The sequence below is a fragment of the Streptomyces sp. NPDC001781 genome (assembly GCF_053596035.1).
In genome coordinates this window covers 1-52,049 of record NZ_JBSFFI010000038.1, presented here as the reverse complement: position 1 = coordinate 52,049, position 52,049 = coordinate 1, and the positions used below count along the sequence as shown (strand labels likewise).

Annotated in this window: 42 protein-coding genes; 26 read left to right on the top strand and 16 right to left on the bottom strand. The window is 71.1% G+C overall.

The features are described from left to right. Positions 1 to 224 precede the first annotated feature (224 nt). The 4 genes from ispG (at position 225) to ACWCV3_RS26300 (ending at position 4,934) form a co-directional block, all read left to right on the top strand. Positions 225 to 1,382, top strand: a complete 1,158-nt coding sequence (gene ispG, locus ACWCV3_RS26315; RefSeq protein ID WP_451228960.1) for a flavodoxin-dependent (E)-4-hydroxy-3-methylbut-2-enyl-diphosphate synthase — start codon at positions 225 to 227, stop codon at positions 1,380 to 1,382. Positions 1,383 to 1,577: 195 nt separating this feature from the next. Beyond that, positions 1,578 to 2,426 (top strand): GNAT family N-acetyltransferase, encoded by an 849-nt coding sequence (locus ACWCV3_RS26310; protein ID WP_451228957.1) that lies wholly within the window; start codon positions 1,578 to 1,580, stop codon positions 2,424 to 2,426. Between the two features lie 34 nt (positions 2,427 to 2,460). Continuing rightward, complete coding sequence (locus ACWCV3_RS26305) at positions 2,461 to 2,991, top strand: GNAT family N-acetyltransferase (protein ID WP_451228954.1); 531 nt, start codon at positions 2,461 to 2,463, stop codon at positions 2,989 to 2,991. A gap of 239 nt (positions 2,992 to 3,230) precedes the next feature. Further along, on the top strand, positions 3,231 to 4,934 hold the full coding sequence (locus tag ACWCV3_RS26300) for a proline--tRNA ligase (protein ID WP_451228951.1): 1,704 nt from the start codon (positions 3,231 to 3,233) through the stop codon (positions 4,932 to 4,934). A 55-nt stretch (positions 4,935 to 4,989) separates the two neighbouring features. Here ACWCV3_RS26300 and ACWCV3_RS26295 read toward each other — a convergent pair whose 3' ends face one another. The 3 genes from ACWCV3_RS26295 to ACWCV3_RS26285 all read right to left on the bottom strand — a co-directional run bounded on the left by ACWCV3_RS26295 (position 4,990) and on the right by ACWCV3_RS26285 (position 7,016). Then, positions 4,990 to 5,907, bottom strand: a complete 918-nt coding sequence (locus ACWCV3_RS26295) for an aminoglycoside phosphotransferase family protein (RefSeq protein WP_451228948.1) — start codon at positions 5,905 to 5,907, stop codon at positions 4,990 to 4,992. Between the two features lie 87 nt (positions 5,908 to 5,994). After that, positions 5,995 to 6,504, bottom strand: coding sequence for a ferritin-like domain-containing protein (locus tag ACWCV3_RS26290; RefSeq protein WP_451228946.1), 510 nt, complete (start codon positions 6,502 to 6,504; stop codon positions 5,995 to 5,997). Next, a complete protein-coding gene (locus ACWCV3_RS26285; protein WP_451228943.1) occupies positions 6,501 to 7,016 on the bottom strand; it encodes a hypothetical protein in 516 nt (171 codons plus the stop codon). The genes ACWCV3_RS26290 and ACWCV3_RS26285 overlap by 4 nt, the downstream gene beginning before the upstream one ends. A 289-nt stretch (positions 7,017 to 7,305) precedes the next feature. On the opposite strand from ACWCV3_RS26285, the gene rimP reads away from it, so the two are divergent. The 9 genes from rimP to ACWCV3_RS26240 all read left to right on the top strand — a co-directional run bounded on the left by rimP (position 7,306) and on the right by ACWCV3_RS26240 (position 19,107). After that, on the top strand, positions 7,306 to 7,815 hold the full coding sequence (rimP, locus tag ACWCV3_RS26280; RefSeq protein ID WP_451228940.1) for a ribosome maturation factor RimP: 510 nt from the start codon (positions 7,306 to 7,308) through the stop codon (positions 7,813 to 7,815). A gap of 2 nt (positions 7,816 to 7,817) precedes the next feature. Further along, positions 7,818 to 8,804, top strand: a complete 987-nt coding sequence (nusA, locus tag ACWCV3_RS26275) for a transcription termination factor NusA (protein ID WP_451228937.1) — start codon at positions 7,818 to 7,820, stop codon at positions 8,802 to 8,804. A 156-nt stretch (positions 8,805 to 8,960) separates the two neighbouring features. Further along, the gene (locus tag ACWCV3_RS26270) at positions 8,961 to 9,257 is read left to right on the top strand and encodes a YlxR family protein (RefSeq protein ID WP_451228934.1); all 297 of its coding nucleotides are present in this window, start codon (positions 8,961 to 8,963) and stop codon (positions 9,255 to 9,257) included. A gap of 145 nt (positions 9,258 to 9,402) precedes the next feature. Then, a complete protein-coding gene (infB, locus tag ACWCV3_RS26265; protein WP_451228931.1) occupies positions 9,403 to 12,486 on the top strand; it encodes a translation initiation factor IF-2 in 3,084 nt (1,027 codons plus the stop codon). Positions 12,487 to 12,702: 216 nt separating this feature from the next. Further along, entirely contained in the window at positions 12,703 to 12,996 is a 294-nt protein-coding gene (locus tag ACWCV3_RS26260) for a DUF503 domain-containing protein (protein WP_030817206.1), read from the top strand. Positions 12,997 to 13,038: 42 nt separating this feature from the next. Then, the gene (rbfA, locus tag ACWCV3_RS26255; RefSeq protein WP_451228926.1) at positions 13,039 to 13,491 is read left to right on the top strand and encodes a 30S ribosome-binding factor RbfA; all 453 of its coding nucleotides are present in this window, start codon (positions 13,039 to 13,041) and stop codon (positions 13,489 to 13,491) included. Beyond that, positions 13,488 to 14,393, top strand: coding sequence for a tRNA pseudouridine(55) synthase TruB (truB, locus tag ACWCV3_RS26250; protein WP_451228923.1), 906 nt, complete (start codon positions 13,488 to 13,490; stop codon positions 14,391 to 14,393). Before rbfA ends, truB begins: the two co-directional genes overlap by 4 nt. 264 nt (positions 14,394 to 14,657) lie before the next feature. Continuing rightward, positions 14,658 to 18,035: a trypsin-like peptidase domain-containing protein gene (locus tag ACWCV3_RS26245; protein ID WP_451228920.1), complete on the top strand. Its 3,378-nt coding sequence runs from the start codon at positions 14,658 to 14,660 to the stop codon at positions 18,033 to 18,035. A 124-nt stretch (positions 18,036 to 18,159) separates the two neighbouring features. Beyond that, positions 18,160 to 19,107, top strand: a complete 948-nt coding sequence (locus ACWCV3_RS26240) for a bifunctional riboflavin kinase/FAD synthetase (RefSeq protein WP_451228917.1) — start codon at positions 18,160 to 18,162, stop codon at positions 19,105 to 19,107. Positions 19,108 to 19,170: 63 nt separating this feature from the next. Here ACWCV3_RS26240 and ACWCV3_RS26235 read toward each other — a convergent pair whose 3' ends face one another. The 3 genes from ACWCV3_RS26235 to eccE form a co-directional block, all read right to left on the bottom strand. Then, a complete protein-coding gene (locus tag ACWCV3_RS26235; RefSeq protein WP_451228965.1) occupies positions 19,171 to 21,873 on the bottom strand; it encodes an SCO5717 family growth-regulating ATPase in 2,703 nt (900 codons plus the stop codon). Between the two features lie 238 nt (positions 21,874 to 22,111). Beyond that, positions 22,112 to 22,888, bottom strand: coding sequence for a hypothetical protein (locus ACWCV3_RS26230; protein ID WP_451228914.1), 777 nt, complete (start codon positions 22,886 to 22,888; stop codon positions 22,112 to 22,114). Continuing rightward, the gene (gene eccE / locus ACWCV3_RS26225) at positions 22,885 to 24,219 is read right to left on the bottom strand and encodes a type VII secretion protein EccE (RefSeq protein ID WP_451228911.1); all 1,335 of its coding nucleotides are present in this window, start codon (positions 24,217 to 24,219) and stop codon (positions 22,885 to 22,887) included. Before eccE ends, ACWCV3_RS26230 begins: the two co-directional genes overlap by 4 nt. A gap of 185 nt (positions 24,220 to 24,404) precedes the next feature. Between eccE and eccB the strand changes: the two genes are divergently transcribed. Both eccB and mycP (ACWCV3_RS26215) read left to right on the top strand, forming a co-directional pair. After that, positions 24,405 to 25,922, top strand: coding sequence for a type VII secretion protein EccB (gene eccB, locus ACWCV3_RS26220; RefSeq protein WP_451228908.1), 1,518 nt, complete (start codon positions 24,405 to 24,407; stop codon positions 25,920 to 25,922). A 29-nt stretch (positions 25,923 to 25,951) separates the two neighbouring features. Beyond that, the gene (gene mycP / locus ACWCV3_RS26215) at positions 25,952 to 27,178 is read left to right on the top strand and encodes a type VII secretion-associated serine protease mycosin (RefSeq protein ID WP_451228905.1); all 1,227 of its coding nucleotides are present in this window, start codon (positions 25,952 to 25,954) and stop codon (positions 27,176 to 27,178) included. A gap of 150 nt (positions 27,179 to 27,328) precedes the next feature. On the opposite strand, the gene ACWCV3_RS26210 is transcribed toward mycP (ACWCV3_RS26215), so the two are convergent. Further along, positions 27,329 to 27,658 carry a DUF397 domain-containing protein gene (locus tag ACWCV3_RS26210; protein WP_451228902.1) on the bottom strand — a complete coding sequence of 110 codons (330 nt, stop codon included), beginning with the start codon at positions 27,656 to 27,658 and terminating at the stop codon, positions 27,329 to 27,331. A gap of 285 nt (positions 27,659 to 27,943) precedes the next feature. Here ACWCV3_RS26210 and ACWCV3_RS26205 point away from each other — a divergent pair, with 285 nt between their 5' ends. Beyond that, positions 27,944 to 28,282, top strand: coding sequence for a WXG100 family type VII secretion target (locus ACWCV3_RS26205; protein ID WP_164187685.1), 339 nt, complete (start codon positions 27,944 to 27,946; stop codon positions 28,280 to 28,282). A 34-nt stretch (positions 28,283 to 28,316) separates the two neighbouring features. Next, positions 28,317 to 28,628, top strand: coding sequence for a WXG100 family type VII secretion target (locus tag ACWCV3_RS26200; RefSeq protein WP_451228899.1), 312 nt, complete (start codon positions 28,317 to 28,319; stop codon positions 28,626 to 28,628). A gap of 76 nt (positions 28,629 to 28,704) precedes the next feature. On the opposite strand, the gene ACWCV3_RS26195 is transcribed toward ACWCV3_RS26200, so the two are convergent. The 7 genes from ACWCV3_RS26195 to eccCa all read right to left on the bottom strand — a co-directional run bounded on the left by ACWCV3_RS26195 (position 28,705) and on the right by eccCa (position 39,586). Then, positions 28,705 to 29,355: a hypothetical protein gene (locus tag ACWCV3_RS26195; RefSeq protein WP_451228896.1), complete on the bottom strand. Its 651-nt coding sequence runs from the start codon at positions 29,353 to 29,355 to the stop codon at positions 28,705 to 28,707. Beyond that, positions 29,355 to 31,658, bottom strand: coding sequence for a hypothetical protein (locus ACWCV3_RS26190; RefSeq protein WP_451228893.1), 2,304 nt, complete (start codon positions 31,656 to 31,658; stop codon positions 29,355 to 29,357). The genes ACWCV3_RS26195 and ACWCV3_RS26190 overlap by 1 nt, the downstream gene beginning before the upstream one ends. A 12-nt stretch (positions 31,659 to 31,670) precedes the next feature. Beyond that, positions 31,671 to 32,099 (bottom strand): hypothetical protein, encoded by a 429-nt coding sequence (locus ACWCV3_RS26185; RefSeq protein WP_451228890.1) that lies wholly within the window; start codon positions 32,097 to 32,099, stop codon positions 31,671 to 31,673. A 39-nt stretch (positions 32,100 to 32,138) separates the two neighbouring features. Beyond that, the gene (mycP, locus tag ACWCV3_RS26180; RefSeq protein ID WP_451228887.1) at positions 32,139 to 33,455 is read right to left on the bottom strand and encodes a type VII secretion-associated serine protease mycosin; all 1,317 of its coding nucleotides are present in this window, start codon (positions 33,453 to 33,455) and stop codon (positions 32,139 to 32,141) included. A 30-nt stretch (positions 33,456 to 33,485) separates the two neighbouring features. Continuing rightward, entirely contained in the window at positions 33,486 to 35,045 is a 1,560-nt protein-coding gene (locus ACWCV3_RS26175; protein ID WP_451228884.1) for a WXG100 family type VII secretion target, read from the bottom strand. After that, complete coding sequence (locus ACWCV3_RS26170; RefSeq protein ID WP_451228881.1) at positions 35,039 to 35,536, bottom strand: hypothetical protein; 498 nt, start codon at positions 35,534 to 35,536, stop codon at positions 35,039 to 35,041. The genes ACWCV3_RS26175 and ACWCV3_RS26170 overlap by 7 nt, the downstream gene beginning before the upstream one ends. Before the next feature lie 87 nt (positions 35,537 to 35,623). Further along, positions 35,624 to 39,586: a type VII secretion protein EccCa gene (gene eccCa, locus ACWCV3_RS26165; RefSeq protein WP_451228878.1), complete on the bottom strand. Its 3,963-nt coding sequence runs from the start codon at positions 39,584 to 39,586 to the stop codon at positions 35,624 to 35,626. Between the two features lie 162 nt (positions 39,587 to 39,748). Between eccCa and eccD the strand changes: the two genes are divergently transcribed. The 6 genes from eccD (at position 39,749) to ACWCV3_RS26135 (ending at position 46,884) form a co-directional block, all read left to right on the top strand. Then, a complete protein-coding gene (eccD, locus tag ACWCV3_RS26160) occupies positions 39,749 to 41,218 on the top strand; it encodes a type VII secretion integral membrane protein EccD (RefSeq protein WP_451228875.1) in 1,470 nt (489 codons plus the stop codon). Between the two features lie 205 nt (positions 41,219 to 41,423). Further along, positions 41,424 to 41,711 (top strand): 30S ribosomal protein S15, encoded by a 288-nt coding sequence (rpsO, locus tag ACWCV3_RS26155; protein WP_030816847.1) that lies wholly within the window; start codon positions 41,424 to 41,426, stop codon positions 41,709 to 41,711. Between the two features lie 321 nt (positions 41,712 to 42,032). Further along, entirely contained in the window at positions 42,033 to 44,252 is a 2,220-nt protein-coding gene (locus ACWCV3_RS26150) for a polyribonucleotide nucleotidyltransferase (protein WP_451228872.1), read from the top strand. Further along, entirely contained in the window at positions 44,249 to 45,628 is a 1,380-nt protein-coding gene (locus tag ACWCV3_RS26145) for a M16 family metallopeptidase (RefSeq protein WP_451228869.1), read from the top strand. The genes ACWCV3_RS26150 and ACWCV3_RS26145 overlap by 4 nt, the downstream gene beginning before the upstream one ends. A 37-nt stretch (positions 45,629 to 45,665) precedes the next feature. Next, positions 45,666 to 46,418: a 4-hydroxy-tetrahydrodipicolinate reductase gene (gene dapB / locus ACWCV3_RS26140; RefSeq protein ID WP_451228866.1), complete on the top strand. Its 753-nt coding sequence runs from the start codon at positions 45,666 to 45,668 to the stop codon at positions 46,416 to 46,418. Positions 46,419 to 46,431: 13 nt separating this feature from the next. After that, positions 46,432 to 46,884, top strand: coding sequence for a hypothetical protein (locus tag ACWCV3_RS26135; protein ID WP_451228863.1), 453 nt, complete (start codon positions 46,432 to 46,434; stop codon positions 46,882 to 46,884). Between the two features lie 4 nt (positions 46,885 to 46,888). On the opposite strand, the gene ACWCV3_RS26130 is transcribed toward ACWCV3_RS26135, so the two are convergent. Further along, positions 46,889 to 47,443, bottom strand: coding sequence for a hypothetical protein (locus tag ACWCV3_RS26130; protein WP_451228860.1), 555 nt, complete (start codon positions 47,441 to 47,443; stop codon positions 46,889 to 46,891). A 91-nt stretch (positions 47,444 to 47,534) separates the two neighbouring features. Then, on the bottom strand, positions 47,535 to 47,771 hold the full coding sequence (locus ACWCV3_RS26125; RefSeq protein ID WP_451228857.1) for a hypothetical protein: 237 nt from the start codon (positions 47,769 to 47,771) through the stop codon (positions 47,535 to 47,537). 139 nt (positions 47,772 to 47,910) lie between these two features. Between ACWCV3_RS26125 and thyX the strand changes: the two genes are divergently transcribed. The 3 genes from thyX (at position 47,911) to ACWCV3_RS26110 (ending at position 51,648) form a co-directional block, all read left to right on the top strand. Further along, complete coding sequence (gene thyX, locus ACWCV3_RS26120) at positions 47,911 to 48,678, top strand: FAD-dependent thymidylate synthase (RefSeq protein ID WP_451228962.1); 768 nt, start codon at positions 47,911 to 47,913, stop codon at positions 48,676 to 48,678. A 228-nt stretch (positions 48,679 to 48,906) separates the two neighbouring features. Next, a complete protein-coding gene (dapA, locus tag ACWCV3_RS26115; RefSeq protein ID WP_361665298.1) occupies positions 48,907 to 49,806 on the top strand; it encodes a 4-hydroxy-tetrahydrodipicolinate synthase in 900 nt (299 codons plus the stop codon). A gap of 156 nt (positions 49,807 to 49,962) precedes the next feature. Further along, complete coding sequence (locus ACWCV3_RS26110; RefSeq protein WP_451228854.1) at positions 49,963 to 51,648, top strand: ribonuclease J; 1,686 nt, start codon at positions 49,963 to 49,965, stop codon at positions 51,646 to 51,648. Positions 51,649 to 52,049 lie beyond the last annotated feature (401 nt).

Genomic DNA, 52,049 nt, shown 5'->3' with positions numbered 1-52,049 from the left:
CCGAGCAGCGCGGCGGCCGGGTCTCGCCCCCCCCCCGCCGCCTACCCCCTCGCCGCACCGGCCGCGCCGGGCGCCGCGCCCGCCGCGCGCCCCCCCCCCCGCCCATCGGGTGGGTTTGCCGGGTGGGATGTGCTGGCGGACACCGCCGTGTCGTAATCTCAAAGCCTGGGTGCCCGCGGTTCACGGGACCGGATCTTGATCCACGACTTGGGGTTGCACAGCAGATGACTGCGATTTCTCTCGGCATGCCGTCCGTACCGACCAGGATCGCCGAGCGGCGCAAGAGCCGCCAGATCCAGGTCGGCTCCGTCGCGGTCGGCGGAGACGCCCCCGTGTCGGTGCAGTCGATGACGACGACCCGTACCTCGGACGTCGGGTCGACGTTGCAGCAGATCGCGGAGCTGACGGCGTCGGGCTGTCAGATCGTGCGGGTGGCGTGTCCGACGCAGGACGACGCGGACGCGTTGGCGACGATCGCGCGGAAGTCGCAGATCCCGGTGATCGCGGACATTCACTTCCAGCCGAAGTACGTGTTCGCGGCGATCGAGGCGGGCTGTGCGGCGGTGCGGGTGAATCCCGGGAACATCAAGCAGTTCGACGACAAGGTCCGTGAGATCGCGAAGGCGGCCAAGGACCACGGCACCCCGATCCGGATCGGCGTCAACGCCGGCTCGCTGGACCGCCGGCTGCTGCAGAAGTACGGCAAGGCGACTCCGGAGGCGCTGGTGGAGTCGGCGCTGTGGGAGGCGTCGCTGTTCGAGGAGCACGACTTCCGCGACATCAAGATCTCGGTGAAGCACAACGACCCGGTCGTGATGATCGAGGCGTACCGTCAGCTGGCCGCGAGTTGCGACTACCCGCTTCACCTGGGTGTGACGGAGGCGGGTCCGGCGTTCCAGGGCACGATCAAGTCGGCGGTGGCGTTCGGTGCCCTGCTCTCCGAGGGTATCGGTGACACCATCCGCGTCTCCCTGTCGGCGCCGCCGGTGGAGGAGGTCAAGGTCGGCAACCAGATCCTGGAGTCGCTGAACCTCAAGCAGCGGGGTCTGGAGATCGTCTCGTGTCCGTCCTGCGGCCGCGCGCAGGTCGACGTCTACAAGCTGGCCGAGGAGGTCACCGCCGGTCTGACCGGTATGGAGGTCCCCCTCCGTGTCGCCGTCATGGGCTGCGTCGTCAACGGGCCCGGCGAGGCCCGTGAGGCGGACCTCGGTGTGGCCTCCGGCAACGGCAAGGGCCAGATCTTCGTCAAGGGCGAGGTCATCAAGACCGTTCCGGAGTCGAAGATCGTGGAGACCCTCATCGAGGAAGCCATGAAGCTCGCCGAGCAGATGGAGGCCGACGGCATCGCCTCGGGCGAGCCGACGGTGGCGGTAGCGGGCTGAGAAGTCCTGTGCCCTGGAGGGGGAACCGGGCCGCGGGCCCCCTCCCCCTCCAGGGGCACGGGGAACTGCGCGACCAGCCCTAACGACCCCGCGCCCGCCGACGAACGCACCGCACCCGAACTGGAGGCGCACCCCCGAAGCAGCGCGGCTATAGTGCGGGGACCACAGCAGAACCCCCAGGGTGAGGCCCCGCACGTGTTGACCCAGACCACCTCACGGGTGCTCGAACCGAGCGACCTCGACGCAGCGCTCGCGGTCCTCGACCGCGAGCCCGTCGCCAACGCCTTCGTGACCGCCCGTGTCCAGGTGGCCGGCCTCGACCCCTGGCGCCTCGGCGGCGAGATGTGGGGCTGGTACGAGGACGGCATGCTCACCTCCCTCTGCTACGCGGGCGCCAACCTCGTCCCGGTCTGCGCCACGCCCCGTGCCGTCCGCGCCTTCGCCGACCGCGCCCGCCGGGCCGGCCGCCGCTGCTCCTCCGTCGTCGGCCCCGCCGGACCCACCGCCGAGCTGTGGCGGCTGCTGGAACCGCACTGGGGCCCCGCCCGCGAGGTCCGCACCCGCCAGCCCCTCATGGTCACCGACCACATGCCCGAGGACATCCAGCCCGACCCCTACGTCCGGCGCGTCCGCAAGGACGAGATGGACATGATCATGCCTGCCTGCGTGGCCATGTTCACCGAGGAGGTCGGCGTCTCCCCGACGGCCGGCGACGGCGGACTGCTCTACCAGGCCCGTGTCGCCGAACTCGTCGGCTCCGGCCGCTCCTTCGCCCGCCTCGACGGCGACGGCAACGTGGTCTTCAAGGCCGAGATCGGTGCCGCCACCGCCCACGCGTGCCAGATCCAGGGCGTCTGGGTCGCCCCCGATTACCGCGGCAAGGGCCTCGCCGCCCCCGGCATGGCCGCGGTACTGCGCTACGCGCTCTCCGACATCGCACCGATCGCCAGCCTCTACGTCAACGACTTCAACACCGCCGCCCGCGCCACCTACCGCAGGGTCGGGTTCGAGGAGGTCGGCGAGTTCATGAGTGTTCTCTTCTGACGGGCACACCGGGCCACCCCTGTACGCTCCCCGCATGGACCTCGTGATCGGCACCCTGGACCTCGCAGCCCACGTCGACGAGGCCCTCGCCGTGCAGGCCCTCGCCTTCGGCCTCGGCCCCGACGAGGTCGCCGTACGCCGCCAGATCGTCCAGCGCCACATGCGCACGCCCGGCGCCCGCGCGCTCGGCGCCACCAGCAGGGGCGCGCTGATCGGCTTCGTGTACGGCATGCCCAACTCCCGCGCCCACTGGTGGTCCACCGTCGTGGAGCCCTACCTGCGTGCCGAGGGCAACGACGGCTGGCTGGACGACTCCTTCGTCATCACCGAGCTGCACGTCCATCCCGGCCACCAGAACCGGGGTGTCGGCCGCAGCCTGATCACCCGCATCACCGACAGCGCCGCCGAACCCCGCTCCATCCTCTCGGCCATCGACACCGACAGCCCCGCCCGCGGCCTCTACCACGCCCTCGGCTACACCGACCTCGCCCGCCAGGTCCACTTCCCGAGCGCCCCCAAGCCGTACGCGGTGATGGGCGCCCCCTTGCCGCTGCGCCGCCGTTAACCGATTTCCACCCGCGCCCGAGCCCCGGCTAACCTCCTAAGGGCTGTCCCGTAATCCCCGGCGGGCGCGAGACGACAGCCACGGTGCCTCGCCGCGTTGTCGGATCGCCCACGTACGCCCAGTACGAGGGCGACCCTCCGCCTTGCGATGCACCGCATCCGCCGCCGCGCGCTCATCCACCGGGGATTACGGGACAGCGCTTAGCCATCACCTACATTTCCGGCAGGAGTACGAGAAACATGGCGAACGTACCGGTCCAGCGCATGTCCAAGTTGTTGGCGAAGACGCTGCGCGACGACCCGGCGGACGCCGAGGTCCTCAGCCACAAGCTTCTCGTCCGCGCCGGTTACGTCCGCCGCACCGCCGCCGGTGTCTGGTCCTGGCTGCCGCTGGGTGCCAAGGTCCTCGCCAACGTCGAGCGGATCGTGCGCGAGGAGATGGACGCCATCGGCGCCCAGGAGGTCGTCCTCCCCGTCCTGCTGCCGCGCGAGCCCTACCAGGCCACCGGCCGCTGGGACGAGTACGGCGCCGAGCTGTTCCGCCTCCAGGACCGCAAGGGCGGCGACTACCTCCTCGGCCCCACCCACGAGGAGATCTTCACCCTGCTGGTGAAGGACCAGGCGTCCTCCTACAAGGACCTGCCGGTGATCCTGTACCAGATCCAGTCCAAGTTCCGGGACGAGGCCCGTCCCCGCGCGGGCATCCTGCGCGGCCGCGAGTTCCTCATGAAGGACTCGTACTCCTTCGACACCGAGGACGAGGGCCTGGCCTCCTCCTACGCCCTGCACCGCGCCGCCTACCAGCGGATCTACGAGCGCCTCGGCCTCGACTACCGCATCTGCGCGGCCACCGCCGGCGCCATGGGCGGCTCCCGGTCCGAGGAGTTCCTCGCCCCCGCCGAGGCCGGCGAGGACACCTTCGCCGACTGCCCCAGCTGCGACTTCGCCGCCAACACCGAGGCCGTGTACTACGACCTGGCCGCCGTCGACGGCTCGGCCGTGCCCGCGCTGCAGGAGATCCCCACCCCGGACACCCCGACCATCGAGACCCTCGCCGCCTCCCTCGGCGTCCCGGCCTCCGCGACCCTGAAGAACCTGCTGGTCAAGGTGGACGGCGAGATCGTCGCCGTGGGCGTGCCCGGTGACCGCGAGGTCGACATGGACAAGGTCGAGGCGCACTTCGCCCCGGCCGCCGTCGAACTGGTCACCGCGGAGGACTTCGTCGGCCGCCCCGACCTGGTGCGCGGCTACGTCGGACCGCAGGGCCTGGGCGAGAAGGTGAAGTACATCGCCGATCCGCGCGTGGCTCCCGGCACCGACTGGATCACCGGTGCCAACAAGGAGCACACGCACGCCAGGAACGTCGTCGCCGGCCGTGACTTCGAGGTCGACGAGTACGTGGACGTCGTCGTGATCCAGCAGGGCGACCCCTGCCCCAAGTGCGGCGCCGGGCTGAAGCTGGACCGGGCCATCGAGATCGGGCACATCTTCCAGCTCGGCCGCAAGTACGCCGACGCCCTCAAGCTCGACGTGCTCGGCCAGAACGGCAAGCCCGTCCGCGTCACCATGGGCTCCTACGGCATCGGTGTCTCCCGCGCCGTCGCCGCCCTCGCCGAGCAGACCGCCGACGAGCACGGCCTGTGCTGGCCCAAGGAGGTCGCCCCGGCCGACGTGCACGTGGTCGCCGCGGGCAAGGCGCTCCAGACCGAGCTGGCCCTCGACGTCGCCGAGAAGCTGTCCGCCGCGGGCGTCCGCGTCCTGGTCGACGACCGGGCCGGGGTCTCGCCGGGCGTGAAGTTCACCGACGCCGAGCTGATCGGCGTACCCCAGATCCTGGTCGCAGGGCGGCGCTCCGCCGACGGTGTGCTGGAGCTGAAGGACCGCAGGACCGGTGAGCGCGAGGAGCTGACGGTCGAGGAGGCCATCGCCCGCCTCACCGCCTGAGCGGATGCGTGAGAAGGCCCGGCCGCACCGCGCGGCCGGGCCTTCTCACGTCCGGCTACAGCCAGGTGGCGAACTCCAGCAGCAGATCGGCGTCCTGCTCCCGGCCCACCCGGCGGGCCCGCACCCCGGACTCCACGGCCCGGAACAGCGTCCAGCCGCGCAGCCGCTCCCGGTCCACCTCCAGCGACTCCGCGAGCCGCTTGATCCGGCGCCGGGTCACCGCCGCGCCGGACGGCACCGCGATCAGGTCCTCCACCCGGTCCCGCACCAGCCGCGCCAGATCGAAGGCGGACTCGCCGACCACCGGGTCCGGGCCGACCGCCAGCCATGGCAGCCGCTCCCCGCCGAGCACCTTGCTCTGCCGGAACGTGCCGTGCAGCAGCCGGTGGTCCGGCGCCCCGGCCAGCAGTTCCTCGCGCACCGCCAGCGCCGCGTCCACCAGGGGCACCGAGTCGGGGTCCCGCAGGGCGCTCGCAGCCATCGCCTCGGCCTGCCGCCCCGTGCGCTCGGCCACCGTCTCGAAGCGGTGCGCGCCGTCCCCGGCCGGCGGGTCCACCCACAGGCGGCGCAGCGTCCCGGCCGCCTCCAGCAGCGCCTTGGCCTCCGGCAGCGAGCGCACCGACACGTCCGGGTGCAGCCGCTCCAGCAGCAGCGCACCCTCCGCCACGTCATCGGGCCCGCCGTCCAGGAGCTGTACGGCTCCCAGGCCGCCCCAGTGCTCCAGCGCGGCCCGCTCGCTCTCCGGCCGGGCCCGCGCGGGCGCGAGCTTCAGCACGGCGGGGCTGCCGTCCGCGCGCCGCACCAGCAGCACCAGGCTGCTCCGGCCGCCCGGCACCTGAACCCGGTCCACGGTCAACCCGCGCCCGGCGACGGCCCGTTCGGCCGTCTCGGGCAGTCCCGCCAGCCAGTCGTCACCGGGCGGCGCGGTCTCCCGGCTCGCCCGGACCAGTCGCCGGGGCGGTTCCAAAGCCATGCGCGAGTCGTTCCCCTTCTGCTGCGTCCGCCTGCTGTGCCTTACAACCGAAGGCCCAGGGAAGGCTACGCCTTCCAGGTACCCGGTTCAGGCCGTCGGAGACGCGGAAGGTCGGGTGTCCGTCGCGCCGGCGCGGCCCGTCGTGTCGTCGGTGCGTTCCGCGAGGCCGGGGAAGGCGAGTGCGTGGCCGGACCAGCGGACCGCGCGCACCGTCGACTCGCGCAGGGACACGGCGGCGCTGGTGCGGCGGGAGCCGCTGGTGGCGCGGACCAGGTCGGCGTAGACCCCGGCGAGACGTTCCTCCAGCTCCGCCGCGAGGCGCAGCGCGGCGGCGGAGTCAGCCACCGTGAAGGGCAGCGCGTAGGCGGGGCTCGCCGCCACCGGCTCGCCACCCAGGTCGCGGACCGAGCGGGCCAGGATGTCGCGGGCCGCGCGGTGGGCGTCGTACGCGGAGCGGGCCTCACCCCGCCGGGGCGTGCCGATCCGGCCGCCGACGACACCGTAGCCGTACACGGCCGCGTGCTCCGCCGTCAACGCGGCCTGGAGGGCGGTCAGTTCGGCCTGCTTCGCCTTGTCCGTCCTGCTGCTGTCGCTCACTTCGCCGCCTCCGTCAGCAGATAGGCGTGCGCGGAACCGGCCGCCGACACCGATGCCATCAGCCGGGCCAGCTCGCCCGGCACCTCCAGCAGCGCCGCCGCGCGACGATCCGCCACGGTCCGTTCGGCGGACGCCAGCGAGACCAGCGCCTCGCCGGCGTCGGCGGACGCGGTGGGCGCCGGCGAGGAGGACTTCGGCGCCTCGGCGCCCGTCTCCCTGTCGTCGGGCGTGCCGCCGAAGGCGTCCCGGTGCGCGGCCACCGCGGCCCGCAGCGGGGACAGCCGGTCGGCGAGCGCCGGATGCGCGTCGAGCACCGCGTCGTAGCGGGCCAGCAGATCGGCGCTGTCCCGCGCCGCGCGGGCGCGGGCGCGAGTGGCCGCCGAGGCCGCGCGCTCGGCGGGGCTCGACCCGGCCGAGCACCCCGTCAGCAGAGCGGTGGCACCGGCGAGGGAGGCGAGCAGGGTTCTTCTTCGCGGCCCCGAACGGGCGCGCGGCGGTGGGGAGTACGGCACGGCAGACGTCCTCGGGGAACTCGTACGGGGAGAGGCGGGACAGACTCGGGGAAGGGCACCGCGGAGCGGGGCCCTTCTCGAACAGGCCGCCCGCCCGTGATCACCGTACCCGCGCCCCGTCCCCGCACCACTCACCGGCACCGTCCCTCACCCCCGACCACCCACCGGACGGACGCGCGGGGGGTGCGTGCACACCGAGGGTGGACGGCAACACCCATCGCGACCGGATACCCTTTGACCAGACACGCGACCATCCCACAACAGCACACGCGGCCGAGGAGTCACCCGGATGAGCACCACCCAGAGCGAGAGGCTGCGAGAGCTGCTCGAACCGCTCGTCACCTCCCAGGGGCTGGATCTCGAGGAGATCGCCGTCGACTCCGTCGGACGCAAGCGTGTGCTGCGCGTGGTCGTCGACTCCGACACCGGAGCGGACCTGGACCGGATCGCCGATGTGAGCCGCGCGCTCTCGGCGAAGCTCGACGAGACCGACGCGATGGGCGACCAGGCGTACGACCTGGAGGTCGGCACCCCGGGCGCCGAGCGCCTCCTGACCGAACCCCGCCACTACCGGCGCGCCGTGGACCGGCTGGTCAGGTTCCAGCTCGCCGACGGCGGCGAAGTGGTCGCGCGCATCCTGGGCACGGACGACGAGGGCGTGGACCTCGAGGTCCCCGGTGTGAAGGGCCGCAAGGCCACCGACCGCCGGCTCGCCTTCCCGGAGATCGCCAAGGCGCGGGTGCAGGTCGAGTTCAACCGCAAGGACAAGAAGGACATGAAGGAAGAGGAGGAGGCGTAGCCGTGGACATCGACATGAGCGCCCTGCGGGGTTTGGTCAGGGAGAAGGAGATCTCCTTCGACCTGCTGGTCGAGGCGATCGAGTCGGCCCTCCTCATCGCGTACCACCGCACCGAGGGCAGCCGGCGTCACGCGCGCGTGGAGCTGAACCGCCAGAGCGGTCACGTGACCGTGTGGGCGAAGGAGGATCCGGAGGACGTCGAGGAGGGCCAGGAGCGCCGCGAGTTCGACGACACCCCCTCCGGGTTCGGCCGGATCGCCGCCACCACCGCCAAGCAGGTCATCCTGCAGCGGCTGCGCGACGCGGAGGACGACGCCACGCTCGGCGAGTACGCCGGCCGGGAGGGCGACATCGTCACCGGCGTGGTCCAGCAGGGCCGCGACCCGAAGAACGTGCTGGTGGACATCGGCAAGCTGGAGGCCATCCTGCCGGTGCAGGAGCAGGTCCCCGGCGAGACGTACCAGCACGGCATGCGGCTGCGGTCCTACGTGGTCCGCGTCGCCAAGGGCGTGCGCGGCCCGTCGGTCACCCTCTCGCGCACCCACCCCAACCTGGTGAAGAAGCTGTTCTCCCTGGAGGTGCCGGAGATCGCGGACGGTTCGGTGGAGATCGCCGCCATCGCCCGCGAGGCCGGCCACCGCACCAAGATCGCCGTACGGTCCACCCGTTCGGGCCTGAACGCCAAGGGCGCCTGCATCGGCCCGATGGGCGGCCGGGTGCGCAACGTGATGGGCGAGCTGAACGGCGAGAAGATCGACATCGTCGACTGGTCGGACGACCCGGCCGAGATGGTGGCGAACGCCCTGTCACCCGCTCGGGTGAGCAAGGTCGAGGTCGTGGACCTCGCCGCCCGTTCCGCGCGGGTCACCGTGCCGGACTACCAGCTCTCGCTGGCCATCGGCAAGGAGGGCCAGAACGCCAGGCTCGCCGCCCGGCTCACCGGCTGGCGCATCGACATCCGGCCGGACACCGAGCAGGTCACCAACTAGTTCCGGTCGTCCGCCCACCCGATCCGGTCCGGGGCCTGCCTTGATCACCGCAAAGATCAGGACAGATCCCGGCCGGATCGTGACCGTTCACCGCACTGCAACTGTTCGATCTCTGCCCCAAAGGGGTGAGGTCGGTACGGGGAGGTAGACTTAACCGTGTCTGGCCGGACGCACATCCGAGCATGCCCTGAACGCACCTGTGTGGGGTGCCGGAAGCGGGCGGCCAAGAACGATCTACTGCGGATCGTGATGATCGAGGACGCCTGCGTCCCCGATCCTCGCGGTACGCTGCCCGGCCGGGGTGCTTACGTACACCCGGCACCGGTCTGTCTGGACCAGGCGGTTCGCCGCCGGGCGTTCACGCGGGCACTGCGCGCCCCGCGAGCGCTCGACACAAACGCGTTGCGCCGATACGTCGAGCAGACGACAGTTGCCGAGCAGGCAACACCGTAAGAAGTGCCGCCCGGAACACCGCGGCGGCCTGGTACCTCGCGAGTCGAAAGCAGGTCGAGATTGCGATGAGCACTCGATGAGTACGCGATGAGTACGCCCATGAACTAGCGACGGTCCGGCATCACCCGGACCTCAAAGGAGCGAAGTGGCTAAGGTCCGGGTATACGAACTCGCCAAGGAGTTCGGTGTCGAGAGCAAGGTCGTCATGGCCAAGCTCCAGGAACTCGGTGAATTCGTCCGTTCGGCGTCTTCGACGATCGAAGCGCCTGTCGTACGCAAGCTGACCGACGCCTTCCAGGGCGGTGGCAACGGCAAGTCCGCCGGTAAGCCCGCCCCGCGCAAGGCGACCCCCAAGCCCGGCGCGCCCTCCCCGGCGCAGTCGGCCCGTCCGGCTGCCCCGAAGCCGGGCGCCCCCAAGCCCGCCGCGCAGCAGCCCGCTGCCCCGGCGGCTCCCTCGGCTCCCGCGCCGGCCGCTCCCGGCCCGCGTCCGGTGCCGGGTCCCAAGCCCGCGCCGCGCCCGGCCCCGGCCGCCCCGGAGTTCACCGCTCCGCCGGCCGCCCAGGCTCCGCAGGCCCCCGCCGCGCAGGGTCCCGCCACGCAGGCCCCGCGTCCCGGCGGCGCCCGTCCCGGTGCCCCCAAGCCCGGTGGCGCCCGTCCGGCCGCTCCCGGTCAGGGCGGTCAGGGCCAGGGTCAGTCGGGCCGTCCCGGCCAGGGCGCCCCGCGCCCCGGTGGCCAGGGCCAGCGTCCCGGCGGCGCCCGTCCGGCGGGTCCCCGTCCGGGCAACAACCCCTTCACCTCCGGTGGCTCCACCGGCATGGCGCGCCCGCAGGCGCCCCGTCCGCAGGGCGGTCCCCGTCCCGCCGGCGGTCCCGGTGCCCCCGGCGCCGGTCCCCGTCCGCAGGGTCCGGGCGCTCAGGGCGGCGGTCCGCGTCCGCAGGCTCCGGGCCGTCCCGGCCCCTCGCCCGCCGGCATGCCCCGTCCGCAGGGCGGCCCGCGTCCCGGCCCGGCCGGTCCGCGTCCGAACCCCGGCATGATGCCGCAGCGTCCCGCCGCGGGCCCGCGTCCCGGCGGCGGTGGCCCCGGTGGCCGCGGTCCCGGTGCCGGCGGTCGTCCCGGTGGCGGCGGCGGCCGTCCGGGTGGCGGCGGCTTCGCCGGCCGTCCGGGTGGCGGTGGCGGCGGCTTCGCCGGCCGTCCCGGTGGTCCCGGTGGCGGTGGCGGCGGCTTCGCCGGCCGTCCCGGCGGTGGCGGCGGTGGCCGTCCCGGCTTCGGCGGTCGTCCCGGTGGTCCGGGTGGCCGTGGTGGCACGCAGGGCGCCTTCGGCCGTCCCGGCGGTCCCGCGCGTCGCGGTCGCAAGTCGAAGCGTCAGAGGCGCCAGGAGTACGAGGCCATGCAGGCCCCGTCGGTCGGCGGCGTGATGCTGCCTCGCGGCAACGGACAGACCGTCCGCCTGTCGCGCGGTGCGTCCCTCACCGACTTCGCGGAGAAGATCAACGCCAACCCGGCGTCGCTCGTCGCCGTGATGATGAACCTCGGCGAGATGGTCACTGCCACGCAGTCCGTCTCCGACGAGACGCTCCAGCTCCTCGCCGGCGAGATGAACTACATCATCGAGATCGTCAGCCCGGAGGAGGAGGACCGCGAGCTGCTCGAGTCCTTCGACATCGAGTTCGGCGAGGACGAGGGCGGCGAGGAATACCTCATGCCGCGTCCGCCGGTCGTGACCGTCATGGGTCACGTCGACCACGGTAAGACCCGACTGCTGGACACCATCCGCAAGACGAACGTCGTCGCGGGCGAGGCCGGCGGTATCACGCAGCACATCGGTGCGTACCAGGTCACGACCGAGGTCAACGACGAAGAGCGCAAGATCACCTTCATCGACACCCCGGGTCACGAGGCGTTCACCGCCATGCGTGCCCGTGGTGCGAAGTCGACCGACATCGCCATCCTGGTGGTCGCGGCCAACGACGGTGTCATGCCGCAGACGGTCGAGGCGCTGAACCACGCCAAGGCGGCCGACGTGCCGATCGTGGTCGCGGTCAACAAGATCGACGTCGAGGGTGCGGACCCGACCAAGGTGCGCGGTCAGCTCACCGAGTACGGTCTGGTGGCCGAGGAGTACGGCGGCGACACCATGTTCGTCGACATCTCCGCCAAGCAGGGCCTCAACATCGAGAGCCTGCTGGAGGCCGTGGTCCTGACCGCGGACGCCTCGCTCGACCTGCGCGCCAACCCGGAGCAGGACGCGCAGGGCATCGCGATCGAGTCCCACCTCGACCGCGGCCGCGGTGCCGTCGCGACCGTCCTGGTCCAGCGAGGCACCCTGCGGGTCGGCGACACCATGGTGGTCGGCGACGCGTACGGCCGTGTCCGCGCGATGCTCGACGACAAGGGCGAGAACGTGGAGGAGGCGGGTCCCTCGACCCCGGTCCTCGTACTCGGTCTCACCAACGTCCCGGGCGCCGGCGACAACTTCCTGGTCGTCGACGAGGACCGTACGGCCCGTCAGATCGCGGAGAAGCGGGCGGCGCGCGAGCGCAACGCCAACTTCGCCCGGCGCGGGGTCCGGTTCTCCCTGGAGAACCTGGACGAGGCCCTCAAGGCCGGTCTGGTGCAGGAACTCAACCTCATCATCAAGGGCGACGCGTCCGGTTCGGTGGAGGCTCTCGAGTCCTCGCTGCTCCAGCTCGACGTCGGCGAAGAGGTCGACATCCGCATCCTGCACCGCGGTGTGGGTGCGGTCACCGAGTCCGACATCAACCTGGCGACCGGCTCCGACGCCATCGTCATCGGCTTCAACGTCCGCGCCGCGGGCCGCGCGGCGCAGATGGCGGAGCGCGAGGGTGTCGACGTCCGGTACTACTCGGTGATCTACCAGGCCATCGAGGAGATCGAGGCGGCCCTCAAGGGCATGCTCAAGCCGGAGTACGAGGAGGTCGAGCTCGGCACGGCGGAGATCCGCGAGGTCTTCAAGTCGTCCAAGCTGGGCAACATCGCCGGTGTCCTGGTCCGGTCGGGCGAGGTCAAGCGCAACACCAAGGCGCGCCTCCTCCGCGACGGCAAGGTCATCGCGGAGAACCTCAACATCTCCGGTCTGCGTCGCTTCAAGGACGACGTCACCGAGATCCGCGAAGGCTTCGAGGGTGGTATCAACCTCGGAAACTTCAACGACATCAAGGTCGACGACGTCATCGCGACGTACGAGATGCGCGAGAAGCCGCGAGCGTAACGCTGCGCTGTGCGTCGGCCGGCGGGACTTCGGTTCTGTCGGCCGACGCGCCGTCCTGGGGGCTCCGCCCCCGGATCCCCGGTGGCTACAGGCCGGGAATCCGGGGGCGGAGCCCCCAGGCAGCACGGCGCCGGGAAAACCTTGTCGAGCCACCGGCGGACAAGCGGTACGGTGCTTAGACCACCGATCCCGGACCGGCGGGTCAACCGGTTTCACATGTATGTGGGGACTCTGTCCTTCGACCTCCTCCTCGGCGACGTCCACTCGCTGAAGGAGAAGCGCTCCGTCGTCCGTCCGATCGTCGCCGAACTCCAGCGGAAGTACTCCGTGAGCGCGGCCGAGGTGGACCACATGGACCTGCACCGGCGAGCGCTCATCGGCCTCGCCACGGTGTCCGGCGACGCGGCGCACCTCACCGACGTACTGGACCAGTGCGAACGGCTGGTCGCCGCCCGCCCGGAAGTGGAGCTGCTGTCCGTGCGACGGCGCTTCCACGGCGACGACGACTGACCGAAGAAACACCAAGCAGAAGAAAGAACGGGAGACGGACCAGTGGCCGACAACGCTCGGGCGAAAAGGCTGGCGGACCTCATCCGGGAGGTGGTGGCCCAGAAGCTGCAGCGTGGGATCAAGGACCCCCGGCTCGGCTCGCACGTCACCATCACGGACACGCGCGTCACAGGTGACCTGCGGGAGGCGACCGTCTTCTACACGGTCTACGGCGACGACGAGGAGCGGCAGGCAGCCGCCGCGGGACTGGAGAGCGCCAAGGGCATCCTGCGCTCCGAGGTCGGCCGCGCGGCCGGTGTGAAGTTCACGCCCACGCTGACCTTCGTCGCGGACGCCCTGCCGGACACGGCCCGCAACATCGAGGACCTCCTCGACCGGGCCCGGCAGTCCGACGCCAAGGTGCGCGAGGCGTCCGCGGGCGCCCCGTACGCCGGTGGCGCGGACCCGTACCGCAAGCCGGAGTCCGACGACGAGACGGACGACAGCACCGAATGACAGCCAAGCCCACTCCGCCCGACGGCCTTGTCATCGTGGACAAGCCGTCGGGCTTCACCTCGCACGACGTGGTCGCCAAGATGCGCGGGATCGCCCGGACCCGCCGCGTCGGCCACGCCGGCACCCTCGACCCCATGGCCACCGGTGTCCTCGTCCTCGGTCTGGAGCGCGCCACCAAGCTCCTCGGGCACCTCGCCCTGACCGAGAAGGAGTACCTGGGCACCGTCCGGCTCGGCCAGAACACCCTCACCGACGACGCCGAGGGGGAGATCTCCTCCTCCACCGACGCCTCCAAGGTGACCCGCGAGGCGATCGACGCCGGGATCGCCAAGCTCAGCGGCGACATCATGCAGGTGCCGTCCAAGGTGAGCGCCATCAAGATCGACGGCGTGCGCTCCTACAAGCGGGCCCGTGAGGGCGAGGACTTCGAGATCCCGGCCCGCCCGGTCACCGTCTCCTCCTTCACGGTGTACGACGTCCGGGACGCGGTCGCCGAGGACGGCACCCCCGTGCTCGACCTGGTCGTCTCCGTGGTGTGCTCCTCCGGCACCTACATCCGCGCCCTCGCCCGCGACCTGGGCGCCGACCTGGGCGTCGGCGGCCACCTCACGGCGCTGCGCCGGACGCGGGTCGGCCCGTACAAGCTGGACTCCGCGCGGACCCTGGACCAGCTCCAGGAGAAGCTGACCGTGATGCCGGTCGCCGAGGCCGCCTCCGCCGCGTTCCCGCGCTGGGACGTGGACGCCAAGCGCGGCAGGCTGCTGCTGAACGGCGTCCGGCTGGAGATGCCCGAGGAGTACGCCGGCGCCGGTCCGATCGCGGTGTTCGATCCCGAGGGCCGTTTCCTCGCGCTGGTCGAGGAACAGAAGGGCAAGGCCAAGAGCCTCGCCGTCTTCGGCTGAGCGGGTCCTCCCCGGAGAGCCACGGGTGTGCCCGTGGAGCGGCGGTCACGGGGTACGTGCCACATCCGCCGCTCCACGGTCCCCCCTCGGTTCCCCCACCCCTGACCTCTATCCACTCCGCACCGCCGATTCACCCGTCCGGCCGGGCGCTCGGAGTGAACCGGGGGAGCGGAGGGGGCGCTTTCTCCCAGCGACCTGTTCCGGTGATCATCGCGCGCCTACCGTCGAGGCGAGATGCTGGTGCACGGCTGGGGAGGCAGGACCATGGCGGGAGAGGAGCCGCGGACGGGGAGCGGCGATGTGGACGACTGCGCGGACGCCCTGGTGCAGATCCGCGACCTCTCCGGGCGCCCACGCGGCATCGGTTTCCTCGCCGATCACCACGGCACCCTGCTCACCAGCCACGAGGCCGTCGAGGGTCTGGACCGGCTCGTCCTGCGCGCGGCCGACGACCGCACGCGCGTGGTCGACGCCGAGGCCGTCGTACCCCTGCCGCGCCACGGGCTGGCGCTCGTCCGTACCGAGAACCTGGGCGTGGCCCCGCTGCCGCTGACCGTGCGCGACCGGATCGAGGCGGGCACCTATGTACGGCTCGCCGCGGGCGGCTGGCGCGAGGCGCGGGTCCTCACGGCCGCGCCCGCCGCCTACCCGGCCGGCGGCCGGGGCCAGGTGCTGGGCGACGCGCTGGAACTCGCGCTCGGCACCGCCGCCCGTGACGCGCTCCGGCCGGGCGGGGGCACGACCGGCGGCCCCGTGCTCGACGCCCGTACCGGCGCGGTCCTCGGTGTCCTCGGCGCCTGCCTGCACTCGGCGGACCGCGACTCCGGCTTCGCCGCCCCCGTACGCCCCGCCGGGGAGGCGGACCCCGCGCTCACCGCGCTGCTCGCCCGCAACGCGACCACCGTCCCGGCCTACGGAACCGACCTCAACCTCGCCGGGATCCTCCAGCTCTGCGCCGCCTCCGTCAGCCAGGACGGCCCGCCCGGCACCCTCACGGGTCTGGCCGGGATCGTCGAACGCGCCTCGGTGGCGCGGGAGTCGGCCGATTTCCTGGCGGGCCCGCACGCCGTGCTCGCACTCACCGGCGATCCAGGCAGCGGCCGGACGACCGAGCTGGCGGCGCTCGCCGCCCGGCGCCGACAGGGCGACACCCCGGCACCCACGCTGTGGCTGCGCGGGGCCGACCTGCGGGACACGGACGATTCGGTGGCCGACGCCGTCCTCAGAGCGCTGGAGCGGGCCGCGCCGGTCGCCGCCGCCTCGGGACCCGCCCGGCCCGCCGACCTCGGTGCCCTCGACCCCGAAGCGCTCGCCCGACTCGCCGCCGATGCGGGCCGCCCGCTGCTGCTCTGCCTCGACGCCCCCGAGGAGATGCCGCCCGCCCTGCTGCCCGAGTGGGCCAGGGTGACCGCCGCGTGGCTGCGCGCCACCGGGGCCCGGCTGGTGCTGGCCTGCGGGGAGGAGTTCTGGGAGAGCGCCGCCGAGGACTTCCCCGCGCGCCTGCGCCTTGCCGGGCTGACCCGCCAGGAGGCCCGGACCGCCCGCTCCCGGTACGCCGTCCCCGACGGCGCCCTCACCGACGCCGACGCCCGGCATCCGCTCGCCCTGCGCCTGCTGTCCGGGCTCCCGGTCGACACGCCCCCACGCCCGGTGGACCGGTACGAGGTCTTCGCAGCCCACCTCGACCTGGTGTGCCTGCGCATCGCCGAGCGGATCGCCGCCGCCGACGGGCTCGGCGACACCGCCGTACGGCGTCTCGCCACCCGGGTCGCCGGGCAGGTGCACGAGGCCGCCCGGTGCGCGCTCGGGCACGGGCGGGGCCTGCTGGACCGGGAGACCTTCGCGGCCGTCTTCCCGCCCGGACGCGCCCCGGCCCGGCTCGGCGGGGGCACGGGGTGGGCGTCGGCCGTGCTGGAGGAGGGGCTGCTGGTCCGTTCCGGGGGCGGATACCGGTTCGCGCACGAGGAGTTCGCGGACTGGGTGCAGGGCACGCATCTCGACCTGGACGAAGCGCTGCACGTCCTGGTCCACCGACCGCGAGCGGAGCGGCCGGCCGGGGTCATGCCGGTGCCGCACCACCGGATCGGGCCCGTCGTCCAGGCCCTGCTGCTCCTCGGCCGCCGCTGCGGACCCCGCCGGCTCGCCTTCCGGCTGCGGGAACTGGCCGACGCCCTCGATCTGGACCCCGAGTCCTGGTGGGCCGCCCGGCTGCTCTCCCGGACCCTGCTGTGCACCCCGGACGCGCTGCCCTACCGGGAGGAGCTGCGCTTCCTGGCCGACCGGATCGTGGCCTGGCGGCGCGCGGGGCTGGCGGTGCCCGAGGAGTTCGGGCCCGCCTTCTGGACCGCGCTCGCGCTGCCCGACGCCGAGCGGTTCGCCCTGCTGAGGCTGCTGGTGCCGGCCGACCCGCCGGTGGCCGAGGGGGCGGGGGAGCGCTGCCTGGACGCGGCGGCCCGGCTGCTCGCCGCCGACCCGGCCGGCGGGCAGCCGCACCTCACCCGCTGGTTCGAGGACGAGCGTCCGCTGCCCGCCACCCCGCACGCCACCGTGGCCACCGCCGCCCAGGCCCTCCTGCACACCCACCGACACGGCGCGCTCGACCACCTCACCGAGGCCCTGATCGACAGCGGCCACCGCAGAGCCGTCGAACTCCTCGCGGTCCTCGCCGAGGACGAACCCTCCGCCGCCTGCCGCGCCGTCGACCGCTGGGCCCGCGACGAGGACCCCGGCCGCCGGGCCACGGCCCTGGTCCTGGCCCGCCGCACGGCACCCCACACCGGCACAGCCGCCGACCACACCCTGCTGCGCCGCGCCGCCCACGCCCTCCTGGCCCGGCCCGCCGACCGCGCCCTGCACGGGGGCGCGCTCGCGCTGCTGACCGTCGACCCGGTGAGCCGCGACCAGCACCTCCCCAGGGCGCTGCGCCACTTCACGGCGGGCGACCGCGGTCTGCCGCCCACCGCGCTCCTCCCGGCCCTGGCCACCCACCCCGACACCGTGCTCGACGCCTTCCGCGTGCGGCTGCGCGGCGGTCCCGACCCCGCCGTCAGCCTGCGCGCGCTCGCCACCGTCACCGATCCCGCGCTCGCCCGGCGTATCGCCGCTGTCGTCCGGGAGACGGTCGCTCCCCGCGCGGAGGCCGCCGCGTGTGTCGCCGAGTACGTCGACCGGCGCCTCGGCCACGGCCCCACCGCCCGCACCGAGCTGCTGCCGCTGCTCACCGGGCTGCTCGGCACGGGCTTCGAGGCGGCCCGCGCCGCCCTGGCCGCCGCCCTCGTCACCCCCGGCAGCCCGGCCACCACCCCGCTGCGCCGGGAACTCCTGGGCCTGCTGCTCGCCCACGAACGGGACCCGGAGGTACTGGTCGCGGTGCTGCGCGCGGCCGCCGCCCTGGTGGACGGTGACAGCGCGGGCCCCATCGTGGAGGAGACCCGGGGGCTGATCCACCGCACCGCCGGGCTCCTTCGCCGTACCCCCGGCGACGGCGACCACCGGCTGACCGGACTGGTCCGCGAGCTGCCCGGCTTCGGCGCCCGGCTCGCCAGTTGGCTGACGGAGGCGCCGGAGGAGTGGGCCGCCGTGGTCGGCCCCGGTGCGCGGCGCGCGATCGAGGAGCGTGCCGGGACACCCGTACCGGCGTGAGCAGGGGTTTTCGGCGTGCGCCCGGTCACAGGGGGCGTACCGATGCGGAGCCGGGTGACCCGGCATGGCACTCTTGGACCTGCACAAGAGTCAGACACGGACACGGGTTCGAGGAGCGGTCACAGTGCAGCGCTGGCGTGGCTTGGAGGACATCCCCCAGGACTGGGGGCGCAGCGTCGTCACCATCGGGTCCTACGACGGGGTCCACCGCGGCCACCAGTTGATCATCGAGCACGCCGTCGACCGTGCCCGGAAGCTGGGTGTCCCGGCCGTCGTGGTCACCTTCGACCCGCACCCCAGCGAGGTCGTACGGCCCGGCAGCCACCCCCCGCTGCTCGCCCCGCACCCGCGCCGCTGCGAACTGATGGCGGACCTCGGTGTCGACGCGGTGCTCGTGCTGCCCTTCACCACCGAGTTCTCACAGCTCTCCCCGGCCGACTTCGTCGTCAAGGTCCTGGTCGACAAGCTGCACGCCAAGGCCGTCGTCGAGGGTCCGAACTTCCGTTTCGGGCACCGGGCGGCCGGCACCGTGGACTTCCTCGCCGAGCAGGGCCGGGTCTACGACTTCGAAGTGGAGATCGTCGACCTGTACGTCACCGGTGAGGCGGGCGGCGGCAAGCCCTTCTCGTCCACGCTGACCCGCAACCTGATCGCCGAGGGCGACGTCGCCGGGGCCCGCGAGATCCTGGGCCGCCCCCACCGAGTGGAGGGCATCGTCGTCCGGGGCGCCCAGCGCGGCCGCGAACTCGGCTTCCCCACCGCCAACGTGGAGACCCTGCCCCACACCGCGATCCCCGCCGACGGCGTCTACGCCGGATACCTGTACGCCCAGGGCGAGACGATGCCCGCCGCGATCTCGGTCGGCACCAACCCGCAGTTCGAGGGCACCGAGCGCACGGTGGAGGCGTACGCCATCGACCGCGTGGGCCTCGACCTGTACGGGATGCACGTCGCCGTCGAGTTCCTCGCCTATGTGCGCGGTCAGGCGAAGTTCGACTCGCTGGACGACCTGCTGGTCCAGATGGCCGCGGACGTGGAGCGGTGCCGGGAGATCGTGGCCGCGGACGCGTAGAGCCCCAGGAACACGCAAGGGCGGCCGGTGCGTTGAGCACCGGCCGCCCTTCGCCGTCTCCGGCTACTGCTGCGGGGGCGCCTGGGGCGGGGGCGCCTGCGGGGGCGGCCCCTGGGGCGGGCCGGGATACGGGTACTGCTGCGGGCCGGGCTGCGAGGGGTACGGATGCCCCGGCTGCGGCTGATGCTGCGGTTGCTGAGGCGGGTACGGCTGGGCCGGGTACTGCTGCTGGCCGGGCACGAACGGCTGGGGCTGCTGCGGGTGCTGCGGCGGGTAGGGCAGACCGGGGGCCGGTTGTCCCGGCATCGGCGGCGCGGCGACCGGCGGCGGGTTGCCGTCCCTGGTCCACAGCCCGTGCGCCTGCTGGTGCCGTACGAAGTCCTCGGCCACCATCGCCGCGAGCGTGAAGTACGCCTCGCGCACCTTCGGGCGCATCATGTCGAGGTTGACCTCGGCACCGGCCGCCAGGTGCTCGTCGAACGGCACCACGACCACACCGCGGCAGCGCGTCTCGAAGTGCGCCACTATGTCGTCGACCTTGATCATCTTGCCGGTCTCGCGGACCCCGGAGATGACGGTGATCGAGCGGGAGACCAGATCGGCGTACCCGTGCGCGGACAGCCAGTCCAGCGTGGTGCTGGCGCTGCTCGCGCCGTCCACCGAAGGCGTGGAGACGATGATGAGCTGGTCGGCCAGGTCCAGCACCCCGCGCATGGCGCTGTAGAGCAGACCGGTTCCGGAGTCGGTCAGGACGACCGGGTACTGGCGGCCGAGCACGTCGATCGCGCGCCGGTAGTCCTCGTCGTTGAACGTGGTCGACACGGCCGGGTCCACGTCGTTGGCGATGATCTCCAGCCCGGAGGGCGCCTGCGAGGTGAACCGCCGGATGTCCATGTACGAGTGCAGGTGCGGGATCGCCTGGACCAGGTCACGGATGGTCGCGCCGGTCTCCCGTCGCACCCGGCGGCCGAGGGTGCCGGCGTCCGGGTTGGCGTCGATGGCGAGGATCTTGTCCTGCCGCTCCGAGGCCAGGGTGGCACCCAGCGCGGTGGTCGTGGTCGTCTTGCCGACGCCGCCCTTGAGGCTGATCACCGCTATGCGGTAGCAGGACAGCACCGGAGTGCGGATCAGCTCCAGCTTGCGCTGCCGCTCCGCCTCCTCCTTCTTGCCGCCCAGCTTGAACCGGGACGCGGCCGCCGCGGGGCGCCCGCTGCGCGTCTTCTGCCGCTTGTTGTTCAGCAGACGGTCGGAGGACAGCTCCACCGCCGCGGTGTAACCGAGCGGCGCGGCACCGGGATGCGTGGGCTGCCGCTGGTCGTGCTGCAGGGGCTGCGGCCACGCGGCACCGGCACGGGGATCCACGGGGGGCCGGCCCTCGGGACCCCGCGGAAAGCCGTTACCGGGCTGCGGTGCGGTCGGGTCGGCCTGCGGGGAGCCGGTCTGCTGCTGGGGGAAGCCGTAACCGGGGGGCGGGGTGGGGGAGGCCGGGGGCTGCTGCGGTGCGCTCTGCTGCGGGAAGCCGTAACCGGCGGGCGTGGCAGGGGGGTTGGGGGGCTGGGGAGAGTCGCTCTGCTGGCGCGGGAAGGCGGCGGGCGGCGGGGTGGGAGCCGTCTGCGGCTGCTGGGGGGCGCCCTGCTGCTGCGGGAAGCCGTGACCGGGCTGCTGCGCGGGAGGATTGGGCTGCGCGGGGAAGCCGTGGCCCGGTGCCGGTGCCGGTGCCGGTGCCGGTGCCGGTGCCGGTGGCGGCTGCGGGGCCTGCTGCTGGGGCGGGAAGCCGTAACCGGGCGCAGGAGTCGGCTGCTGGGGAGCCGGCTGGTCCCACGCGGCCGGGACGGGCTGCGTCGGGGCGGGCCGCTGCTGCGGGGGCACGGCTGCGTGCGGCGGCCGGTCCGGCGTGGGCCCGGCCTGCGCGGGCCACTGTGCCGCCGGGGCGGGAGCGGCGGGCTGGTACGACGGGGGCAGCGGAGGGACGCCCTGCTGCGGGGCGGGCGGGGGAGTCCAGGCGGGGGTCTCGGCAACGGGTGCCTCGGCGGCCGGGGCTTCCGGGACGTCCGCGGCCCCGGTGCCGGCCTCCGCGCCCTTGGTACCGGCCTCCGGGGCGGCGGACTCCTGCTCGGGAGAAGCGTCGGGGGTGTCGTCCCGGGCGGACTCGTCCTGGGCTGACTCCGCCTCGACCGTGCCGTCCTCGTTCCCGGCCTCGGCGGAAGCGCTCGGCTTCTCGTCGCCGGCCCCGGCAGCGGCGGCATCCGTCCCCGCGTCCGTGCCGGGCGCACCCTGGGCGTCCTCGTCGCCCCTGTCCGCCGCCCCTTCCTCGACCGCATCCCGCTCCGCGATCTCCCGCTTCAGCGCGGCGGCTGAGAAGCGCACGGTCGCCCCGGACTCCAAGTCCCCGTTATCCGGCTCCGGCTCGGGCGTGGGCGCCGACGTGTCGCCGGCCCCCTGCGCCTCGAACCCCGTCGGAAGCTGCGGCACCGGCACCGGCACCGGACTGCCGGCCGACGGTGCGGGCGGGGCCGAGGGCGTGGGCGGGTTGTACGGCGTGCCGGGCGCGTGCGGCGTCGCCGGGAACGGCGGCACAGGAGCAGGCTGACCGGAAGCGTTCGTACCGCCACCGGCCGAGACGCCGGAGGCTCCCGCGCCGGACGACGACGCGTTCTGCGTGTACCAGGCGGGCGGCGCGTAGTCGATGGTGAACTCGCCCGTGTTCTCGACTGCCGACTCCGCGTCGGGCTGGTCGTCGTCGGGTGTGGCCCAGCCCCCGCGCATACCGTCCCGATCGCTGCTCACAGTTCCTCCTGGTGTGGTCGAGCACTTTCATCGCGTGCCAGGGCGACCGGGCCGTGTGACAGCCAGGTCCACCGCCGCTCCCCCCAGGGACGGTGCCCGTCCACGGGTTTCGGCATCGCGCCCGCTCCCAGCCTAATCACCACGAGCCCCACCCCGGCAGGCCCGGTTCACACCCGGAACGCTCACAACACGAACAAAGCCTCCGGGAACGGCCGGTTCAGTCCATCCGCCGCGGGTTGCCCAGCAGTCCGACCTCGGCGTCGGTGGGCTGCGTCAGCACGTACTGCCGGTCCCGGTCGGTGCACCACAGGGTGACCCCGTCGGGCAGTTCCGGCAGCGACCCGACCTCGGTCCGCGACAACCCCATCGTGCGCCCCAGCTCGGCCGCCTCGTCCGGCGAGACCCGCTGGATGCCGGTGAGTCGCGCCTGGCGCAGCAACCGGGGCGCGACCGGGGAGAGATACGGCAGCAGCGTCACCACCGACTGCCAGGGACCCGCCGCCACCCGCCCACGCGGTGGCCGCATCCCGCAGTCCCGCACCACCAGCACCGGCGTGCCCGCGGACGCGCCCTGCGGAGGCACCCGGCCCACCTCGTACACCGAGAGGCCGTTCTGCCCGCCGCCCATGGCGTGCACCATCTGCATCCACGCCTGCGGACGGCCGGTCTCCACCGCGACCCGCGCACCCGTGGCCGCCGTACGCAGCGCAAGCACCTGCGCCGTCCACAGGCCGCCGATCAGCACCACGTCGTACGGCGTCGGCCGGTTGACGCCCAGCACCGCGGGACGCCCCTCGGTGTCCACGCCCGCCACCACGCCGTCGTCGCCGATGGGCAGCGCGAGCGCGTCCAGTTCGGCGGCGGGCAGGAGATGCCGGCCGTGCCGGGGACCGAGCAGCCCGAACCCCTGCCGCAGCCGCTCCCCGGCCCGGCGCAGCCCGGACCCCACGCGCGTGGGCGCCTCCGGGGCGGTGACCGCCTGTGTGCTCGTCATCGCGCGCCTCCCAGTGGCAACGTGGCCAGCATGCCCGGTAGCTGCTCACGGTCCAGCCGGGCCAGCCCCGCCCCGGCGTGCCGGGCCGCACCCTCCAGCGAGCGGCGCGCGGCCACGAGTTCGTCGTCGCTGCGCCCCGTCACCCGAAGGTGACCGGTCAGCATCACCTCCTGCCGCTCCGCCCGCGCGAGCGTCAGACTGAACGTGGTGGCCAGTGCCGGCGTCGCCGTCACCAGCGCGACGAACTGCGGCAGCGTCTCGCCCCGTTCCCCGCCCAGCCGGGGCCAGCGCCGTATCCAGTACGTGGTGTGCCGGCGGTTGTCGCAGCGCCAGCCGCGCCCGGACTCCTCGGTGCGCCGCTCGCGCCGCTCACCGCGCCCCGCCTCCGCCGTGACCAGCGGATTGGCGGAGGCCGAGATGGCAAGCGCGCCGATCAGCTCCTCCTCGTCGAGAACGGTCGCCCGCATGCCCGCGCCCGTCAGCCGGCTCGCCAGATGGTCCGCCACCCGCGCGACGCACCTCTGCGCCCCCGGAAGGCCACCTCCGCGCGCGGCCACGGCCTCGGCGCACAGCTCGGGATCGAGCTTCAGCGCGATCCAGGTGATGCGGACCGCCGGAGCGCCCGTCTGCTCCTGCAGCGGACGGTAGTTGGCGACGGCGACGGACTGCTGGGGAAGGTGCAGCGCGGGGGCTGGCTGGGTGTGCAGCACCACCTGGGCGGACTCCAGCCGGATGCCGTCCACCTCCAGGGCGTCCCGCACCAGGGAGAGAGGGAGGGGCTGGCGATCGCGGTCGGCGCGCAGTGCCGTCGCGTCGGCCTCCACCTGGAGCACGGCGGTGAGGAACGTGCCGTCACCCACCATGCCGACCGGACGCCGGTCGCGTCCCCCGTACGAGTAGGTCCGCAGCGCGGGCTCGCACTCGAGCGCGGGCACCAGCGCGGGCTCCGTGCCCGGCGGAACGGGTGTTTTCCGGGCGCGCTGTTGACGAGCCCTCAACGCCCGCGCGGTGACCAGCCATTCGGGGAGCGTGCGGCCCCTGCGGCGCACCACCGCCAGCAGTACCAGCGCCACCGCGACCAGGCCCGCGGGCATCAGCGCGAACGGCGAGATCACCCAGCCGACGACGAGGACGGCGACCGCCAGTTCCAGCAGTACGAGCCGTTGCAGGCGAAACGATCCGACCTGCCCACCCGTCGTACGGAAGCGGGTTCCGCCGGGGACGGGCGGAGTCCCGGACTCCGCCCGCGATCCGCCGGACTCCGGCCCGGACGCGCGAGGGTCCCCGGCCCGCGCCCGGCCCCGCAAGCGCGACCGCGTAACGGAAGCCATCACCGAATCCCCCCGTATCACTCACAACTCACAGGTCCCGGCATCCCATTCGGGCCCCTCGAAGGCCCCGGTACCCTACCCGCTCCACCAGCACCGGCGGCCACCATGCATAGTAGAGGGCCGGTCTGACATCGCGACGCGGGACCGGTGCCCGCCACTGCGACAACGGGGAGAAGCAGGCACTTATGGCATCACGGCGGGATGAACTCAACGCCTACACGTTCGCGAAGAGGCGCACCCTCGCCGCCTTCCTCCAGCCGTCGCCGTCCGGGACCGAGGAAGGCGCCCCCAAGCCGCTGCGGGCCGTCGTTCCGACCCTGGTCGCGGGCGCGCTGACGCTCGCCGTGTTCGGCGCCTGGGGCATGTTCCAGCCCACCGCGCCCTCCGGCTGGGACGAGCCCGGCACCCGCGTCATCGTCGGCAAGCAGTCCACCACCCGCTACGTCGTGCTCAAGACGGGGAGGACCACCCGCCTGCACCCCGTGCTCAACCTCGCCTCCGCCCGCCTGCTGATGAACGACGCCGGCTACCAGGTCATCCAGGTCAGCGACAAGATCCTCGACTCCGGCAAGCTGTCGCGCGGCCCCATCCTCGGCATCCCCTACGCCCCCGACAGGCTCCCCGCCGCCGACGACGCGGGCACCGCCAAGCGCTGGGCCGTGTGCGAACAGCCGGGCGGCAAGGGCGAGACCGTCCAGCAGGCCACCTTCGTCCTCGCCGCACGGGACGCTCCGAAGACGGACGGCGCGGGCCGCCTCCACGGCGGTGACGTGCTCTACGTCAAGACCCGCACCGGCGCCCGATACCTCGTCGACGCACGCGGCACCGCCTACGCCCTCACCGGCACCGCCGACGACCTGCTGACCAACGCCCTCGTCGGCACCCGGCAGCCCCAGACGGTCACCAAGGAATGGCTCGCCACCCTCCACCAGGGCGCCCCCATCCGCTTCCCGCGGCTCCCCGCGAACGTCGGCGCCCCCGCCGGGGTGCCCGGGCAGCTCTCCCCCCAGGAGAACAGGGTCGGCATGGTCCTGCGGACCGAGACCGGCGAGGGCACCAGGTACTACGTCGTGCTCCCCGGAAAGGTGCAGTCCGTCAGCGACTTCACCGCCTGGCTGCTCATCACCTCACCGCAGACCGGCAAGCTGAACATGAACAACCGGGCGAGCACCGTCGGCCTCCAGGACTTCACCGCCGACCCCGCCCCGTTCGCCGAGCAACCTGCCAGCTGGCCCCAGCAGCAAGCGAGTCGGGTCAACACAGCTGGCTCCGGCCGCGACACGGTGTGCAGCGTGCTCCGCGACGTCTCCCGCGACAACACCACCACCCTGAGCACCTGGGCCGGCAAGGACTACCCGGCCGAGATCACCGCCGACGGCACCAGCACCTACGTCACCCCCGGCACCGGCCTGCTCTACACCCAGAGCCAGGGCACCGCGACCACCGCGGGCGGCCTCTTCCTGGTCACCGACACCGGCCTGCGCTACGCCGTTCAGAACAACGGGGACAGCGACAGCCGCACCTCCGACATCGGCGCCCGGGCCGAGAAGTCCTCCGACGGCACCCCCGAGCCCAGCGAGGCCCAGGTCAAGCTCGGCTACGAGAACGTCCGTCCCGCCAAGGTGCCCGCCGACTGGTCCGAACTGCTCGCCAAGGGACCCCGCCTCGACACCAACGGCGCCCGCCAGCCGCAGGGTTCGTGAGCGCGCACCTTCCACGCGACGACAACACGATGAGGAGCGCCGTAGGAGTGCTGCCCGCGAAGGCAACCCTGCTGACCGCCGCCGTACTGCTGACCACCCTCGGTGCCGCCCCGCCCGCTCCCGCCTTCCACCTGGACGGCAGCGGCGAGTGCACCTTCCCCGCCAAGACCGTCAAGGGCACGCCCTGGTTTCTCCAGCGCGTGCTGCTGGACGAGCTGTGGCGCGGCACCGACAAGGGCAGAGGCGTCCGGGTGGCCGTCATCGACACCGGCGTCGACACCAAGAACCCCCAGCTCACCCCGGCCGTCGACAAGGCGCTCGGCCGCGACTTCCTGACCCGGGGCAAGGGCGCCGATCCCACAGACGACCAGGTCGGCCACGGCACCAAGGTGGCCGGGATCATCGCGGCCCGCCCCCGCGCGGGCACCGGGTTCGTAGGGATCGCCCCCAACGCCACCATCATCCCGATCCGGCAGAACGACGCCCGCAGCAGCGGCGACTCCGACTCCATGGCCAGGGCGATCGACCACGCGGTGGCCAAGGGCGCCGACGTCATCAACATCTCCCAGGACACCACCAAGCCGCTCTCCGGCACCTCCGCCCTCGCCGAGGCCGTGCGACGGGCCATCGCGCGCAGGATCGTGGTGGTCGCCTCCGCGGGCAACGACGGCCTGGACGGCAAGGTCAAGAACACCTACCCGGCCGCCTTCCGCGGCGTCCTGGCCGTCGCCTCCTCGGACCGCAACAACGAACGCGCGCCCTTCTCCCAGGCGGGCTCCTTCGTCGGCGTCGCCGCACCCGGCGTCGACATCCTGTCCACCGTCCCGGGCGGCGGCCAGTGCACCGACAACGGCACCAGCTTCTCGGCACCCTTCGTCGCCGGAGTCGCCGCGCTGCTCAAGGAGAAGCACCGCGACTGGAGCCCGGCCCAGATCGTCACCCGCATCGAGCAGACCGCCGAGCGCTCGGTCAACGGCCGCGACAACTTCGTGGGCTGGGGCGTCGTCGACCCCGTACGCGCCGTCCAGGACTCCGACCTCGCCGCCGCACCGGCCAGCCCCACGCCCGACCCCGGCCTGTCCAAGGCCCCCGTGCCCGACGTGGCGCCCTTCTCGCTGGCCGAGTCCCCCGAGGAGCGCGACCGGCGCTACGCGACCTACGCGCTCGGCGTCGCCGTCGTCCTGGTCGCCGTCATCGCGGGCACCGCCATCGTCACGCGCGACCTGCGCCGCCGCCGGAGGGGCCCCGGGGCGTGAGCTTCGGCCCGCCTCCGTCCGAGCGCTGACAGGACGCGGGACGGACACCGCGGGCCTTCGCCGCGCGGAGCGGCCGCGGGCGTCGTCGCCGGCGCGCGGGGACGGTGCGAACGGGTGTAGGCCCCCCGGGGGCCCTCCCACCGACTGCCGCTAGTCGGAGGCGGCCTCCCGCTCACTCCCGGACTCCTCGACGGCGCCGAGACCGCCGTTGCGCTCGGTGGGCGTCAGGTCGAACTCCCCGTCGCGTGCGCCGAGTACGAAGGCGTGCCACTCGGCCGCCGTGTAGCGCAGCACGGTCCCGGGTTCGAGCGAGGACCGCATGGCCACGGCGCCGTCGGGGAGATGGGCGATCTCCACCCGCTCCTCGTGCTCCTCCGCGCCGGGCGCGCAGTGCCAGGTGACGCCGGAGATGTCGAGGGCGTACAGCTCGTCGCGCTCACGATCCTTGCGCGCCTTCATCTCCTCAGCCGTCTCCGTCATGACGCGGCGACCTCTTTCCCACGCTGTGTTCAGGCAGTTGCGGCCACGGTACCGGTTGCCGGAACTCCCGTATGTTGACTTTGCAGTTGGAAGGGCCACGCTGAATGACTAGAGTGACTTCGGGTGCCACGACTGTGGTACCGCACGGGGGCGGTGCGACGCTGCGGCCACGCGGCGCGTGAACACGCAGCAGGTCTTGCCCGCCAGGAGGGCCGGGACATCGGTTCCGGCGGACCCGTCGCGGTGGTGAAGGTCACCGTCGCAGCAAGAGGAGGGCAAGAACGTATGGCTTCGGGCGTTGACCTCAGCGCACACGCGCTCACCGGACTCGCGAACGACATCAGGGACTTCCACCACACGGTGAGCGAGCGCGTGACGTCCCTCAACCGGGTCGTCGACATGATCCAGGCCGGCTGGAAGGGCGCGGCGGGCAAGGAGTTCGACACCGTCCAGCAGGGTGTGAACAGGAACCTCAAGAAGCTCCAGGACGACCTCGTCGACCTGGAGGAGGCGATGCGGGCGAGCGTCGGCGGGTTCACCGACCAGGAGCAGGAGCGGATCTCCGACATCCGCAAGGTCGACAACTCCTACGAGGTCAAGAGCAGCATCACCGACCTCGCCTGATTTCCCGGCCGCATCCACGAGGGAGAAACGCATCATGAGCTACTCCGCAGACCGCACCGCAGTCAATTACGACACCGTCACCCAGGCCGCCAGCGACGTCCGCAACACGGCCAAGAACCTTTCCGAACAGCTCGACACCCTCATGGGTCGCGTGAAGGCCGTCGCCGAGACCTGGGAGGGCGAGGCGAAGACCGCCTACGCCGAGATCCAGCGCGACAGCAGCGAGCAGATGGACCAGATGACCCACAAGCTCGCCCGCATCGCCAAGCTCCTCGACGACTCCGTCGTCGGCTACCAGGACACGGACAAGGGCAACGCGGCCCGGTTCCGGATGCTGATGGGCTGAGCCGAGCCGGGACTCAACCAAGGGGCGCCCCGCGTGTGCGGGGCGCCCCTTGGCGTTTCACTCGAAAGAGGCAGGCTCAGCGGGGGCCGTAGACCCCGGAGACGGCTTCCGGTGCCCCTTCGGACAGGTTGGTCTCCTGACAGCCGAGCTGCTGGGCGACGTCTCTCGCGGCCGCGTTCGTGACGAGCATCTGGTCGTCGACCTCCTGTTTACCCGACAGCTTGACGTTGCTTTCGCGCTCCAAACTGGCGTTGATGATGAAGCTTTTTTTGGGTTTGCTCATGTGGCACCGGAAGTAGATCGTGGCCCACCGGTGCGAGGCCGACGCAGACGCTCCGGTACGGTAGTACGTGTAGGATTTCTCGGACTCGGGGTTCGCCTTCAGGATAACCACGGCTTCTCGGAAGGAGAGCGTGACGAGGCGATCACCGCCCGACGGCGGCCTCAGAAGGCACTTCGGCACCCCATCCATTTCCGCGTCATCGACTTTGCCGTCCGCAGCGCGCAGAGTCGCCAGCGCCTTCTCCGGTTCAGAACCACTCTCGCTGAAACGCTCCGCGCCAGCCAGTCTCGTCAACGTGGATGCTATAGAGGGCGCATAGGCAAACTTCCCACACACCTCACTGGCCTGAACTCCTTCGTCATCTTCTTGGACGCCTCCGCTGCACGCGGAAATCGCCCCCAGCAGGGTGAGGGCTACCGTTGCGGATCTCAGACTGCGCAGCATCAGTCGTCCTTTTTGTATGGGTCAGGAAGATCGGAGTCGGTGAACTGGACGCGGGAGCTCTTCAGTACGCCTGTCAGGTCTTCCCGGATGAAATTACTGTTCTCCTCACTCCATCCGGGGGCGCTGGCGTACGCGGTGACTGGAAGGCGGGTGTACGCCTTCCCTTGGGCCAAAGCATCCGACTGGAGATCGTCGTACTTCTTCTTCAGTTCCTTGTCCATGTTCTCGGCATGACTTTCAGCCGCATTGTCCGCATACATCCCGAGGCCGCTCACTACCGCACTCCCAACGGTGTCCGCGATCAGAGGAACAAACGGACTGGCTACGCCCTCGGTGGCGATGGAGATACCTCCCCCCACTACCGCCTCGGTGCCGAACTTGATCCACTCAGTGGACTCGGCGATGGCCTTCTTCTTCTCTTCTGAATCCTTCTCGTAGTCCTGATCAATCTGTCCCATGCGCGAATGATCGAGAATTCCGTGGATTTCGGCACCGACACGAACCGTAGTGTGAGCGTCGGTCATGTCCGTGTTCTTGATCTCCGCCGAGCCGGGTTCAGGTCCGACCACCCCGAGGGTGTGCGCGGTATACACGGTCTGCGCAGCGGAAAGAGCAGCATGGCCTTCCTTGCTTTGCGCAACGATGCTCATGAAGTTCGTGGCGTCACCGCTCTTGAAGATCAGGTTGTCGTTGTACTCCACCCCGAAGCGAGAGGTGCCGTTCGCGAGGTTGGCCCCGAACGGCGAGTTATCGATTTCGCGCCTCGACTCCGGGTCGTCCTGCTCCATGGAGCGATCGAACTCGTCGATGTACGCGCTGCCGATCTTGCCCAGGCTGTCCGAGATCCCCTGCTCGTGCGAGTACTTGGGATCACTGCCGTAGAACCCCACGATCTTCTGGACCACCTTCGCGTTGTCCAGCGTCCGTGTGTCCTTGAGTCCCTCGGCCGGTGCGTCGTAAGCGTGGCCGGTCGCCGCGGACTCCAGGGCGTGCCCGAGGCTGTCGTAGCCGTATTTGGGCCCGTAACCGTCCTTGTGCACGTCCTCGATCCATGCCCGCTCCTTCGTGAAGTACCTGAAGGCATCGACGGGCTTGTGCTCCCCGGAGACGTCGATCTTGCTGTTGAAGAAGTCGGTAGACGCCTCGGAGTTGTGCCCGAGCGCCTCCATGAAGCCGGCCATGGGATCGCGTCCGAGGTCCGTGCCCTCCCAGTTCAGACGAGGCGGCGTACCCATCGCGACGTTCCAGACCTGCCCCGGCCGCAAGGCTCCGTTGTGCGTCATCTTGTTCTCGGCCACCGTGACCGCGGTCCCATAGTCCTTCAGGAACTTGGTGTCGAACGAACCGTGCCGCATCAGGTTGCTCATCACCTGGAAGCCGTGGGCAGATGTCCCACGGCCCTGCACCACGTCGGTGCCGGAGTTGATGACATCGGACTTCCACCGCTCCATGGCCGGACTGTGCGAGTGGGTCGCCTCGGCCAGCGTCATGCTCCAGTTCTGCTGAAGTTCCTTGATCTGCTTCTGGTGGTCGAGCGCGAGACGCGAACCGTCCAAGGGGTCACCCATGTCGACCCAGTAGTCGAGATTGCCCTTCACTCCGACCTCTAGTGCGAAGCGCTCAGCGAAGTACGCGTCACCTTTGTTGTCCGTGAAATACTTATTCAGGCGGGTGATCTCCTCGGAGGACGCGTCGTCCCCTTTGGCGACGAGCCTCGCTGCTGCCTTGGCGTCCTCGGCGTCCTGGACGTGAGCCGCCTGCTTTAGGGACTTGTACTCGGTGCCGGAGAAGTTGTTGTCGTCCTTACCGGTCAGCGTCCGCAGGGCGCGCGCAGCGGTCTCGTCCGCCTCCGTCGCCGCGCTCACGGCCTCCTTGATGCCGCTGCGAACGTGGTCGAAGTCCGCCTGCTTCGGCTCCGGTCCGTTGTAGTTCTTCGCGCGCCGGCTGGGATGGATCACCGTCCCATCCGAATTGATATGGATGCCCTTGCCCGGAGCATCGTCCACGATCCTCCGGAGCCTGTTCTTCGCGGACTTGAATTCCTGATGCGCGTCCCGGAGGATGTTCCGGATGCTTTCTGCCTCTTTGGCCGCGTCGCCGAACTCCTTGGCGGTCTTTTTGATGAAAGAGCGGGTTACGCCGGCGTTCTGACCCTTCCAGTCCGCCTTCTCCGCCCTGTGCTGCATTCCCTTTTCGGCCTTTTCTTGCAGCACCTTCAGTTTCTTGACGGTCTCCGTCCAGTCGTTCACGGCGTCCTGCATGCTGCCCAGACGGGCATGGAGGAGATCGTCGAACGCGACCATGCTCAGGTTTCCTTACTTGAAATGCTTGTCGATTTCCTCGACAGAAAGATTCGTCTTGAGGGTTTCCTCATAGTTCTTGTGCGTCCACACCGTGTCCTCCAAGTGGTTATGGATGTGCGCACACGCACTGAGCAGCGCCTCCGCCTGCGAACGCCACGTGTCCCACGCGGAGTACAACGCGGAGCCGGTCTTGAACCCGTCGTCGGTCAACTGGGTCGAGGCCGTGCCGGTGGCGGCGCCTGCGTGGAAGGCGTCGGTCTCGAGGTGGTGAAACAACTCCTGCGCGTCGTTCCCCACGGCCTTCAGGTCCGGCGAAGTGACGGTGTAGTCGGAGGCACCCTCGCCCGCGTCTCCTGCCACCACGTGATTGAGCCGCGTACTGCTCTGCTGCCGGGCCGCAGCGGTGTGACGCGCCTGTCCCCACATCTCATCGAACGACATGTACGTCTTCTCTCTCCGGGTCCGTTGGTACTGGCCCGCTCACGGCTTCTGCTCCGTGCGGTGCTGCGGGTCCGCCGGGGTCGGAACATACGGGGGATAGGCGGGCGGCGGCGGTGCCACGGGCGTCCGGCGACGGGAGCGGAGTACGCCGACGGTGACCACCGCGCCGATCAGCAGCGCGGCCGCTACGCCTACGCCGGTCCAGAGGAGGGCGCTTCCGCCTTCACTCGACTGCGGCGCCGCCTTCTCCTGCTTGGCGGGGGCCGTGGGCTTGGGTGCCTTGGAGGAGGGGGACTTGGCGGCTGCTGCGGCCAGGTCGGGGAGGGGGTAGACGTCGGCCGGGCCGGGGTCCACAGGCTCGGTGAACGCGCGCCGGGGGCGGACGGCACCGTAGCCGAGGGCATCGTTCCTCTTGGAGCCATCCGCGGATTTGCCCAGTGTCTTCAGCATGACGCGCAGAACCTGATTGTTGGTCCAGTCGGGGTGCGCCGACCAGATCAGAGCGGCGGAGGCTGAGGCGATCGCGGTGGCGTCGCTGGTGCCTTGCGTCTTGCAGAGCTGAGTGGCCGAGGCACAGGCATGCACCATGTCCACGCCGGGAGCGACCATGTCAACCTCAGGCCCCCGCTGGGAGAACGCAGCCACGGTGGCGTCTTTGTCTGCTGCTCCCACCCCGACTACGCCGGGGGTTGAGGCTGGGTAGGACGGAAGGTTCTCCTTGTCGCCTCTGTTGCCGACCCCTGCGAAGAGCAGCTTCCCCTTGGACAGGGCGTATCGGACGGCCGCAGCCAGCTCGGGAGTGCCGACGTCGTGGCGACCAGGTGCGTCGCTCAGGGCCATCGACATATTGATGATCTGGGCCCTGGAGTCGGCGGCGTAGCGGATTGCCTGTGTCAACTTCTCCGAGTACTCCGTAGCGGCGTCCAGTGGCCCGCTGACCTCTTGACTGTCGAGCATCCGGATGGGAAGGATTTTCGCGCCCGGTGCGAGTCCGTAGGACGCGTCCACCCCTCCGAGGGCTCCAGTCGCCGCGATTATCGCGGCCATGGAAGTGCCGTGATCCGCGACGTCGGTGTGTTCGTCGCCGCGCAATGAGGAGAAGTCCTTCCCGTCCAGGACTTGCCCTTTGAGGTCCGCAAGCGAGTCATCGACCCCGGAGTCGATGAGGGCCACCGTGACACCGCGCCCCGTGCTGGTCTTCCACATCTCCGGCGCGTGCATGGCATCGAGGTACCACTGCCGTGCCCGGATCGTCTCCGCCTGAGCGGGACCGGTCGAGAGCCCGACGAGCAGCAAGCCGAGAGCGGCCGATGCTATAGAGGTGATCCGATGGTGCTGCATGCCTCTGGTACGCATGTGTCTTCCTGGGGTTGATGGGGCGCGGGCTCAGTCGACCACGGGGGGAAGAGTCCGGCGTCCGTCCCTGGTCCAGGTCTCCTCGTCCTCCACGAGGTAGTCCGGCCGCTTGCCTGGCTGCTCCCCCGGCTTGCGGGAGTCGGCGGACCGTGACGCGGCACCGGTGCGGCCCAACTGCGAACCCTGCACCTTGTCGGAGCCCTTGGCCGGCGGGCGGACCAGCCCGGATCCCCCCGAGGTGAAGGGACGGCCACCGGAGCGCCCCGGCTGGCCGGAGCGCCCACCGAGGACACCGCCGGTCTCGGACGCGAGCCTGCGACCGGAGCCGCCCATGGCTCCTGAGGGGCGAGCTCCTCCCATGGAACCGGAAGAGACGGCGCGACCAAGCGGGGCACGGCCCTGTGCGTTCTCGCCTCCGATGACCGTTCCCCGCGGAATCCCGTTCGCCGGGCGACCTGTTGCGCTGACCGGCCGTCCTCCGACGATTCCTGACTCCCGAGGCATGCGTGGCGCGCCCTCGATGGGCTTCGCCAAGCCGGGTACCTGCGGGAGCCTCCCGATGCCTGGTGCACGCGACGGGAATTCCGCACCGGGAAGGCGGCCACTTCCGGCAAAGGTCGGCGGCAAGGCTGTGGGCAGCCCTGAGGGAGACACCTCACGCGGCGGCAGAGCCGGACCGGACGCCGCCGTGGTGAAGGGCGGTGTCGACGTGCGCGGGAGCGTGCCGGCGCTGTCGATGTTCAGAGAGACGGGTTCGGAAGGAGCAGCGACGTGGCGGCTTGGGCGCACCGTGTCTTCAAGCAAAGAGGCTGCCGAAACATGGTGCACGCCAGGAAGCTGGGCGCCGCTTCGGGAACCCCGCGTGGGAGCCGTAGAACCGGAAGCTTCAGGAGAGCTGTGCCCGGAGTATTCGGTGCCGTTGCCCAGGGTTGTCTTCTTGTCGTCAACCCACCAGGCATCGGGAGCCCCCCGCCCAGCCGCAGGTGCGAACGTGGGCGGCGTCAGGCTGTTCACCTGCATGGCCGAGTGCTCGTACGTCCCCGCCAGCTTCCGCATCTGCGCGATCGCTGCCTCGCGGGTCGCGTCGATGTAGGCCTGGGCGTCGGCAGCATCGGTATGAGCGGTGGCGGCCTCCTTACGGGCGTCGGGATCGTTCCGCATGCCCGGCTGCTTCGCCATGTCGATCGTCTTGTGGGCGTTGGCCAAAGCTGCCTTCGCGTGCGTCGTTTCCGAGACGTCCGGCATGGAGAGCTTCGCGTCGGCGATGGCCTGGGAGACCGTGGCCAACCAATCGGACGCGGCCTCCGCGTACTGGCCGAGGTGCAGCGTGGCACTGGCGGTGTGCCCGCCCCACTCACGAAACGAGTCGCCGGCCTTGCCCTGCCACTCCAACTCCTTGACGTGCTTCATCAGGCCGTCGCCGATCTCACTGATCGTCGTCGCGGCCCTGGACAGCTTCAGGGAGAGCAGAGACGCGGAGGCCACGTCCGCGGACTCAAGCATGGCCGCAAGCTGCTCGTGCGTCATGGACTCGAAATCCGTGCGGCTGAGCTTCGGCTCGGGCTGGTTCGGCTGCTCGGTCACTACCATCCCTCCCTGACGTTCTCGGTGCGCGACTCGCCGGTCGAGTCCTTCGCACCCCGCGCATAAGGATCCCGCGCCGCGTCGTAGTACTTCTCCGCCTCCGCGTTCACCTCCCGCATCCGTGTCTTGATGTCGTCGTCGAGGTTCTTGTAGCCCACGCGGGAGGCGTGGACGGCGAGGCTCATGCTCTCGATCTGGGCGCTGAGGGCCTTGGAGAGGTTCTCCAACTCGTCGTGCACGATGGTGTACGAGTCGTGGAGGAACTGCGCCTCCTTGAAGTTGGACGCCCCGAGCTTGGCGCGCGGGAGCCGGTCCTCGCCGACCTTGCCCGGTGCCGCTTCCGACTTGTCCAGTTCGACCAGCAGCGCGTCGACCCTCTTCTTGAAGCTCTTCATGGCGCTGTGCTGGATGTCCAGCGCCATCGCCGGATTCACCCCTGCCAGGCTGTCGAAGCCGGTCCCCGTGTCAGGAACCTTGGCGCCCCCGTCCGAAGTCACCTCAGCCGCCTCCCCGTTCTCCCCGTGTCATCCCCGTCCCTTCGCTCGTTCGAACGGAGGAACGGGGAGTGGTTTCCATCGATCACTCTAATGGCGTTGCGGAAGCAACCCCAGCTGAATAAGGGACGTTCCGCGCTTGCGGGAAACGAACACGCCACGGCCCGGTGGCATGGGACGGGCCCGCACCGTGCCGAGGATGTCGCCCTCACTGGGGTCGCCCGAAAGGACGACGCCCTGCGCGCCGAGCTCCTTCACCCGCTGCATGAACGACTCGTACATGGCACGCGAGGCCCCCGCCTGGCTGCGGGCGATGATGAACTTCACGCCGACGTCCCGCGCGAACGGCAGGTGCTCGACCAACTGGCTCAGCGGATTGCCGGAGTTGGTCGCCACCAGCTCGTAGTCGTCGATGATGACGAAGAGCTGCGGGCCGGTCCACCAGCTGCGGTCGCGCAGCTGCTGCGGCGTGATGTCCGGCTTCGGCGCGCGCATCTCCATGAACTGCCGGATCGCGTCCATGTGGACCTGCATGGCCGAGGCCATCGGCGCGTACTCCAGCAGGTGCTCCTCCCCGACCGCCTCCAGCATGGTGCGCCGATAGTCGCCGACGACGATGCGCGCCTCGGCCGGGGTGTACCGCTCGGCGATCTGCTTGGCGATCAGCCGGAGCAGGTTCGTCTTGCCGGACTCGCTCTCCCCGAAGACCAGGAAGAACGGGTCGGTGTCCAGGTCGACGAAGACCGGTTCCAGGTCGGCCTCGTCGATGCCGATCGCGATGCCCGCCTGCGGGAACTCGAAGCCCTTGGGAAGCTGGTCGGCGGGCAGCTTGCGCGGCAGCAGACGCACCGTCGGAGCGGCGGGACCCGCCCAGCCGGCCTTGACCCGCTGGACCAGCGCGGCCGTCGCCTCGGACAGATCGCCCGCCGACGAGGAGCCGTCCATACGGGGGAGCGCCGTCATGAAGTGCAGCTTCTCCGAGACCTGGCCGCGGCCGGGCACGCCCGCCGGTACGTTCACCGCGACCTTGCGGTCGAACTCGGAGTCCATCGGGTCGCCCAGCCGCAGTTCGAGCCGGCTGAGGATCTGGTCCTTGAGGGCCGCGCGCAGCTCCATGTAGCGCGACGCGGAGACGACGACATGGATGCCGTAACCGAGACCCCGGCCCGCGATGTCGTTGACGACACCCTCCAGACCCTCGTACTCCGTCTTGAAATTGCCCCAGCCGTCGATGACCAGGAAGACGTCTCCCCACGCCTCGCCCGGCAGCTCGCCCGCCGCGCGGCGCCTGCGGTAGGTGGCGACGGAATCGATGCCGTTGGTGCGGAAGAACTGCTCGCGGCGGTTGAGGATGCCCGCGACCTCGGCGACCGTACGGCGCACCCGCTCCGGGTCCAGCCGGGACGCGACCCCGCCCACGTGCGGGAGGCCGGCCAGGGAGGACAGGCCGCCACCGCCGAAGTCCAGGCAGTAGAACTGCGTCTCCAGCGGCGTGTGCGTGAGCGCGAACGACGCGACCAGCGAGCGCAGCAGTGTCGACTTGCCGGACTGCGGACCGCCGACGACCATCATGTGGCCGGCCGCGCCGGAGAAGTCCCGGTACAGCACCTCCCGCTTCTGCTCGAAGGGCTTGTCGATCAGACCCAGCGGCACGGTCAGCGCGCCCGCGCGCTGGTACTCCGGAGCGTGCAGACCCCGCTCGGGCGACACCGACAGGGCGGGCAGCAGGTGGTCCAGCGCCGGCGCCTCGTCCAGCGGGGGCAGCCACACCTGGTGCGCGGGCACACCCTGGCCGTCGAGGCGCTGCACGATCACGTCCAGCACCGTGTCCGCCAGCGCGTCGTCCTCCGCGCGCGCGGCCCGCGCCCGCTGCTCGGCCGGGTCGGGCGCCGCGTACGCCGTCGGCACCGGAAGTGCCGTGAACCGCGCCGGACGCCGCTCCACGGGCGCGCTGCCCTGACCGACCTCGGTGCCGCCCGCGCGGTAGGTGCCCGAGACGTACGCCGCCTTGAAGCGCGTCATCTCGTCCGTGCCGAACTTCAGATACCCGGAACCGGGGACCGACGGCAGGTGGTACGCGTCCGGCACACCGAGGGCCGCCCGCGACTCGGCCGCGGAGAACGTCCGCAGACCGACCCGGTACGACAGGTACGTGTCCAGGCCGCGCAGCCGCCCCTCCTCCAGCCGCTGCGAGGCGAGCAGCAGGTGCACGCCCAGCGAGCGGCCGATCCGGCCGATCTGGATGAACATGTCGATGAAGTCGGGCTTGGCGGTCAGGAGTTCGCTGAACTCGTCGATCACCAGGACGAGCGAGGCCAGCGGCTCCAGCGGGGCACCGGCCGCGCGCGCCTTCTCGTAGTCGTGGATGTTCGCGTAGTTGCCCGCCGCCCTCAGCAGCTCCTGACGGCGCTGGAGTTCGCCCCGGATAGCGTCACCCATGCGGTCGACCAGGGTGAGGTCGTCGGAGAGGTTGGTGATCACGGCCGCGACGTGCGGCATCTGGGACATGCCCGCGAAGGTCGCGCCGCCCTTGAAGTCCGCGAGGACGAAGTTCAGCGTCTCCGAGGAGTGCGTGACCGCGAGCCCCAGCACCAGGGTGCGCAGCAGCTCAGACTTGCCGGATCCGGTCGCGCCCACGCACAGGCCGTGCGGGCCCATGCCGTCCTGCGCGGCCTCCTTGAGGTCCAGCATCACCGGCTGGCCGTCCTCGCCGACGCCGATCGGCACCCGCAGCCGCTCAGACATGGAGCGCGGCCGCCAGGTGCGCCGTACGTCCACCGCGGCGGCGTCCCCGAGGCCGAGCAGGTCGGTGAAGTCCAGGTTGGACAGCAGCGGTTCGTCGTCGTCCCCGCCGCCCATCCGCAAGGGGGCGAGCTGCCGGGCCAGCGCCTCGGCGCCGGGCAGCGGCAGCCCGTCCGGGGTGCCCTCGAAGGCCACGTCGCCCCCGGAGTCGAGCCTCAGCCGGTCCGGGCGCACCACGACGGATAGGTCACCGCGCGGGGTGTCCAGCTCGCCGGACACGACCTCCACGATCGTCACGCCCTGGAGACCCTCGGCCGCCGCGAACACCGACGACGGAGGCACGATGCCGCCGTCGAGGACCACCAGGATGTGCGGCTGGTCCAGCAGCGGCTGGCCGCCCCGGCTGAACCGGGGCCGCTCCTCCAGCCGGCCGGCCAGCAACTGCTCCAGCTCACCGAGGTCGTCGCTGAACAGCCTGCGGGTGCCGGCGCCGTCGAACTGACCCGGCAACTGGCAGTGCGGCAGCCACTTCGTCCAGTCCCAGCGCTCCGCCGCGCCCCGCGAGGCCACCACGGCCACGATCAGGTCCTCGGGGGAGTGCAGGGTCGACGCCTGCGCCACCAGGGAGCGTGCGGCGGACTGGGCGTGCTCCGGGTCGCCGGAGACCGTCACGTGGTAGAAGGCGCGCAGCGACAGCGCGACCGGAAGGCCGTCCAGCTGGCCGTGCACCGAGAGGAAACGCTGCATGGCGCCGGCGCACAGCGGCTCCAGCTCGTCCACCGGCGCGGTCTGCGGCGCCATCAGGGGAGTGGACAACTGCTGCGGGCCCAGGCCGATCCGGACCTGCCCGAAGTCCTCGTCCGCCACCCGCCGTTCCCACACCCGGCTGCCCTCGGCGACCAGCGACCACAACTGCTCGGGAGCGGGGTGCAGATAGAGCTGCGCGTCCCGCTGACGCAGGGCGGTCTTCCGTACCGCGCGCCGCGTCTGGGCCAGGTAACGGAGGTAGTCACGACGAACGTCGGCCATTTGCCCCTGCGTACCGCGACGGTGCCGGACGATCTGGGACACGACCATCGCGGCCGTGGACACGAGCATGACCACACCCATGATCCGCATGAACGGATGGGCGTTCGGGGATGCGAAGTAGAACACCACGGAGGAGCCCATGCCGAGGGTCGGCAGGACCTGCATCAGCATGCCCTCCTGCTGCCCGCGAGGCAGCTCGGGAGGAGCCTCCAATTGCACCTCTTCCGAGGGCACTTCGGGCGGCAGCGCACGAGGCGGGCGCTTGATGACGAGCTGGCTCACCGGAGCGTCAATCCTCCTGCGCGGACGATCGGTTGATCACCGGCACCCCCGTGGCGACGGTCGTCCTCCGCTTGCCGGCGATCCTACTGGTCACCACTGACACCGGGCCCCGGTAGGGTGACGCCCGCAGCGTGCGCATCCGCGAACAGGGGGTCTGTGAAGGTGACTACGACAGCGGCGACGGGATTCAGCAGGGTCACGGTCGTGGCACCCGACAGCCGCATCGACGTGGCGCTCCCGGTCGACATCGCCGTGGCCGACATCTACCCGGAGATACTGCGGCTGACCGGCCAGACCCAGGCGGTCGGCACCCCGGCCGGCTACCACCTGGTCCGCCGTGACGGCCGTGTGCTCGACAGCGCCCGCACCCTCGCCGACGAGGGCGTCCTGGACGGCGAGGTGCTGAGCCTGCGCCCCTTCGCCGAGTCCCTGCCGCCCGCCGTCTACGACGACGTCTCCGACGCCGTGGCCTCCGCCGTCGTCCGCGACCGGCACCTGTGGAGCGAGGACCTGCTGCGCGTCGCCGGGCTCGCGGGCGGCGCCCTGCTGGTCCTGCTGACCGGCTTCGTCCTCTGGTACGCCGACCCGGTCCGCCACGACATGCACGGTCTGCCGGGGGTCATCGCCGGCGGTCTCGGCGTGCTCCTCACCGCATTTGCCGGGGTACGCGCCCGGGTGTACGCCGACCGGGGCGCGGCCGTCGCCGTCGGGCTCGGCGCGCTGCCGCTGCTGATGATCGCCGGCTCCGGGGTCGTCGGCGCACCGGCGGCCCAGGGGCCGGGCAAGCTCCAGTTCATGCTGGGCTGCGTGGCCGTGCTCATCGCCTCGGTCGTCCTGGTGGCACTCACGCCCGGTGGGGACGCCCCCTTCGTCGCCGCCTCCTTCCTGGCCACCGTCGGCACCGTCGCCACCTTCGTGGCCCTGCTCGCCGGCGCGTCCGCCACCGCGACCGCCGCCGTGTGCGCCCCCGTCGCCATCGGCATGGTCGCCTTCCTGCCGGGTCTCTCCGCGCGATTCGCCCGGCTGCCCATCGGCTACGCCTCGCCGCACTCCGCCACGGACGACACCTTCGACCCGGAGTCCGCGCAGGCCACCGACGCCGAGCCGCTCGACGCCGACCTCGTCGCCGCCCAGGCCCGGCGCGGGCACGAGATGCTGCTCGGGCTCGTCGGCGGCACGGCGGCCCTGGTCGTCGCCTCCGCCGCCGTCCTCGGCTTCTGCGACAACGTCTGGGGGCAGCTCCTGGCGCTCACCACCGGCCTCGCCATGCTGATCCGCGCCCGGCTGTTCCGCTACACCGCCCAGGTGTCCTGCGTGCTGGCCGCCGGACTCGCCGCCGTCGCGCTGCTGCTGCTCGGCCTTGCCCTCAACCCGCCCCACGCGGCCCTCACCGACTTCGTGCTGCACCAGGACCGCGGCGCCCTCGACCTGCGCACCGCCTGGCTGACGGCGGCGGCCGCCGCCGGCGCCGTGCTGGTCACCGCCATCGGCCTGATCGTCCCCGCCAAGGGCCTGTCACCCTTCTGGGGACGCTTCCTCGATCTCGCAGAGGGCGCCGTCCTGCTCGCTCTGGCCCCCCTGTGCCTCGCCACCCTCGGCGTCCTCGCCGACGTACGCTCGATGGTCGGCTAAGGGCTGTCCCGTGAAGAGGGCCGGACAGGCGCCGTGAAGAGGCCCCGGACGGCCCTGGTACCCTGAGTGACGGCCGTTCGTGTACGCACCCCTGGAGCACTCGCTCCGGTGGCCGCGCTCAGCGAGTCCCCGCCTCCCGAGTAACGGAAGCTCCCCCGAGATTCAGACCGGGGGCACTCGGTGGCAACCACCATGAGGAGTACGAGTGTCTCTCGACGCCGCTACGAAGAAGCAGATCATCGCCGAGTTCGGCCAGAAGGAGGGCGACACCGGCTCCCCCGAGGTCCAGGTCGCCATGCTGTCGCGCCGGATCTCCGACCTGACCGAGCACCTCAAGGCCCACAAGCACGACCACCACTCCCGCCGAGGTCTGCTGATCCTGGTCGGCCAGCGCCGCCGGCTGCTGCAGTACCTGGCCAAGAAGGACATCCAGCGCTTCCGTGCCCTGGTCGACCGCCTCGGCATCCGCCGCGGTGCGGCCGGCGCCAAGTAAGTCGCCATGGGGGAGCGGTTCCCGATCCTGTCGGGAGCCGCTCCTTTTTGCTGTACGGGCCGACCGCCCGTACCGGCCGCAGGTGCGGAAACGTGCGGACCGTCACTCCCCCTTTGTAGGGTGTTGGCACAACGCATCACGTACGACACATAACGAGGAGACGCGCACCGCGCCGCCGCCGGTCCTCGGTAGTGGCTCCCAGGGCGAAGAGAGACCCTGGGTGCTTCGATCGAAGACCGGCCCGCACAAGACGGAGCGCGTCTCCCACCACCGTCCCCCCGCCACACGGGCGAGCGGGACGAAGACGAGGAGAGAACGCTAGTGGAGAACGAGACCCACTACGCCGAGGCCGTCATCGACAACGGTTCCTTCGGCACCCGCACCATCCGCTTCGAGACGGGCCGCCTGGCCAAGCAGGCCGCCGGCTCCGCCGTCGCGTACCTGGACGACGACACCATGGTGATGTCGGCCACCACCGCCTCCAAGGCACCCAAGGACCAGCTCGACTTCTTCCCCCTCACGGTGGACGTCGAGGAGCGGATGTACGCCGCCGGCAAGATCCCGGGCAGCTTCTTCCGCCGTGAGGGCCGCCCCTCCGAGGACGCGATCCTCACCTGCCGCCTGATCGACCGCCCGCTGCGCCCGTCCTTCAAGAAGGGCCTGCGCAACGAGATCCAGGTCGTCGCCACGATCATGGCGCTCAACCCGGACCACCTGTACGACGTCGTGGCGATCAACGCCGCGTCCGCGTCGACGCAGCTCGCCGGTCTCCCCTTCTCCGGCCCGATCGGCGGCGTCCGCGTCGCGCTGATCCGCGGCCAGTGGGTCGCGTTCCCGACGCACACCGAGCTCGAGGACGCAGTCTTCGACATGGTGGTCGCCGGCCGCGTCCTGGAGGACGGCGACGTCGCGATCATGATGGTCGAGGCCGAGGCCACCGACCAGACGATCAAGCTGGTCGAGGGCGGCGCCGAGGCGCCCACCGAGGAGGTCGTGGCCGCCGGTCTCGAGGCCGCCAAGCCCTTCATCAAGGTCCTGTGCCGCGCCCAGTCGGACCTCGCCTCCAAGGCCGCCAAGCCCGAGGGCGAGTTCCCGATCTTCCTGGACTACCAGGACGACGTGTACCAGGCGCTGAAGAAGGCCGTGCAGCCCGAGCTCGCCCAGGCGCTCACCATCGCCGGCAAGCAGGAGCGCGAGGCCGAGCTGGACCGCGTCAAGGGTCTGGCCGCCGAGAAGCTCCTGCCGGAGTTCGAGGGCCGCGAGAAGGAGATCTCCGCCGCTTACCGCGCGCTGACCAAGCAGCTGGTCCGCGAGCGTGTGATCAAGGAGAAGAAGCGCATCGACGGCCGCGGCGTCACGGACATCCGTACGCTCGCCGCCGAGGTCGAGGCCATCCCGCGCGTGCACGGCTCGGCGCTGTTCGAGCGTGGCGAGACCCAGATCCTGGGCATCACCACCCTGAACATGCTCCGCATGGAGCAGCAGCTCGACACCCTCTCCCCGGTGACGCGCAAGCGCTACATGCACAACTACAACTTCCCGCCGTACTCCGTCGGCGAGACCGGCCGCGTCGGCTCCCCGAAGCGCCGCGAGATCGGCCACGGCGCCCTCGCCGAGCGCGCCCTCGTGCCGGTGCTGCCGACGCGCGAGGAGTTCCCCTACGCGATCCGCCAGGTGTCCGAGGCCCTCGGCTCCAACGGTTCGACGTCCATGGGCTCGGTCTGCGCCTCCACCATGTCGATGCTGAACGCCGGTGTGCCGCTCAAGGCCCCCGTCGCCGGTATCGCCATGGGCCTGATCTCCGAGCAGGCCGACGGCGAGACGCACTACGTCACCCTCACCGACATCCTCGGTGCGGAGGACGCCTTCGGCGACATGGACTTCAAGGTCGCCGGCACCAAGGACTTCGTGACCGCCCTCCAGCTCGACACCAAGCTGGACGGCATCCCGGCGTCCGTCCTGGCCGCGGCCCTCAAGCAGGCCCGCGACGCCCGTCTCCACATCCTCGACGTGATGATGGAGGCCATCGACCGGCCCGACGAGATGTCCCCGCACGCCCCGCGGATCATCACCGTCAAGATCCCGGTCGACAAGATCGGTGAGGTCATCGGCCCGAAGGGCAAGATGATCAACCAGATCCAGGAGGACACCGGCGCCGAGATCACGATCGAGGACGACGGCACCATCTACATCGGTGCCGCCGACGGACCCTCCGCCGAGGCCGCCCGCGCCACGATCAACGGCATCGCCAACCCGACGATGCCCGAGGTCGGCGAGCGCTACCTGGGTACGGTCGTGAAGACCACCACCTTCGGCGCGTTCGTCTCCCTGCTCCCCGGCAAGGACGGACTGCTGCACATCTCGCAGATCCGCAAGCTCGCCGGCGGCAAGCGCGTGGAGAACGTCGAGGACGTCCTCGGCGTGGGCCAGAAGGTCCAGGTCGAGATCGCCGAGATCGACTCCCGCGGCAAGCTCTCCCTCATCCCCGTGATCGAGGGCGAGGACGGCTCGGACGACAAGAAGGACGACGCCGACCAGTGACGTCCCGTAGCTTCAAGGCGACGGCCCGCACCTCCTCGGAGGCGCGGGCCGTCGCCCGTACCCAAACCCTCATCAAGGGCAGAGACGGCATCGGCACCGTACGCAGGACCACCCTCCCCGGCGGCCTGCGCATCGTGACCGAGACGCTGCCCTCCGTGCGCTCGGCCACCTTCGGCATCTGGGCGCACGTCGGCTCCCGCGACGAGACCCCGGCGCTGAACGGCGCCACGCACTACCTGGAGCACCTGCTCTTCAAGGGCACCGACAGGCGCTCCGCCCTCGACATCTCCGCCGCGGTCGACGCCGTCGGCGGCGAGATGAACGCGTTCACGGCCAAGGAGTACACGTGCTACTACGCACGCGTGCTCGACACCGATCTGCCGCTCGCCATCGACGTGGTGTGCGACATGCTGACCGGTTCGCTGATCCGCGAGGAGGACGTCGACGTCGAACGCGGCGCGATCCTCGAAGAGATCGCCATGACCGAGGACGACGCCGGCGACTGCGTGCACGACCTGTTCGCGCACACCATGTTCGGCGACAGCGCGCTGGGCCGCCCGGTCCTCGGCACGGTCGACACCGTCAACGCCCTCACCGCAGACCGCATCCGCCGCTTCTACAAGAAGCACTACGACCCGACCCACCTCGTCGTCGCGGCCGCCGGCAACATCGACCACGCCAAGGTCGTCCGCCAGGTACGCGCCGCCTTCGAGAAGTCGGGCGCCCTGCGGGACAACGGTGCCCGGCCCGTCGCCCCGCGCGACGGCAGCCGCACCATCCGCACCGCGGGCCGCGTCGAACTGGTCGGCCGCAAGACCGAGCAGGCCCATGTCGTCCTCGGCATGCCCGGCCTCGCCCGCACCGACGAGCGCCGCTGGGCCATGGGCGTGCTCAACACCGCCCTCGGCGGCGGCATGTCCTCCCGGCTCTTCCAGGAGGTCCGGGAGAAGCGCGGCCTGGCCTACAGCGTGTACTCCTACACCTCCGGCTTCGCCGACTGCGGCCTGTTCGGCGTGTACGCGGGCTGCCGCCCGAGCCAGGTGCACGACGTCCTGAAGATCTGCCGGGACGAACTGGACCAGGTCGCCGCGAACGGCCTCAGCGACGACGAGGTCAAGCGGGCCATCGGCCAGATGAAGGGCGCCACCGTACTCGGCCTGGAGGACACCGGCGCGTTGATGAACCGTATCGGCAAGAGCGAGCTGTGCTGGGGTGACCACATGTCGGTCGACGACATGCTGGCCCGGATCGGCGAGGTGACCCCGGACGAGGTCCGTTCCGTCGCCCGCGACATCCTGGGACAGCGCCCGTCGCTGTCGGTCATAGGCCCGCTGAAGGACAAGCAGGCAGCCCGGCTGAACGACACGGTCGCCTGACCCTCCGGCCCCTCAACTGCGGTAAGGAAACGAAGAGATGAGCAAGCTGCGCGTGGCGGTCCTCGGCGGAGGCGGCCGTATCGGGTCCGAGGCGGTACGGGCGGTCGAGGCCGCCGAGGACATGGAGCTGGTCGCGTCCCTCGGCCGGGGCGACAAGCTGGAGACGCTGGTGGACGCCGGCGCCCAGGTCGCCGTCGACCTCACCACCCCGGCCTCGGTCATGGGCAACCTCGACTTCTGCGTGCGCCACGGCATCCACGCGGTCGTCGGCACCACCGGCTGGACCGACGAGCGCCTCGCGCAGCTCAGGAGCTTGCTCGGCCAGTCTCCGGAGACGGGCGTGCTCATCGCCCCGAACTTCTCCATCGGCGCCGTCCTCACCATGAAGTTCGCGCAGATCGCCGCGCCGTACTTCGAGTCCGTCGAGGTCGTCGAGCTGCACCACCCCGACAAGGTGGACGCCCCCTCCGGCACCGCCACCCGCACCGCCCAGCTCATCGCCGAGGCCCGCCGCTCGGCCGGCACCGCCGAGGCTCCGGACGCGACGGTCACCGCGCTGGACGGCGCCCGGGGCGCCGACGTGGACGGGGTGCCCGTGCACGCGGTCCGGCTGCGCGGCCTCCTGGCCCACCAGGAGGTCCTGCTCGGCGGCGAGGGCGAGACCCTCACCCTCCGCCACGACTCGCTGCACCACAGCAGCTTCATGCCGGGCATCCTGCTCGGTGTGCGCCGGGTGGGGTCCGCTCCGGGCCTCACCTTCGGCCTCGAACACTTCCTGGACCTGGGCTGAGTACCCCCACCTCATGCGCGCGAAGATCACCTACCTCGTCACGGCCGCCGTCCTGGTCTTCTACTTCGTCCTGGTCGGCAGCCGGGGCGTGATGCTCATCCAGTCGGGCACCCTCCTCACCGTCACCTTCGGCGTGGCCGTGCTGATCCTGCCGGTCATCGGCGTCTGGTTCCTCTGGAAGAACACGCAGTTCGTCCGCCGGGCCAACCAGCTCGCCGCCGAACTGGAGGCCGAGGGCGGCCTGCCCGTCGACGAGCTGCGCCGCACCCCGGACGGCCGGATCGACCGCGACTCGGCCGACGAGGTGTTCGCCCGGCGCAAGGCCGAGACGGAGGCCGCCCCGGGCGACTGGCGTACCTGGTTCCGGCTCGCCGTCGCCTACCACGACGCCCGCGACACCCCGCGCGCCCGGAAGGCGATGCAGCGCGCCATCGCCCTGCACGACGGCCGCCGCATCCCGGCCTGACCTCTCAGCCGCGCCGGTACTCCGCGGCCCACGTCTCGATCGTGTCCGAGGCCCGGTCGAACCCGGCGGGGCGGTTGAGGAAGTCCAGGGTGTGTGTGGTCAGCAGCGGGGGAGTGTCGTCGGGGGCGCGGTCGTTGCGGACCAGCGTCAGCGCCTGCCCCTGCACCGTGCGGGGCAGGCCCAGCCAGCGCACCGGCTGCTGCGCCGTCCGCAGCGAGACCACACGCTCCCAGGGCACCGTGCGCGTCACGAGGAAGCCGACCTGACGCAGGCCGAGCGGGCTGACCCAGACGCCCATGCGCAGCACGCGGAGCGCGCCGACGACGATCGCCGCGGCGAGCACGAAGGTGATCCCGGCGGAGGTCGTGGTGCCGGTCAGCGCGGTGAGCACGGCCCCGAAGAGCACGAACGAGGAGAACAGCAGCCCCAGCGCCGCTCCGCCCACCCGCCACGGGCCGGGACGGTACGGACGCCGCCAGCGGTCCCGGTCGTCATAGGGGAGCGAGCTGTCGTCGGCCGCCTCGAAAACGCGGTCGGCCGTCAGGAAGGGCAGGGGCACGGCTGTTCCTCGCAAGGTCCTCGCACGGGCTTGTGCCCGGTGAGGCTATCCGCCTGTGGCGGGGCTCACCAGCCGTGGGCGGCCACAAGGGTCAGTGGCCCTGCGCCGCCTGCGACTGACCTGCCGGCGGCTCGGCCGGAGTGGACAGCGCGGGCATGCCCAGCACCAGCGCCCCCACTATCCCGGCGGCGAGCGTCAGCATGAGAAGCGACCGCCCGGCCCGCTCGGCGCGGGACACGCGCTCGGGCGGCGGGGGAGCGACATTGCCGCGGAACCTGTCGGCCTCGGCGACGAAGGCGAAGGGTACGGGCTCACGACGACGGAACATCTGGGGTGGGTCTCCTTCCGGGGGTCTGCGACCTCACCCCTTCAGACGACCGAGTGACACAAAAGGTGCCCATGTCCGGAAAACCGCTGCATGCGATCTTTGAGATGAGGTGTTGCCCCGACCGGTGCGCGTGCCCCGTATGGTGGCTGCGAACCTCAGAAGTGATGGAAGGACCTTTGTGACCACCCCCGAGCCGCTCACGCTCCGTAGCGACGTCACCGTCGAACTGGTGAAATCCAGTGCGTCTGACAGCGATGTCCTCTTCGCCGCCCGTGTCTCCACCCTGGGTGAGCAGTCCCTGGACGAGCTCCAGAAGGACCCCGAGCGTTCCAAGGGCCTCATCAACTACCTCGTACGGGACCGGCACGGCAGTCCCTTCGAGCACAACTCGATGACCTTCCTCATCAGCGCCCCGATCTTCGTCTTCCGCGAGTTCATGCGGCACCGCGTCGGCTGGTCCTACAACGAGGAGTCGGGCCGCTACCGGGAGCTGCAGCCGGTCTTCTACGTCCCCGACACCTCCCGCAAGCTGGTCCAGGAGGGCCGCCCGGGCAAGTACGTCTTCGTCGAGGGCAGCCCCGCGCAGTACGACGCGGTGCGCGACACCCTGACGGAGTCCTACGAGCAGGCGTACGCCGCCTACCAGAAGCTGCTCGCCGAGGGAGTCGCCCGCGAGGTCGCCCGCGCGGCCCTCCCGGTGGGCCTGTACTCCTCGATGTACGCCACCTGCAACGCCCGGTCCCTGATGCACTTCCTGGGCCTGCGCACCCAGCACGAGCTGGCCAGGGTGCCGTCCTTCCCGCAGCGGGAGATCGAGATGGTGGGGGAGAAGCTGGAGGCCGAGTGGGCGCGTCTGATGCCGCTCACCTACGCCGCCTTCAACGCCAACGGCCGGGTCGCCCCGTAACCCTGTTCCCCTGCGCGGAACGGATGTACGGTTCAGCCTCCCGAAGTGTCCGTATTGCGGCATTTAGAGAAGTTCATCTAGCCTGATCAAACGGACCCGGCACTGCTTGAACCCCCGAGCAGGCAGTGCCGGGCTCCTTGTCGCTCAGGAGTTTGACCCGCGTTTGTCCTGACTTTCCCGACACCCCGCGGGCAGACCATGGATCGAGTACCGAGTAGCGTGTCACCCATGGCTCCGACCTCCACTCCGCAGACCCCCTTCGGGCGGGTCCTCACCGCCATGGTCACGCCCTTCACGGCGGACGGCGCACTCGACCTCGACGGCGCGCAGCGGCTCGCCGCCCACCTGGTGGACGCAGGCAACGACGGCCTGATCGTCAACGGCACCACCGGCGAGTCACCCACCACCAGCGACGCGGAGAAATCGGACCTCGTACGAGCCGTCGTGGAAGCGGTCGGCGACCGCGCCCGCGTCGTGGCCGGAGTCGGCACCAACGACACCCACCACACCCTCGAACTGGCCCGCCAGGCCGAACGCGACGGCGCACACGGCCTGTTGGTCGTCACGCCGTACTACAACAAGCCCCCGCAGGAGGGCCTCTACCGCCACTTCACGGCCGTCGCCGACAACACCGGCCTCCCGGTGATGCTCTACGACATCCCCGGCCGCAGCGGCGTCCCGATCAGCACCGAGACCCTGGTCCGCCTCGCGGAGCACCCCCGGATCGTCGCCAACAAGGACGCCAAGGGCGACCTCGGCCGCGCGAGCTGGGCCATCGCCCGCTCCGGCCTCGCCTGGTACTCCGGCGACGACATGCTGAACCTCCCCCTGCTCTCCGTCGGCGCCGTCGGCTTCGTCTCCGTCGTCGGCCACCTCGTCGCCCCCGAACTGCGCGCCCTCGTGGACGCCTACACCTCGGGCGACGTCGTCAAGGCCGCCGAGATCCACCAGAAGCTGCTCCCGGTGTACACCGGCGTCTTCCGCACCCAGGGCGTCATGACCACCAAGGCCGCGCTCGCCCTCCTGGGCCTGCCCGCCGGTCCGCTGCGCGCCCCCATGGTCGAGTGCTCGCCGGAGGAGATCGCGCAGCTCAAGATCGATCTTGCTGCCGGCGGGGTACAGCTCTGACACCAGACTTCAGCACCATCCGAGCCACACAACCGCAGTACACAACAGCACAGCGGGCGCACCGGCGTCCCGCCCCCTCAACGACAACCGCACGCACTGAACGTCATGCGCGCCACGTGCCCTCCGGTACGTGGCGCGTGTGGTCAGGAGAGTCTTTTGAGTCATCCGCACCCTGAACTGGCCCCGCCGCCGCCGCTCGCCAAGGGCGGCCTGCGCGTCACACCCCTCGGCGGTCTCGGTGAGATCGGCCGGAACATGACCGTCTTCGAATACGGCGGCCGTCTGCTGATCGTCGACTGCGGCGTTCTCTTCCCCGAGGAGGAGCAGCCCGGCATCGACCTGATCCTGCCGGACTTCTCCTCCATCCGGGACCGCCTCGACGACATCGAGGGCATCGTTCTCACACACGGCCACGAGGACCACATCGGCGCGGTCCCCTACCTGCTGCGCGAGAAGCCCGACATCCCGCTGATCGGTTCCAAGCTGACCCTCGCGCTGATCGAGGCCAAGCTCCAGGAGCACCGCATCCGCCCGTACACCCTGGAGGTGGAGGCGGGAGACCGCGAGCGGGTCGGCCCCTTCGACCTCGAGTTCGTCGCGGTCAACCACTCCATCCCGGACGCTCTGGCGGTCGCCATCCGCACCCCGGCCGGCATGGTCGTGCACACCGGCGACTTCAAGATGGACCAGCTCCCGCTGGACGGCCGGCTCACCGACCTGCACGCCTTCGCGCGCCTGAGCGAGGAGGGCATCGACCTCCTCCTCTCGGACTCCACGAACGCCGAGGTACCCGGCTTCGTCCCGCCCGAGCGTGACATCTCCAACGTGCTGGACAACGTCTTCGCGGGCGCGCGCAGCCGCATCATCGTGGCGAGCTTCGCCAGCCATGTGCACCGCATCCAGCAGATCCTGGACACCGCCCACAAGTACGGCCGCAAGGTCGCGTTCGTCGGCCGTTCCATGGTCCGGAACATGGGCATCGCGCGCGACCTCGGCTACCTGAAGGTCCCGCCGGGCCTGGTCGTCGACGTCAAGCAGCTCGACGACCTGCCGGCCGACAAGGTCGTCCTGGTCTGCACGGGTTCGCAGGGCGAGCCGATGGCGGCCCTGTCCCGCATGGCCAACCGGGACCACCAGATCCGTATCGTCGAGGGCGACACGGTCATCCTCGCCTCGTCCCTCATCCCGGGCAACGAGAACGCGGTCTACCGCGTGATCAACGGCCTCACCCGCTGGGGCGCCAACGTCGTGCACAAGGGCAACGCCAAGGTGCACGTCTCGGGCCACGCGTCCGCGGGCGAGCTGCTGTACTTCTACAACATCTGCCGCCCGAAGAACCTCATGCCGGTGCACGGCGAATGGCGCCACCTGCGCGCCAACGCCGAGCTCGGCGCGGCGACCGGCGTCCCGCACGACCGGATCGTCATCGCCGAGGACGGCGTGGTCGTCGACCTGGTCGAGGGCAAGGCGAAGATCGCGGGCAAGGTCCAGGCCGGATACGTCTACGTCGACGGCCTCTCGGTCGGGGATGTGCGCGAACCCGCGCTGAAGGACCGCAAGATCCTCGGCGACGAGGGCATCATCTCGGTCTTCGTCGTGATGGACGCGTCCACCGGCAAGATCACCGGCGGTCCGCACATCCAGGCCCGTGGTTCCGGCATCGACGACGGTGCCTTCGCGGAGGTCCTCCCGAAGATCACCGAGTCGCTGGAGCGGTCCGCCCAGGACGGCGTCGTGGAGCCTCACCAGCTCCAGCAGCTCATCCGGCGGACGCTCGGCAAGTGGGTCTCGGACACCTACCGCCGGCGCCCGATGATCCTTCCGGTCGTCGTCGAGGTCTGATCCACAACACGCTGACCTGCACTGGGGCCCCTCTACATCGGTCGAGGGGCCCCAGTGCGTCGCCGGGGAAGAACACCCACTCGAAAAAATCTTGACAGGGAGTGTTGACAGCCCCTGCGGCAGATCCGTACAGTCTTAGGTCTGCCCCGGAGCCGTAACAGTTCCGAGGCGGCATGTCGCCGCAACAGCGGCATCCAAACCACCAGTACGACCATCCTCTGGGATTGATTTCGGCGTGTCCGAATTCGATTCGAATGGGAACCGGCGGTCCGATTAGGAACTGCCGGGGATGATCCGCTAAGGTTCGAGACGTCGGAACGGCCCAGCGGGCCGGGAAGACAACCCCCTCTGACTGGGAATCAGACGCCGAAAGGATCTGATAGAGTCGGAACCGCCGGAAA

Excerpts from the sequence above, each read along its gene's own strand:
- ispG (WP_451228960.1), top strand. The coding sequence starts at position 225 with ATGACTGCGATTTCTCTCGGCATGCCGTCCGTACCGACCAGGATCGCC.
- ACWCV3_RS26305 (WP_451228954.1), top strand. The coding sequence starts at position 2,461 with ATGGACCTCGTGATCGGCACCCTGGACCTCGCAGCCCACGTCGACGAG.
- ACWCV3_RS26300 (WP_451228951.1), top strand. The coding sequence starts at position 3,231 with ATGGCGAACGTACCGGTCCAGCGCATGTCCAAGTTGTTGGCGAAGACG.
- ACWCV3_RS26295 (WP_451228948.1), bottom strand. The coding sequence starts at position 5,907 with ATGGCTTTGGAACCGCCCCGGCGACTGGTCCGGGCGAGCCGGGAGACC.
- rimP (WP_451228940.1), top strand. The coding sequence starts at position 7,306 with ATGAGCACCACCCAGAGCGAGAGGCTGCGAGAGCTGCTCGAACCGCTC.
- ACWCV3_RS26260 (WP_030817206.1), top strand. The coding sequence starts at position 12,703 with ATGTATGTGGGGACTCTGTCCTTCGACCTCCTCCTCGGCGACGTCCAC.
- truB (WP_451228923.1), top strand. The coding sequence starts at position 13,488 with ATGACAGCCAAGCCCACTCCGCCCGACGGCCTTGTCATCGTGGACAAG.
- ACWCV3_RS26245 (WP_451228920.1), top strand. The coding sequence starts at position 14,658 with ATGGCGGGAGAGGAGCCGCGGACGGGGAGCGGCGATGTGGACGACTGC.
- ACWCV3_RS26235 (WP_451228965.1), bottom strand. The coding sequence starts at position 21,873 with ATGCGCGGGGGCTGGGCCACACCCGACGACGACCAGCCCGACGCGGAG.
- ACWCV3_RS26230 (WP_451228914.1), bottom strand. The coding sequence starts at position 22,888 with ATGACGAGCACACAGGCGGTCACCGCCCCGGAGGCGCCCACGCGCGTG.
- eccE (WP_451228911.1), bottom strand. The coding sequence starts at position 24,219 with ATGGCTTCCGTTACGCGGTCGCGCTTGCGGGGCCGGGCGCGGGCCGGG.
- eccB (WP_451228908.1), top strand. The coding sequence starts at position 24,405 with ATGGCATCACGGCGGGATGAACTCAACGCCTACACGTTCGCGAAGAGG.
- mycP (WP_451228905.1), top strand. The coding sequence starts at position 25,952 with ATGAGGAGCGCCGTAGGAGTGCTGCCCGCGAAGGCAACCCTGCTGACC.
- ACWCV3_RS26210 (WP_451228902.1), bottom strand. The coding sequence starts at position 27,658 with ATGACGGAGACGGCTGAGGAGATGAAGGCGCGCAAGGATCGTGAGCGC.
- ACWCV3_RS26205 (WP_164187685.1), top strand. The coding sequence starts at position 27,944 with ATGGCTTCGGGCGTTGACCTCAGCGCACACGCGCTCACCGGACTCGCG.
- ACWCV3_RS26200 (WP_451228899.1), top strand. The coding sequence starts at position 28,317 with ATGAGCTACTCCGCAGACCGCACCGCAGTCAATTACGACACCGTCACC.
- ACWCV3_RS26195 (WP_451228896.1), bottom strand. The coding sequence starts at position 29,355 with ATGCTGCGCAGTCTGAGATCCGCAACGGTAGCCCTCACCCTGCTGGGG.
- ACWCV3_RS26190 (WP_451228893.1), bottom strand. The coding sequence starts at position 31,658 with ATGGTCGCGTTCGACGATCTCCTCCATGCCCGTCTGGGCAGCATGCAG.
- ACWCV3_RS26185 (WP_451228890.1), bottom strand. The coding sequence starts at position 32,099 with ATGTCGTTCGATGAGATGTGGGGACAGGCGCGTCACACCGCTGCGGCC.
- mycP (WP_451228887.1), bottom strand. The coding sequence starts at position 33,455 with ATGCGTACCAGAGGCATGCAGCACCATCGGATCACCTCTATAGCATCG.
- ACWCV3_RS26175 (WP_451228884.1), bottom strand. The coding sequence starts at position 35,045 with ATGGTAGTGACCGAGCAGCCGAACCAGCCCGAGCCGAAGCTCAGCCGC.
- dapB (WP_451228866.1), top strand. The coding sequence starts at position 45,666 with ATGAGCAAGCTGCGCGTGGCGGTCCTCGGCGGAGGCGGCCGTATCGGG.
- ACWCV3_RS26135 (WP_451228863.1), top strand. The coding sequence starts at position 46,432 with ATGCGCGCGAAGATCACCTACCTCGTCACGGCCGCCGTCCTGGTCTTC.
- ACWCV3_RS26125 (WP_451228857.1), bottom strand. The coding sequence starts at position 47,771 with ATGTTCCGTCGTCGTGAGCCCGTACCCTTCGCCTTCGTCGCCGAGGCC.
- thyX (WP_451228962.1), top strand. The coding sequence starts at position 47,911 with ATGGTGGCTGCGAACCTCAGAAGTGATGGAAGGACCTTTGTGACCACC.
- dapA (WP_361665298.1), top strand. The coding sequence starts at position 48,907 with ATGGCTCCGACCTCCACTCCGCAGACCCCCTTCGGGCGGGTCCTCACC.